Here is a 57671-nt window from a genome sequence, read left to right as displayed (position 1 = left end):
AATGCGATCGCATGCTGGCTGACCGCCTCAGTGCCATAACCCTGACAGTTGGTGACCGTTATCCCGCGCTCGCGGGCGGCATCGATATCGATGTTGTTCACACCGGTTGCCACGACGTTGATCAACGCCAGCTGTGGGCAGGCATCAAGGATTTTGGCTCCGATCACGCATTTATTGGTGATCACCACGTCCGAGTGACCGATCCGGTCAGCGAGCGACTCTGGGGGCGTCCGCCCGAAGCTGTGCCACCGTCCGCAGACCGTGGACAGCGCGTCCATATCGAGATCGCCCTGATCCAGTGTGTCACGGTCGAGAAACGTCGTTTGCATTATGTCTCGTCCTCGTTCGGTTGGGTTATGCACAGTTTCGGGGCAGCGTCATAGGGCCAATACCCGTCCAGCGGAACTCGGGGGTTTGCGCGAATGTGACGATAATAATTAACAGATAAACTGTTTAAGTAATTGTTTTTCATGGAAAGACTTATGATGGTGAATAATCGAACAATTTGTCCAGACACCGCATCAGATAAGGGGTTCACTCCACTTATCGAGAAACCATCCACAGTCTTATCCACAGCTTTTGTGGACAACCTTCAGCGCATCAACCGACGCTGTGGCTTGATCGGCAGACGCCCGCGCCAGTAGGTGATGATCAGAAAGCCGAAAGCCATTCCGCCGAGGTGGGCAAAGTGCGCAACACCCGACATCGATCCGGTGAACCCGGCATAGAGTTCGAATGCACCGTAGAAGATCACGAAGTACTTGGCCTTGATGGGGATCGGCGGGAATAACAGCATCAGGCGCTGATCGGGAAACATCATCGCGAACCCCAGCAGGATCCCGAACACAGCGCCGGACGCGCCGATCGTCGGATAGACGCTGCCACTATCCGCCGCCATGGTGGCCACGAACAGCTGGATCACCCCCGCTCCGACCAGACACACCAGATAGAACGTCAAAAATGGGCGGGACCCCCAGAAACGCTCCAGCGATGTCCCGAACATCCAGAGCGCGAACATGTTCACGAACAGATGCAGCATGCCGCCGTGCAGAAACCCATAGGTCAGTAGCTGCCAGACTGAAAAGCCCGGGATACCGCCGCCATACTGGGCGCTGAGCGCTGCCGTGCCGAGGGGCCAGAGCCCGAATCCTGCAATCATCGCCGGACCGATCAGCAGATAGGCGACGAACCCAAGCCCGTTGGCCACGAGCATCGTGAGCACAACCGGGTTATCATCTAAGTTTATTGGTCCCATGCGGCAAGGATACGTCGCGCGTCGGGGCCGACGCTACTTGCTTGCGAATCCGCTCGGCGCTAGCGTGCGCCCACCTGCGAAAAAGGCCGCCATCCCCATGGTCAGTAAAACCGGCATCACCACCCACACGCTCCGGGAAACACTGCTCAGGGAGGCGCATGCGCGCCCCTTTGAGAGCCTCTCGACACCGCTACGCGTCTCGCATCTGGTCATGCATACCGGCACCAGCGGGCGCAGCGCCGAGGTCGCGCACATGGCCTCGCTCTGTGAGCGCCTGCAGATTGACCCGCCTGACGCCGAGGCCGGTCACTTCACGCTCGAGGCACGGGGTTTCCGGCTACGCTGGGAGCGTCATACCGAATTCTCCACTTACACGGTTTTTGTTGATGGTGCTGAGCCGGCTCCGTTCGACGACCCGGCGATCAGCAGTCTGCCCAGCCAGTGGCTGCCCGGCCTGCCCGGCGAACTGCTCGCCGCCATGCATGTGACACTGGCGGACGCGGCGAGCGTTGATACCGATATCGACTCGCTCGGTCAGTACTTCCAGCCGGATAGCCTTGCCGGCAGTGACTGCAGTGGCGGTGCGGCCTCGGTATGGACCGACTTTATGGCCGACAGCGATGGATTCCTGCGTTTTCTGGTGGTCGATAAGAGCCTCAATGCCATGCAGGCCGGGCGACTGGTCCAGCGTCTGCTCGAGCTCGAGACCTACCGGTTCATGGCCCTGCTCGGATTCCCGCTGGCCCGCCAGCTCTCCAGTGATATCACCGAGATGGAAACGCAGCTCGGGACACTCATGGATGAGCTCTCAACCGTCTCGGATCTATCGGATGAGCGCGAGCTGCTGACTTCATTGTCGGATCTATCGGCCCGCGTCGAGCGACTGATGGCGCGCACCAATTTCCGTTTCAGTGCCACCGAGGCCTACGGAACACTGGTGAGGCGACGGCTACGTGTGCTCCGTGAGCAACGCATTGAGGGCGTCAGCACGCTTGATGAGTTCATGGAGCGGCGCCTGGCGCCGGCCCTCGATACCTGTGTCTACATCGGCGATCGACTGGAGCGCATCTCCAAGCGCGTCAGTCGCGGCGCGAACCTGCTGCGTACCCGGGTGGACGTGGCGCTGGAGGCACAGAATGGGGATCTCCTCGATTCCATGAACCGCCGCGCTCGGCTGCAGTTGCGACTGCAGGAGACGGTCGAGGGCCTCTCAGTGGTCATCCTGAGTTACTACACCGTCTCGCTGATCGCCTACGCCTTCGATGGTCTCGATCGCGGCGGGATCGTTCCCAACGGCGATATCGCCACCGCATTGAGTATCCCCGTGGTCATTGCCAGCGTTGCCATCGGCATCCGTCGGGTCCGAGGCCGCATCCTACGCGACGATGCCGACAGAGTCTGAGTGGCGGGCGGCGATCCGTCGGCGCTGGCCACTGCTCTGGCGGGCGCTGGTCGCGGTCACGCTCATTATCGGTATGGGCACGCTCTGGGAGCTCTATAACCTCAACGCCTATACCGAGCTTGACCGGCTGCTGGTCCTCGGCGCCCGTCTGCGTGCCGAACCCTGGGCGGTACCGGCCATCATCCTGCTCTATATCGGCGCGGGTATCGCGTTCGTTCCCCTCACCGTGATGGTGGTGGCGACCATACTCATCTATGGGCCGCTGGGCGGGTTCGGACTGGCCAGCGCCGGCACACTGGCCGCAGCCCTTTTCAGTTATCTACTCGGCCACCTGCTTGGCGCGGAGCCAATGCACCGTCTCGGCGGGCGGACACTCAAACGCCTGAATGCCCAGGCGGGTCGGCACGGCACCATGATCGTCATCGCCCTGCGGGTGCTGCCGGTTGCGCATTTCCACGCGGTGAGCCTGATCGCCGGCGCGTCTTCCATCGGCTTCTGGCCGTATGTGAACGGGACACTGATCGGCACCGTCCCGGGCATCGCGGCGATCGCCGCAGTCGGTAACCAGACCAAGCGCCTGCTGCTCGATCCCGACATCACTGGATTGATCGTGCTCGCGGGAATCGGCGCGTTTACACTGCTCATGTTCGCGATCATGCGTCGCTGGATGCGGCGTTATGCGAACATGGATAACGATCATGACCCCTTAAATAAATGACCAGCGAAGGAGGATTGAGACCATGGACCGAATCGGACAGATGCAACAGACCATTGAACGTCTGACCCGCCCCGGCCGCGGCATTCTTGCCGCCGATGAAAGCTATCCCACCATCACCAAGCGACTGTCCGACTTCGGCATCGAGTCCACCGAGGAGACCCGACGCTTCTATCGCGGTCTCCTGGCGACAACGCCGGGGATCGGCGAGTCCATCGGCGGTGTCATCTTCTTCGAAGAGACCCTCGGCCAGCGCACCGATGACGGGATGGCGATCCCGGCGGCCTGTGAGGCACAAGATATCGTGCCGGGTATCAAGGTCGACAAGGGCACCGTTGAGCTCGCCGGCAGCAGCGGTGAGAAGGTCACCCAGGGTCTCGACAACCTCGGCGACCGGCTCGATGGTTATCTCGAGCAGGGAGCGTTATTCACCAAGTGGCGTAACCTCTATGCCGTCACCGAAACGCTGCCAAGCCGCCAGGCCCTTGACGCCAATGCCGAGGTACTCGCGCGCTACGCCGCCATCGCCCAGTCGCGGGGCATGGTCCCCATCGTCGAACCTGAGGTACTGATGGACGGCGATCATGACCTCGAGCGCTGTGCAGCAGTGACCGAAGCCGCACAGGTCGCCCTTTTCGACGCCCTGCGCCGGCATAACGTAGCGCTCGAATACATCGTCCTCAAACCCAACATGGTGTTGCCCGGCAAGCGCCATGCCCGGCCCAGCGCAGCGGTCTGCGCGGAGGCGACACTGGGCGTTCTTCGCCGGACGGTGCCGGCAGCGGTGCCGAGCATCAATTTCCTCTCCGGTGGCCAGACCAGTGAGGAGGCGACCGCCAACCTCAATGCGATCAATCAGGCTGAGGGCGCCAAGCCATGGGTACTCAGTTTCTCATTCAGTCGGGCGCTGCAGAATCCGGTGCAGGCCGCCTGGTCCGGTGACAACGCGAACAAGCAGGCCGCGCAGCAGGCGTTCATACACCGGGCGAGGATGAACTCGCTGGCCCGGGCGGGTCGCTACGACCCGTCGATGGAAACGGCCTAGGATGGATCGCCCGACCGGCCAGTACCGGTCGGGCGATCCGCTCAGCGAACCAGCACAAAGAATGCGCCATTATCGCGACGGATGTTGAGCAGCAGCCGCTCGGTGTCTTCCGTGCGGGCACGGAAATCCTCCATCGACTCGACGGTCTGGCGGTTCACGGAAGTGATGACATCGCCCGACTGAAGATACTCAGCGGCCCGGCTGCCCTGTGACACATCAGTCACAAGCACGCCTTCGACTTTGCCAAAAAGCGGGGAGCGCTCATCAAGCTCGCTGAAAGTGGCGCCCGCGAGCGCCGGATGCAGCGCATCGGCATCCACCTGACCCACCGCTGGATCGGCAACCGTCGCCGTGGCGGTCTGCGACTCACCGTTGCGGACAAACGTGATATCCACCTCGTCACCGATCTTGAGCAGGCCGATGGCGTTGGCCATGGCACTGGCATCGGCAATAGCGGTGCCATTGACGGCAGTGACGATGTCGCCGGCCTCGAGTCCAGCCTCCGCCGCGGGCGAATTCGGTGTGACCTGCGCGATCAATGCGCCATCATTGCGCTCGATATCGAAGGCCTCGGCTATCTCTGCGGTCAGATCCTGCACGCGCACGCCCAGAACGCCCCGCTGCACCTCGCCATATTCGATGATCTGGTCCATGACCTGGCGGGCCATATTCATGGGCACCGCAAATCCGATCCCGATGTTGCCGCCACTGCGCGAGAGGATCGCGGTATTGATACCCACCAGTTCGCCATTGAGATTGACCAGGGCACCGCCGGAGTTACCCGGGTTGATTGAGGCATCGGTCTGGATAAAGCTCTGCAGGCGGGCGCCATTGTTACCCGGAAGTGTGCGGTCGAGGCCGCTGACAACGCCGGTGGTCACGGTATGATCGAGCCCGAAGGGATTACCGATCGCCATGGTGTAGTCACCGACGCGCAATTCGTCGGAGTCGGCCAGCGGCAGTGCCGTGAGCGTATCGGAATCGACCTGTAGCACCGCAATATCGGTCTCCGGGTCGGAGCCGACGATCTCAGCGGATATTTCACGACCGTCATTGAAGGCGACGGTGATCTCATCGGCCTGGGCAATGACATGATGGTTGGTCAGGACATAGCCCGCCTCGGCATCGACAACGACTCCGGAGCCCAGCGACTGCACCTCACGCTGGCGCGGCTCGTCGGGCACATCGAAAAAGCGCCGGAAAAACGGGTCGTTGAGCAATGGATTTGATTCCGTTTCGACGGTACCCGAGGTCGCGATGTTGACCACCGCCGGCGAGACACGCTGGACGAGTGGTGCGAGCGTCGGTACATCGCCGTTTTCATCAACGATCTGCGCGGGAGCGGCGAGCGGCAGCGCCAACAGGCAGAAAGCGAGTATCGATCGAATCATTCCAGGTCTCCAGTCTGCGAGTCGTAAGGCAGACATGGCGACGCGGCGGCCGCTTTTTCAAGGGCTTAGTGCTCACGGGTGGCACGGAACTCAATGTCCGGCCAGCGCTCCTCGGTGAGTTGCAGATTGACTCGCGACGGGGCGATATAGGCAAGCGCGCCGGAGACATCTTCGGCGAGGTGCTCTTGCTGACGCTCCTCAAAGCGGGCCAGCTGGCGCGGGTCGTCGCTGTATACCCATCGCGCCGTTGAGACGTTCACCGGTTCGAACTGGCAGTCGACGCCATACTCGGTACGCAATCGGTGGGCGACGACGTCGAACTGGAGCGCGCCGACCGCACCCACGATCAGGTCATTACTCACCCGCGGCCGGAACAACTGCGACGCGCCCTCCTCGCAGAGCTCAACCAGCCCTTTCTGCAGCGCTTTCATGCGCATCGGATCCTTGAGCACGGCGCGGCGGAAGAGCTCCGGGGCGAAATTGGGGATCCCCGCGAATTTAAGCGACTCGCCCTGACTGAAGGTATCGCCGATGCGGATCGTGCCGTGGTTATGCAGACCGATGATGTCACCGGGATACGCGGTTTCTACATGCTCCCGGTCGGAGGCGAGGAAGGTGATCGCATTGGCGATCTTCACATCCTTGCCAATCCGCGCGTGGTGGATTTTCATGCCGCGCTCGAAGGCCCCGGAGCAGACCCGCATAAAGGCGATCCGATCCCGGTGATTGGGATCCATGTTCGCCTGGATCTTGAACACGAACCCGGTCAGTGCTTTTTCCTGCGGGACGACCTCGCGACCCTCCGCCTCCCGTGGCTGCGGCGGCGGCGCATGCTCGACAAACCGGTTGAGAAGCTCCTCAAGCCCGAAGTTGTTCACCGCAGAGCCAAAGAAGACGGGCGTCAGCTCGCCGGCCAGATACGCCTGTTGATCGAATGTATTCCCCGCCTCGCGGACCAGCTCGACCTCGTCACGTAATTCCTGCGCCTGATCGCCCAGGACTTCATCGAGTCGCGGATTGTCGATCCCATCGATGGTTTCACCGGCCTGGATACGCCCCGCGTGGTGGGAGCCAAACAGATGCACCCGATCATCGAGCAGGTTGAACACGCCCTGGAAGCGCTTTCCCATACCGATTGGCCAGGTCACCGGCGCGCAGCGGATGTGCAGGATGCGCTCGACCTCGTCCATCAGATCCATCGGGTCACGACCCTCGCGATCGAGCTTGTTCATGAACGTCATGATCGGTGTGGTGCGAAGCCGACATACCTCCATGAGCTTGATCGTGCGATCCTCAACGCCCTTGGCCGCATCGATGACCATCAGCGCCGAGTCGACGGCGGTTAGCGTGCGGTAGGTGTCTTCGGAAAAGTCGGCGTGACCGGGCGTGTCGAGCAGATTGACCATACAGTCGTGATACTCGAACTGCATCACCGAGGAGGTCACGGAAATACCGCGCTCTTTTTCCATCTCCATCCAGTCGGAGGTGGCATGGCGATCGGACTTCCGCCCTTTCACCGTGCCCGCAAGCTGGATCGCACCGCCAAACAGGAGCAGTTTCTCTGTCACTGTTGTCTTGCCGGCGTCGGGATGGGAGATGATGGCGAATGTGCGGCGACGGGCCGCCTGGGTAGCGATAGTGTGGTCCGACATGCGATTACGACTGAAAGGCTGCAAAAGCGCTCGATTATACAGGATGTGAGTACGGTGAATGGGCGGTATGATAGGGATATGATGTTTGATGATCGTCCGTTTTGGCAGCGCAAGCGCCTCGCCGACCTCTCCTGGCCGGAGTGGGAAGCACTCTGCGACGGCTGCGGCCAGTGCTGCCGCCACAAACTTGAGGACGCCGACAGCGGCGAGGTTTTCCCGACCCGCATCGGCTGCCAGCTGCTGGATACCGAGTCCTGTCAGTGCAGCGATTACAACAATCGGCATGCGAGCGTCCCCGACTGCATCCAGCTGACGGTCGAGAAGGTCGCCCAGTACCACTGGCTTCCGCACAGCTGTGCGTATCGCCGCCTCTATGAGGGAACATCCCTCGAGTGGTGGCATCCGCTCGTCTCGGGAGATCCAGACACCGTCCATCAAGCGGGGATCTCGGTGCGGGGTCAGCTGGTCAACGAAAGGACACTCGGGCCCGATGAGGCGCTCGAGGATTACGTGGAGGAGACGTCATGGACATGAGTGCCTACCCGCTTCTGGAGGGCATCGACGAGCCGGCCCACCTGCGTGAGCTGCCGCAGAGTCAGCTGCCCCGACTGACCGAACAGCTCCGCGATTTTCTGCTCAACAGTGTGGCGCGCTCGGGCGGTCATCTGGCGGCGGGACTGGGCTCGGTGGAGCTCACCGTCGCGCTGCACTACGTGCTTGAAACGCCATTCGACCGGCTGGTCTGGGATGTCGGTCATCAGTGCTATCCGCACAAGATCCTCACCGGCCGGCGCCAGGAGATCAGCCGTGTCCGTAAGATCGACGGACCGGCAGGCTTTCCGGTCCGTGACGAAAGCCCCTACGACACGTTCGGTGTCGGCCACTCGAGCACCTCGATCAGTGCCGCCCTCGGGATGGCGCTCGCCAGCCGCAACCGCAACGAAGGCCGCAGGACCTGTGCGGTGATCGGCGATGGCGGATTAACGGCGGGCGAGGCGTTCGAGGCCCTCAATCACGCCGGTGATGTGCGCCCGGATCTACTGGTGGTGCTCAACGACAACGAGATGTCCATCTCGGAAAACGTCGGGGCGCTCAACAAGACGTTCGCCCGACTGCTCGCCGGTGGCGTCTACGGCAATGTCCGCGCCGAGGCCAAGCAGATGCTCGAATACATGCCCGGCCCCATGCGCGAGTTCGCCAAACTCGCCGAGGAGCACGTCAAGGGCATGCTCGTCCCGGGCACCTTCTTCGAAGAGCTGGGCTTTCAGTACTTTGGCCCCGTGGATGGCCACGATGTCGACGAGCTGGTCACTGTGCTCGAGCGCCTGCGTGAAATGGACGGGCCGCGCATCCTTCACTGCGTGACCCGTAAAGGAAAGGGTTATGCCAAGGCCGAAGCCAATCCAATCGCCTATCATGGCGTGAAGGCATTCGACCCGGCCGCGGGGATCAAGGCGGCCAGCGGCACGGCGCCACTCACCTACACCGATGTCTTCAGTCAGTGGCTCTGCGATATGGCCGAGCGCGAGCCCAGGCTCTGGGGGATCACGCCGGCCATGCGTGAGGGATCCGGGCTGGTGGCGTTCGCGGAACGCTTTCCGGATCGCTACCTCGACACCGCCATTGCCGAACAACATGCGGTGACCCTGGCCGGCGGACTCGCCTGCGAGGGCGAAAAGCCAGTCCTGGCGATTTACTCGACCTTCCTGCAGCGCGGCTACGATCAACTCATCCATGATATCGCCCTGCAGAACCTGCCTGTGGTGTTTGCCCTCGACCGCGCGGGTCTGGTGGGTGCCGATGGCGCGACACACCATGGCATGTTCGATTTCAGCTACATGCGCTGCCTGCCCAACCTGACCGTCATGGCGCCGGCAGACGAGCGCGAATGCCGGCAGATGCTGTCGACGGCGCTGGCGGTGGATGGACCGGCCTCGGTGCGATATCCGCGTGGCCGGGGTCCGGGTGTCGTGCCCGACACATCGCTCGAGACCCTGCCGGTCGGCCGGGCCGAGATCCGCCGCCGTGGCCAGGGTGTTGCCCTTCTCGCCTTCGGGACGATGCTGGCGGCGGCGGAGACGATCGGCGATGAGATTGACGCCACGGTAGTCAACATGCGCTTTGTCAAACCCATTGACGAGGATTGCATTTCTGAGATGGCACAGGCTCACGACACGATCATCACCCTCGAGGAGAATATGATCGCGGGCGGTGCCGGTTCCGCGGTTGTCGAGACACTAGCGGCGCAGCATCAACAGCCGGCGATCCTGCAGATTGGACTCGCCGATCGTTTTGTCGATCACGGTGAGCGTGACGAACAGCTCGAGCTGGTTGGGCTCGACACCGATGGTGTCCGTCGGCGGATCAATGAATGGCTGGGACGAACGGTTGCGAGTCCGGTCACCAGTGAGTAGTGTCGCTCGGTCGAACAAGCCCTTCCCTCAATGCCGCCGCGCTTCGACATGCCAGGGCCATGTCACCGAAGCGCTGGCCTGCGGATATTCATGAATCAGCAATCCAGTTACACCTATGACGAACTCATCGCCTGCGGCCATGGCGAGCTTTTCGGGCCGGGCAATCCCCAGTTGCCCGTGCCGAATATGCTCATGTTCGATGCGATCACCCATATCGACGATCACACCGGTGAGCATGAAAAGGGTCGCGTTGAGGCCGAACTCGCCGTTCAACCCGATCTATGGTTCTTTGGCTGCCATTTCCCCGGGGACCCGGTCATGCCTGGCTGCCTGGGACTGGATGCACTCTGGCAGCTGCTGGGTTTCTACCTGGGCTGGACCGGCGGCGAAGGAAAGGGACGCGCGCTGGGGTGCGGCGAGGTGAAATTCACCGGCCAGATCCTGCCGGATAATGCCCTCGTCCACTACCGGCTCGACGTCAAGCGCGTGATCCGTCGGCGGCTCAACATGGGGATCGCCGATGGGTTCGTCACCGTGGATGGCAACGAAATCTATCGGGCCATGGACCTGCGGGTCGGTCTGTTTCAGAATCCACAGAGCAATCTCTAAGGGAGTCGACACGTGCGGCGAGTGGTAGTCACTGGCATGGGCATCGTTTCCTGCCTCGGCAACGATACGGCCTCAGTCACCGACGCCCTGCGCAACGGGCGCTCGGGTATCCGCTTCAACGACGAGTATGCCGAGCGTGGCCTGCGCAGCCAGATCTCGGGTCGGCCGGACATCGATCTCGAGGCGGCGGTCCCCCGGCGCGCCCGTCGTTTCATGGGGGATGCCGCGGCCTATGCCTACGTAGCGATGCAACAGGCGATCGATCAGGCGGAACTGCCGCCGGCGGTGGTCTCCGATCCACGAACGGGCTTGATCGCAGGCTCTGGCGGCGCATCGACTGAAAACGTGGTGCGCTCCGCAGACATCCTGCGAGAGCGCGGCGTACGCAGGATCGGCGCCTTCGCGGTGCCGAAGGTCATGGGCAGCACGGTCTCGGCCTGCCTTGCCACCCCCTTCGCGATCAAGGGCATCAACTACAGCATCTCCTCAGCCTGCGCGACCAGTGCGCACTGCATTGGCGCCGCCATGGAGCAGATCCAGCTCGGTAAGCAGGATGTCATGTTCGCCGGTGGTGGCGAGGAAGAGCACTGGAGCCTGACCATGCTCTTTGATGCCATGGGGGCGCTTTCCACCGGCTATAACCAGACCCCGGAGCGGGCCTCGAGACCGTTCGACCAGGATCGTGACGGATTCATCATCGCCGGCGGTGGCGGCATGATGGTGCTTGAGTCACTCGAGCACGCCGAGGCTCGCGGCGCGACCATCCTCGCCGAACTCGTCGGTTATGCCGCCACTTCCGATGGCTATGACATGGTGGCGCCCTCCGGTGAGGGAGCGCAGCGTTGTCTTACACAGACGCTGGAGATGGCCGGCGTTGATGCCGACCATCCGGTGGACTACGTGAATGCCCACGGCACCAGCACCCCGGCCGGTGACATCACTGAGCTACGGGCGCTCGAGTCGGTCTTCGGTGAGGCCCGTCCCCCCGTGAGTTCCACCAAGTCCATGACCGGTCACTCCCTCGGAGCGGCTGGCGTGCAGGAGGCGATTTACTCACTGCTGATGATGCAGGAGAGATTCATCGCCGGCACGCTCAATGTCGATCACCTCGATCCGGCCGCCGGCGACTATCCGATCGTCACTGAGACACGGGCCGAGCCAGCGCTCGACCTGGTGGTCAGCAACAGCTTCGGATTCGGTGGCACCAACGCCACGCTCGCCTTCCGTCGTCACGACTCATGATCGCCGGGACAGCCGACGCGACAGCGTGCTTCGGCTGATCCCCAGCCGTCGGCTGGCGGCGGTCTGGTTGCCGCCGCACTGATCGAGCACCCGTCGGATACGGGCCATCTCGGCGGTCTGATCTGGTGGGTCGGTTGTATATGACGCCTGATCGGCCCCTTTCTCGAAAAGCTCCGGGACGAGTCGATGCAGGCGGTCGCCGTCCATCGCCCCCCGTTCGAACTCGCCGGCAAAGATCGCCAGCCGTTCAATGACATTCTCCAGCTCGCGGATGTTGCCGGGCCAGTGGTAGGCAAGAAAACCGGGCATGATCTGTTCACGGATCGCCCCGGCGCAGTGGCCTGCCCCCTGACGCTCGAGCGCCCTCGCCAGAACGGTGTCCGCGAGATCATGGATGTCCTCGATGCGGGCACGCAGCGGCGGCACCTCCAGGCGCAGAATATTGATCCGGTAGTAGAGATCCTGCCGGAATGTTCCATCACCAACGGCGGCGGCAAGATCGCGGTGCGTGGCGGCGATCACCCGCACGTCCACCGGCGTCGGCTGAGTCGCGCCCAGGCGGATCACCTCGTGCTCCTGGAGCACGCGCAGTAACCGGGTCTGCAGGGTCAGCGACATCTCTCCGATCTCGTCGAGGAAGATCGTGCCGGTATGCGCCGATTCGAAGAGCCCCGGTTTGCCGCCCCGGCGTGATCCCGTGAATGCGCCCTCCTCGAAGCCGAACAGCTCGCTCTCGAGCAGCGACTCGGGAAATGCCCCGCAGTTCAGCGCCACAAAGGCATGCCCGCGGCGGTTGCTGGCGTTATGGATGCCCTGCGCGAGCAGCTCCTTGCCGGTCCCGCTCTCGCCAAGGATCAGGACCGTGGTGTCCGTCGCCGCGTACTTCGCGGCAAGCGCGCGGGCATCACGGATGGGACGCGATCCGCCGATGATCTGATCGAGCTCATAGCGCGCGGCAAACTGACGGGGTTTGTTGGTCGAGCGCAGACTGCGATCCACGCGCTGGATAGTGGCCGAATCCTGCAGGGTCATGACCGCACCGGTCTGAACACCCTGCTCTCGGATCGGGATGCGATTGGTCACCAGCGTGCGGCTGCCAATCCGCTGCACACCGCCCAGCTCCGTGGCGCCACTGGCAAGCGTATCGCGCAGACCCAGCTGAGTGGCGATCTGACTCAGCCGCCGGCCCTCGACGCGGTCCGCAGCGATGCCGAGCAGGCGTTCCATGGCCGGATTGAACGACTGCACCCGCTCTTCCATATCCACCGCGACCACGCCTTCATCGAGTTGCTGGAGGATTGTATCGAGCCGCTCCCGCCGCGCCGCCTCGATACGACCGATCCGACTGATCTCGATCGCACTGTCGAGCGCCTGCTCGACGGAGCCGCGGGAGTAGAGGAATACTCCGGTCACTCCCGCCTGTTCCGCCAGATCGGTAACCAGCCCTGGACCGATGATCGCCCGGACGCCGCGGGCGGCGAGATCACTCACCCGGCGCTGCGCATCCGCCGCGCTCTCATAGGCGAAATGCTCCACTTCCAGACCAAAATGCTGCTGGAACTCAAGCAGCTCCGGATGCGTGGTGCCATGGGTAATGATCCCGATCCGCCGGGACTGCCGCCGAGCGGTCGCCAGCGCTTTCAAAACGTCGAAACCGGTCAGCGTCACAAGAATGACGGGAAGTGCGAGATGGCGTCGCAGGAACGCACCGTTGGAACCGGCAGCGACCACGGCATCCACGCCCTGCGCCCGTTCATAGTCGCGGATCGCGGCTAGCGCATCATCAAAGCCCCGATCGACGATGTGAACATCGGCATCAGCGGCATAGCTCGGGACAATGGCCCGGAAGACCTCTTTAAGCCGGCTGAAGCCAACCGCGAGGATAATCGGCCGCTGCTGACCTCTGCTTGACGGATCCGGCATCCCGCCTCCCTGAGCGTTGGCCCGACGTGTTTCAAGTAGTGTTTCAATGTAAGCCACACCAAACGTACATGAAACAGCCGGCGCTGATGCGAGTGTCGAGGAAAATCGAGCGCTCCGTTTCATATCAGCGCCTTACGCCCTTCATGCGATCATTTTCGGGCGACTGGCACGTCGCTTGCAGTCAACGGGGTAGACACCGTGGTTAACGAGGAGAGACGCCATGCACACCCCACCCGATTCCCCCGGGAAGCGATTCCGGGCGGCCATCGAGGCCGAACAACCCCTGCAGGTAATGGGCGCGATCAATGCCTATCATGCCGTGATGGCCACCGAGGTCGGCTATAACGCGCTCTATGTCTCCGGCGGAGGCGTCGCCGCCGGTTCAATGGGCCTGCCGGATCTGGGCATCACCACGCTTGATGACGTCGTGACCGACGTCAATCGGATCACCGATGCCGTCGATACACCGGTTCTGGTCGATGCTGATACCGGATTTGGTGGCGCCTTCAACATTGCCCGTACGGTGCGCTCACTGACCAAGGCCAGGGCCGCCGCCTGTCATATCGAGGATCAGGTCCAGACCAAGCGCTGCGGTCACCGACCGGGTAAGGCAATTGTCTCCAAACAGGAGATGGTTGACCGAATCAAGGCCGCTGTCGACGCACGGACCGATCCCGAGTTCGTGATCATGGCAAGAACCGATGCACTCGCGGTGGAGGGGCTGCAGGCCGCTGTCGATCGCGCTGGCGCTTACATCGAGGCCGGCGCCGATATGCTGTTCCCGGAAGCCATCACCGAGCTTGAGATGTATCGCGCTTTCACACAGGCGGTGGAGGTCCCCGTGCTCGCCAATATCACCGAGTTCGGCGCCACGCCCCTATTCGATCGCGAATCACTGGGCAGCGCCGGTGTTGGCATGGTGCTCTATCCGCTCTCGGCATTCCGGGCGATGAATGCCGCCGCCCTGAGCGTCTACCGAACCGTACGGGCCGAGGGCAGCCAGGCCAGCGTCGTCGATCAAATGCAGACGCGCGCCGAGCTCTATGATTTTCTCGACTATCACGCCTATGAAGACAAGCTCGATGAACTGTTCAGCACGGAGACCCCAAAATGAGTGAACAGACCCCAACACCCAGGCCCAAGAAGTCGGTCGCCCTGTCTGGCGTCACCGCTGGTAACACAGCACTGTGCACCGTTGGCCTCACCGGCAATGATCTGCACTACCGCGGCTATGACATTCTCGATCTGGCCGAGGGGTGCGATTTCGAGGAGACCGCACACCTGCTGGTCCACGGTCGGCTGCCGACTACCAATGAACTGCGCCGCTATAAGGCCGAACTCAAGCGCCTGCGTGGTCTGCCCGATCCCGTCAAAAAAGCACTCGAGCAGCTACCCGCGTCAGCCCATCCGATGGATGTCATGCGAACCGGCGTCTCACTGCTCGGCTGCACACTGCCCGAGAAAGATGACCACAACGAGGCCGGTGCCCGCGGCATCGCGGATCGACTGCTGGCCTCGCTCGGCTCGATGCTCCTGTACTGGTATCACTTCAGCCACAACGGCCGGCGGATCGAGGTCGAGACTGGGGATGAGTCCATTGGCGCGCACTTCCTGCATCTACTCCACGGAGAGGCGCCATCAAAAGACTGGGAACGCGCCATGCACACCGCGCTCACGCTCTATGCCGAGCATGAGTTCAACGCCTCTACCTTCAGCGCGCGGGTCATTGCCGGCACCGGATCGGACATGTACTCGGCAGTGACCGGGGCTATCGGTGCCCTGCGCGGCCCCAAGCACGGCGGCGCCAATGAAGCCGCCTTCGCGATCCAGCAGCGCTACGGTGGCGCCGATGAGGCGGAAACCGATATCCGCGAGCGGATCGGGAACAAAGAGGTCGTCATCGGCTTCGGTCATCCGGTCTATACCATCAGTGATCCGCGCAACGAGGTGATCAAGCGGGTCGCCCGTGAGCTCGCCGACAATAATGGCAATACCCGCATGTTCCAGATTGCCGAGCGGATCGAGTCGGTCATGTGGGATTCGAAGAAGATGTTCCCTAACCTCGACTGGTTCTCGGCCGTCGCATTCAACGCGATGGACATCCCAACCGCTCTTTTCACGCCCCTGTTCGTGATCTCGAGGACCTCCGGCTGGGCCGCGCATATCATCGAGCAGCGCCAGGACAACAAGATCATCCGCCCCAGCGCCAACTACATCGGCCCCGACAACCTGACATTCGTGCCGCTCCATGAGCGCGACTGATCAACGAGCAAGAGGAGCACCGCTCATGAGCAATACCGACCAGGTCCTGATCGACATCGTCGACTATGTCCGGGACTATCCCATTGATCGCGCCATTGCGCTCGAAACCGCCCGCAATTGCCTGATCGACACGCTGGGGTGTGGCCTTGAGGCACTGGAGTATCCGGCCTGCACGAAGCTGCTCGGTCCGGTGATCCAGGGCACGACCGTGCCCAACGGCACCAAGGTGCCGGGCACGCAGTTCCAGCTTGATCCGGTTCAGGGCGCCTTCAACATCGGCGCTATGATCCGTTGGCTCGATTTCAACGACACCTGGCTTGCCGCGGAATGGGGCCATCCCTCCGACAACCTCGGCGGCATCCTCGCCGCGGCAGACTGGCTGTCACGAACGGCCGTTGCCGAAGGCCGCTCGCCCCTGACCATGCGCGAGGTATTGATCGGCATGGTGAAGGCCCACGAGATTCAGGGTGTGATCGCATTGGATAACTCGTTCAATCGGGTCGGGCTGGATCATGTGGTGCTGGTGAAAGTCGCGACCACCGCAGTGGTTGCCGAGATGCTCGGTCTGTCCCGCGACGAGATCATCAATGCGGTATCGCTCGCCTGGGTGGATGGCCAGTCATTGCGCACCTACCGTCACTATCCCAATGCCGGCAGTCGTAAGTCCTGGGCGGCCGGCGACGCCACCGCCCGGGGTGTACGGCTGGCGCTGATGGCGAAGACCGGTGAGATGGGGTATCCAACCGTCCTGACCGCGCCAACCTGGGGCTTCTACGATGTGCTCTTCAATGGCGAGGCGTTCAGCTTCCAGCGGCCCTATGGCAGCTATGTGATGGAGAACGTCCTGTTCAAGATCAGCTACCCGGCGGAATTCCATTCCCAGACAGCGGTGGAAGCGGCGGTGACGCTGCACCGTCGGCTCGCCGAGGCCGGTCGGTCATCGGACGACATCAGGCACATCAACATCCGCACCCATGAGGCCTGCATCCGCATCATCGACAAACAGGGTCCGCTCAACAATCCCGCCGACCGGGATCACTGCGTACAGTATATGGTCGCCGTGCCGCTGATCTTCGGGCGTCTCACGGCGCGGGACTACGAAGACAGTGCCGCCGCCGATCCGCGCATCGATGCCCTGCGCGAGAAGATTGTCTGTGTCGAGGATCCGGCGTTCACCGCCGACTATCACGACCCGCAGAAACGCTCCATTCCCAACGCGCTGACCATCGAACTCAACGACGGCACGGTGCTCGACGAGGAAATCGTGGAGTACCCGATCGGCCACAAGCGCCGGCGCGAAGAAGGCATCCCGCTGTTGGAGGACAAATTCCGGACCAACCTCGCGCGTCGCTTCCCGCCACGGCAGCAGCGCGCCATCCTTGATGTCTCACTCGAGCAGGCGAGACTCGAGGCAATGCCGGTCAATGAGTACGTCGACCTCTATGTGATCTGATCGGAACAAAAAAATGCTGGAGGAGAGAACCCATGCACTATCAGGATATCTACGAGCGTTCCATCAGCGATCCAGAGGGGTTCTGGCGCCAGGAGGCCGCCAGGCTGGACTGGTTCAAGGCGCCCGAGACCATTCTCAGTCGCGATGATCAGGGCTTTGACCGGTGGTTCGCCGGCGGTCAGCTCAACATGGCCCACCTGGCCCTCGATCATCATATCGACCATGGCCGCGGCGAACAGACCGCGGTCATCCACGACTCGCCGGTCACCGGCCGGCAGCGCCATATCACTTACCGCGAACTCCGTGACGAGGTCGCGCGGTTCGCTGGCGGGCTGCGCGCGCTGGGCGTGGAATGCGGTGATCGCGTCGTGATCTACATGCCGATGGTCCCCGAGACATTGGTCGCCATGCTCGCCTGCGCACGCCTCGGGGCCATCCACTCGGTGGTCTTCGGTGGTTTCCAGCCCCATGAGCTCGCCGTGCGTATTGACGATGCCAGGCCCAGGGCGCTGATAACCGCGAGCTGCGGGATTGAGGTCTCGCGGATCCTGCCCTACAAACCGCTGGTCGATGAGGCACTGCAGGCCTGCGACTGTCCACCCGCCGCCACAGTGGTGCTACAGCGACCCGAGTGCGAGGCGGCGATGCAGGTGAATAACGCGACAACGCGTGATTTCGACTGGCATCGCGTGATGGCCGACGCCTCACCCGTCGATCCAGTCGCGGTGGACGCCACCCATCCGCTCTACATCCTCTACACATCGGGCACCACCGGAAAACCCAAGGGCGTTGTCCGCGATACCGGCGGTTATGCCGTCGCCCTCAACTTCAGCATGGATGCGGTGTACAACCTCGATCCCGGAGATGTTTTCTGGACGGCCTCCGATGTTGGCTGGGTAGTGGGCCACTCCTATATCGTCTACGCGCCGCTCATCCATGGCTGCACCACTGTGGTCTATGAGGGCAAACCCGTGCGCACGCCAGACGCCGGGGCTTTCTGGCGAGTGATCGCCGAGCATCGGGTAAAAACCTTCTTCACCGCTCCGACGGCTTTCCGGGCAGTCCGCAAGGAAGATCCCGATGCCGCCATGATGGCGGGTTACGACCTATCATGCCTGAAGGCCGTCTACCTGGCCGGTGAGCGGCTCGATCCGCCCACTTATGGATGGATCAAGGCGATTACCGGCCTGCCGGTCATCGATCATTGGTGGCAGACCGAAACGGGTTGGGCCATCGCCGCTAATCCCATGGGCATTGAACCGCATCGCGAGAAAAGCGGTTCCGCGGCGCTGCCTGTACCGGGCTACCAAATTGCGATCCTCGACAGCGATGGCTCCCCACAGCCTGCCGGTACCCAGGGCAACATCGCTTTGAGACTCCCCCTGCCTCCCGGCTGCCTGCCGACGCTCTGGGAGGACGATGATCGATTCCGGTACTCTTATCTCAACGCCTTCCCGGGCTATTACGACACATCAGATGGAGGCTATATCGACGAAGATGGCTACCTTTTCGTGATGGGCCGTATGGATGACGTCATCAACGTCGCTGGCCATCGCCTGTCCACCGGTGAAATGGAGGAGCTGATCGGCCATCATCCGGCGGTCGCAGAATGTGCCGTGATTGGCATTGCCGATGAACTCAAGGGCGAGGTGCCCATGGGGTTTGTCGTACTCAAGGAAGGGCAGACCATCGACCCGGCGGTGCTCGAGAACGCGGTCATGGACGTCATTCGAACGCAGATCGGGGCAATCGCCAACCTCCAGGCGGTCGCGGTGGTCGATAAACTTCCCAAGACCCGCTCCGGCAAGATCCTGCGCAAATCGATCCGTCAGCTCAGTCAGGAGCGTGATGTGGCTGTACCTGCCACGATCGAGGACCCGTCCAGCCTCGAGGAGATCCGAGAGGCGTTAGAGACGGTCAGGGTGAGTCGATACGCGCGGTAGATTGAAAGCACCGGAAACGGATGGTGCAGGGCCCATCGGGCCTCGCACCATTACAACTGGCGGATTTCCCGGCAGCCTAGTCCTCGTCAACAGAGAGTATCTCGATGGTGCCGGACGGCGCGGCATTAATACTCTCCACAGGACCAACGTTCCCGGAGACAACGGTCCCTTCGTTGCCGAACTGATCGACCACAATGGCGCGCGCACGGATCTGCCGGTCAACCAATCGGTTACCGAGTGTCAGCTGCCGGTCCGCGGATTCGGCTGCCCGACGCCAGGTGCGCCCGTCATTCGATGATTCCCAGATCACGGTGATCTTCGCGATCCCGTCACGATCGCTGATCGCATCGGTCTCCGCCTGCAGCGTCTGACCCACGAGGGTATCACCGCGTAATGTCAGATCGCCCCGGACTGGATCGTTCACGTTACGTATCGGGTCGGTCGCGGCACTCGTGACCTGTTCGTTGGCTCCGAATCCATCGTTATAACGAATGCCGGCGCGGATGTAGCGCCCCACCTCGTCCTGAGAAAGGACCACCGTATCGCCCCGCCATTCGTCTTCCCGATAGCGCTGCCAGGTTCGCCCGTCAGAAGAGATCTCCCAGTAATACCGAATGGTTCCGATGCCATCCTCGTCCCGGATCTCGCTGATATCTGCCTTGAGCGTTTCGTACTCGGCTTGCGTACCGATCAACTGAAGCTCGCCGATCGGCGCATCATTGACGTTGCGCACAGGCGGGGTCGGGACTGTGACAATCGATTCGAGATTCCCCCGACCGTCGATATACTCAATGCTGACGCGCAGCTGGTTACCGACATGGCGCTGCCTGGGGGTGAATCCCTGCGACGTGGCCCCGTCTATCTTCGTCCAACGCCCTCGACTGTCGTCAAATTCCTGCCACTGGATCGAGGGGTTGCCCAGCCCGTCGTCGTCACGCAGATCGGACAGATCAATGACCAGCGGCACATTCTGAAGCGGGCCATCAGCCTCGGAGTCGCTCACCTGCCCTGCTCCCGATTCAGCCGGCGCCGCCGATTCTGCAGGGATTGGTTCACTGCGTTCACGAAACCCGGCGTCGTTCTCGGGGGCCGATCCGGAGCCACCTGCCGTGGCCTCCGATGCCTGTTCTGAAGACCCTTGCGGATCAGCGATATCGTCCGGATTCCCACCGGCGAATGTCGCACATGCAGTCAAAAGCGGCGCAAGTGCGAGCACTCTCGCCGCTGTATTTAATGCCCTCATAAATCCCACCACGTCACCCATTGACAATGCCGGTTGGTCAACCTTCCTCGATGAGGATAATGGGATTAACGGTCAGAGGCTACCCCCACCCCGCGGGTGGCGGGGCCGTAAGCTGAGCTTTCCAACATTCGCGATTCCCTATAGCGATACGACATGGTACTTCGCATCGACGCGATCGATCGCTGCAACGTTTCCGGCTGACCGGCCCTGCGGATCGAAGCGGCAGGCCAGAAAGGCATCAACAATAGCCTTCGCGAGTTCTGTCCCAACCACCCGCGCACCCATTGTGATGACCTGTGCGTTATTGGATAGAGCAGCGCGCTCTGCGGAATAGGTATCGTGACATTGAGCGGCCCGAATACCCGGAACCTTGTTCGCCGACATGGCAACACCTATCCCCGTTCCGCACATTAGGATCGCCCGATCGTATGTACCATCGAGTAGCACCTTCGCGACACGATCAGCGAGCAAAGCGTAATAACGATCAGGCCCGTCGGGTGTATGTGATATATCAGCCACTTCATGGTGCTGCGAGAGATGCTCCGCCACAACAGCGGCGAGTCCTTCTCCTGCGCTGTCACCAGCTACTGCAATTTTCATTCTCTCCTCCTCGTCGATGCGCTATACACGATTGGCGGCCTCGGCACATAAGCCAAGGATTTCGAGATAACCCTCGACTGACCATGCTGACCGACCGATAAAAAGACCATCTATATGGGGTTTGTAGAGATAGTCGCGACAATTGGCCGAGTCGACCGATCCTCCGTACAGGCATGGCACAGAGCGGCCGAGAACTGAATTGGCAACGTCCGCTATATGCGCTTGCCGGTCCTCGGCATAGCCCGTTGTCGCGGGCACACCTTGCTCGCCAATTGACCATACAGGCTCGTAGGCCAAAAGCAGTGATGGGCTGCCGTCGCACTCGCCGATTCGGCTCAGCGCGGTGCGTACCTGAGTTTCGAGGTGCTCATCCGCCCGACCGGCAATCTTCTGTTCGTGACTCTCTCCGATGCAGACCAACGGAATGAGTCCATGACGGACAGCGGCTTCAACCTTAAGCCCCACTTGTTCATTGGTCTCGCCAAAGTGGATCCGACGCTCAGAGTGTCCGAGCTCAACAAGCATCGCGCCGACGTCTCGAACCATCAGGGGTGATATCTCTCCAGTCCAAGCACCTGCATCGGCCCAGTGCATGTTTTGCGCACCAACCATCACAGACGTATCGCGCAGCACTTCATGAACGGGCGCAATGCTGGTGTAAGGCGGAATCACGAATGGCTGCAGGCCTCCTGGAAGCCTCGCGGCGGCGAGTCGTCGCGCCCAGGCAACCGACTCCAAACGGCTTTTGTTCATCTTCCAGCTGGTACCGATCCAGAGCGTTTGATCACTCATCACAGATGTACTCATCGGCTTGTTATGGTGTTTATAACACGAATATACTATTTTATAACATATTTTGTTGTTAGATTATCGGCTCAACTGTGACATTTGGGGATTAGCCGCTATGGCCAGCGACCACGCAACCCTTGCCAACTGCATTCGTGCGCTGGCGGTAGACGCCGTAGAGGAGGCTCAGTCCGGTCATCCCGGGGCGCCGATGGGCATGGCTGACGCCATCACCGTTCTGGCGCGGCACCACCTACGATTTGATGCATCGACGCCCGACTGGCCGGATCGTGATCGGCTGGTCGTATCCAATGGCCATGCCTCGATGCTCCTCTATGCGCTGCTCCACCTGACGGGTATTGAAGACGTTTCGATGGCGTATCTACGCCAGTTCCGGCAAATCGGCTCCCCGACCGCGGGCCATCCTGAATACGGCCACCTACCCGGCATTGAAACGACCACGGGGCCGCTTGGTCAGGGCCTCGCGGCGGCCGTTGGAATGGCAATGGCTGAGCGAATGCTGCGCGGGGAGTTCAGCGCCAATGCGATGAACCATCACACTTATGTCCTGGCGGGCGATGGCTGCTTGCAGGAGGGCGTTGGCCAGGAGGCCATTTCACTGGCAGGACACCTTGGCCTTGGGCGACTCATCGTTCTCTATGACGATAACGGCATCACTATTGACGGCGACACCAGCATTTCATTCTCGGAGGATATCCCTGGGCGGTTCGCAGCCTGTCACTGGCACGTCCAGCGCTGCGACGGGCACGATGCAACAGCGCTCGACGCTGCCATCACCGCAGCACGAGAGGAGAGCGAAAAACCGTCATTGATCGCAATGAGAACAACCATTGGTTATGGGGCACCAACGAAGTCCGGAACCGCGGCATCACACGGCGCACCACTTGGCACAGTGGAGGCGGAGGCCGCTCGCGAAGCCCTCGGATGGACCGAGCCACCATTTGTGATTCCGCCCTCAGCCGCACAGGAATGGCATGAGATCGGTCGGCGCGGAGTGACTGCACGGAAAGACTGGGAGGCGAGAATTGACGCATTGCCGAGATCGCGTCGGGACGCGTTCATGCGGCGCATGCGTCGGCAGCTTCCGGAGGGGCTTAGCGAGGTCGTGGCAACAGCACGCTCAGCACTGTTTGCAGATCCGAAGAAGGTGGCGACCCGCAGGGCGAGCCAGATGGCTCTGGAAGTGATTGCTGACTGCGTGCCCGAGCTCGTGGGCGGATCGGCTGATCTGACCGGTTCCAACCTCACGCGAGTACCGGCTCTTGAGCCGCTTTTCTCACGCGCATCACCTGGTCGATACATCGGCTATGGTGTTCGTGAGTTCGCCATGGCGGCCGCAATGAATGGCATGAACAACCATGGCGGGATCATCCCCTTCGGGGGCACCTTTCTCGTTTTCTCGGATTATGCCCGCAATGCCATCCGACTCGCCGCGCTCATGCGAATTGGGACGATCTTCGTGATGACCCATGATTCGATTGGTCTCGGCGAGGACGGTCCCACTCATCAGCCGATCGAGCATCTGGCTGCATTGCGCGCGATACCCGGTCTGCATGTCTATCGCCCGGCCGACGCCATAGAGACGCTGGAGTGCTGGGAGCTCGCCCTACGCAGCCGTGACGCACCCTCACTACTCGCCCTCTCCAGACAGGGAACACCACAACTACGAGTAACCGATCGTGGAGAGAATATGACTGCGCGAGGAGCCTACGTCATTTTCAGGCTCGGCGATGTCGAAGCCCTGACACTGCTGGGCACAGGGACTGAAGTGGCGATTGCCGTTGAGGCCGCCAAGGTCCTGCACCGAGAGTACGGCATTAATGTGAATGTGGTCTCGATGCCCTGTTGGGAGCAGTTTGAAATACAACCGGCCGATTATCGCGCCAAGGTGCTGGGTGAAGCACCCCGCATTGCCATCGAAGCAGCTGGGAAGTTTGGCTGGACACGTTACGTCGACTCAGAAGCTGACGTGATTGGCATGGACGGTTTTGGCGCATCGGGTCCCGGCCCAGCTCTCTATGAGCACTTCGGCATTACGGCCAATGCCATCGTCAAGCGCGCCGAGCATCGACTTGACCTTCAATAACCCAAGGAGCACCGACCATGAAATTCTTTGTTGATACCGCAATCGCCGAGGATATTAGCGAGCTCAACGATTACGGACTACTCAATGGTGTGACGACCAATCCATCACTCATTGCCAAGTCAGGACGTGACTTCAAGGAAGTAGTCGCCGAAATCTGTGAAATCGTAAACGGCCCCGTGTCCGCGGAAGTAGCCGCTCTGGATTACGAAGGCATGATGAAAGAAGGACGGATCCTTGCTGATATCGCCGATAACGTTGTGGTGAAATTGCCACTCACGCTCAACGGACTCAAGGCCTGCCGACAGATGCGCTCCCGTGGCATCCAAACCAACGTCACCTTATGTTTTTCGGCGAATCAGGCCCTTCTGGCAGCAAAGGCGGGAGCCAGCTACATTTCACCTTTCCTGGGTCGGCTTGACGATATCAATCTCGACAGTATGGCGCTTATCCGCGATATCCGGGCGATCTATGATAATTATGGGTTTGATACAGAGATCCTCGCGGCATCGATCCGCAGCGGCAATCATGTGAAAGAGGCGGCCCTGGCCGGCGCCGATGTGGCGACAATCCCACCTGCGATCATTCGCGGGCTGGCGAGTCACGTCCTCACCAATAAGGGTATCGATCAGTTCGTCAGTGACTGGGAGGCAACAGGCCAGACGATAATTTGAATGATCCGGTTACCGGGCATCGCCACGTTGCAGGACCTCCCGCGCCGTGCTCTCGTCGATGATCAGCCCGGTGAGAGAACCGCTCTGGAGCACCGCAGCAATGCTCTCTGTCTTGTCGATGCCGCCCGCGATTGCCACAAGCTGGTCATCCCCGCATTCCGCCAGTGAAACGGCCAGCGTCCGACCATCAAGCGCGGTGGCAATCCGGCCACCGTGCACATCGAAAAAATGCCCAAGAAGCTCGCCAACGGCGCCGGCATCGATGATCTCGGCCAGGTCCGCGTCCTCAATCATCCCCGCACGGAGGAGCTGCGCGTCGTCATCGACCGTTCCAATGCCGACAAGCTTGATCGGTGCGGTTTGTGCCATTGCGAACACCTCACTCACTCCGTGCTGGGAAAGGAGCACCGACCGATCATCCGGACTGTTCGCGCAGAAAGGCACCGGCATGACGTGTGCGGGCGCATCTGTGCGCTGGGCGATCCGGTGCATGACATCATGGGGATTGGCCGCGTAATGACGGGTAAGGCCACCAAGCAGCGAGACGAAACGCACGTTAGAGGCGGTGCGTTGCGCCAACTCGTTAACGACTGCGGCCAATGTTCGCCCATGACCCAGACCGATCATGTGCCCCGCGGACCGGTCAATCAGACGGGCCAGATAACTGGCACCCGCAAGGCCGAGGGCGCGCAGTGGTAGCCCAGACTCGGCGAGGTCGGGTGTTACCTCACAAACGGACAATCCATAGCGCTTTGCGAGTGCGGCCTCCAGCTCCAGACACTCAACGATGTCGCCATCAATGCTGAACTTAACCGCTCCGTCAGCAACAGCCCGGGCAATCAGACGGTGTGTCTTGACGGAGGTGAGCTTTAGTTTGCGCGCGACAGCCGCCTGAGTGAGGCCGCCTACGTAGTGAAGCCACGCTGCTCGCAGCGCTAGGCTATGATCATCTGCTCCATATCCGTTGACGTTTCGCCTCAAACGTATCTCTCCCTTATCCGACGAGATCGTTAATCCCGGTCTCGATATGCGGGGCCCAAAAGGCGACGCTTTCCGCTATGTGTTCGATAACCCGCCGATCGTCCGGCTCACGTTCCTTGAACCCCAGCTCAAGACAGATCTCGTTGTCTTCGGCGCCGCCGCCAGCAAGTGCCGCCAGCAACGGCTCGGGTTGAATCCGTCCATACCGGTTATGCTCACTCGTAAAGGGTCGATGCCCGCCCTTATCCATGAGACTCTGCTTAATATGGATGATGGGAGAAACCGGCGGGAGCGCCCTCGCCCATGCATAGGGATCATAGTCATCGGGGTTATCGCTGGTGATGTCACCATGATCGATATCTCCCATCATCCACAGCGGCAGCGCGAGTGCTTCGCCGTCGATGCGTCGCTGCAACGCCATGGATCTTTCAATCGTTTCACCAAATTCCCGGCCGATGCTCATCGGCTCCCAGAATAGGAAATCGAGCCCGGCAGCGCGGGCATGCACAGCGACCTCCTCCCAACAGTCCAGAGCGATATTGATCAGTGCCTCGCGGCGATGCGGATCATCAAAGTCTCGATAAGTGAAAATCGCGAACTGCGTGCCCATCGACCGCCCGCCAAGTTCTGCGATGATGTCAGCAAAGCGCTTGAACCACCGCACATAATAGGCGCGAACATCCCGATCAGGATGACCGAAATGGTTGAGTCGACCATAAGGACCGGTCATTCCGGATGTCACTCGTACACCGGTTCGAGCAAGCGATCGTTGCATGGCTCGGGTCAGGCGTCGGATCGTTTCGTCTGGCCAGCAAGGGTTGATGAACTCGTGGGTAAGCTGAAGATCACGGATACGGATGTGGGATGCCACCGTGCTGATCAGATCATCCGGTTCGGCAAACCGATTCACAAGCGGGTTGGTGTTGAGTGATAGGGAAAGGGGCATATCAAGCAGCCTGGTAGTGGCCCTTTCGGAACCAGTCCGCGAATACATCCCGCTGTGCCTCGCTAAGATGAAGCCCATGCTTGGTACGCCGCCAAAGCACATCTTCCGGTGTTCGCGCCCACTCCTTATCAATCAAATAACGCGCCTCAGCTGCATATAACGTTCCACCAAAATGCTCCCCAAGCCCGTCAAGTGAGTGCGCATCGCGGATAATCGCAGCTGCTCGCGTGCCATAGAGACGTCCATAATGCTGACGCAACTCAACTGGCATCCACGGATAGTCGCTCTTCAGCGATTGCATAAAGGCTTCATAGTCGGCGTCGGGCAGATCCCCACCTGGCAGCGGCGCGCTGTCCGTCCATGCATCGCGCATGTTCGGGAAATAGTGGCGGATCTGTTTAAGACCTCGCTCGGCGAGCTCACGAAACGTGGTGATCTTGCCACCAAAAACATTCAATAACGGGGCGTCACCGGTTTCATCAAGATCGAAGACGTAGTCCCGGGTCACGGCTGAGGGATTACCCTGGCCATCATCAAACAGTGCGCGAACCCCTGAAAATGTCTCCAGGACATCACCACGCTGCAGCTGCTCTTTAAAGTAGCGGTTCACGGCTGCGATGAGGTACTCGATCTCCGCCTCCTCGGCCACTACGTCCTCTGCCCGACCCTCCCACGGGATATCGGTCGTCCCTATAAGCGCCTTATCCCCCTCGTAGGGATTGATGAAGATGACACGCTTGTCGTGATTCTGGACCAGGTAGGCATTGGCACCCTCCCAGAACTTCGGAACGATGATGTGGGACCCTTTGACAAGTCGGACGTTACGAGTAGATCGCGCATGGGCGACACGCGTAATAATGTCCGTCACCCAGGGACCGGCCGTATTAACCAGCATGCGGGCGCGGTATGCACTTTTCTCGCCAGTGAGTCGGTCGGTGGTCTCCACCCGCCAGTAATTGTCTTCACGCCAGGCGCCCGTGCAGGGGCTTCGAGTGAGCACTGTCGCGCCGTGCTCTGCCGCATCCAGGGCGTTCAACACGACCAATCTCGCATCGTCCACCCAGCAGTCCGAGTATTCAAAACCTCGTTTATATTGATCTTGAATTGCCGCTCCCTCAGGACTGCGACGCAGATCGAGCGTGCGGGTGCCCGGCAACCGCTTACGGCCGCCGAGATGGTCGTAGAGAAAAAGCCCAAGCCGTACCAACCAGGCTGGACGATCCTCAGGTGAGTGAGGCAGCACAAACCGCAGTGGCCAGATAATATGCGGGGCAGAATTCATGAGCACCTCTCGCTCAATGAGCGCCTCTCGCACCAGTCGGAATTCGTAATACTCGAGATAGCGCAATCCACCATGAACAAGTTTACCTGAGCGGGATGAGGTGCCCTCGGCGAGATCATCCTTCTCGCATAACACAACGCTCAGCCCCCGCCCTGCGGCATCACGCGCCATGCCGGCGCCATTGATGCCACCACCAATCACGAAGAGATCCACTGTCGGTAGATCAGTCACATTAAGCTCCTTTGTTATTGGCGAGCCGCGCCCAGACCGGAGGCATCGCTTCTCGCGCTTCCCGGTAGGCTGACAGTAATATTTGATAACGCTCCATGATCGACGAATCCGGCGGCTCCGCTTCGCCTAACAGCGGCACCACCCAATCAGCGACGCAGGCGTCCATATCGGGATAGGCACCGATGGAGACAGCGGCCATCATCGCGCAGCCCGCGGCGCCCGCCTCATCCCGGCTGCAAACCCGCACTGGCGCCCCAACCGCTGCAGCGAGCGAGGCCCGCAACATCGGGGAGCGCACCGCCCCACCGCTCAGACGCAGCTCTCTTGGCGTACCGCCCATGACCGCATAGCAATCCGCGGCGGCCAGCGCTATCCCGTCCACAACCCCACGGAGCATGTCTTTGAATCCGTGTCGCGCAGACAGACCAATAAAACCGGCGCGGGCTCGGGCGTTTAAAAATGGACCGCGCTCGCCCGCTTCAGAGATGTAGGGGTGGTAGAGGATTTCAGCGGGTGTCGTTTGCTGTAACCAGACATCAAGGTGAGTCATCAAGTCGCATCGCGTCGGCGACTGACCAAATTCCTCGAGCAACCCGGCCATTACGTCGAGCATCCAGTCGATGTTGAGCGTCGCCGCCATATTCGTCTGAACCTGGGCAACCTGTCCGGCGACAGGCAAACAGATCGAATACCCGGTACGTTCGCGATTCAGAACAACCTGATCGGTCGTGCGGCTTTGTAGATGTACGCCAGTGGACCCTATCGCGGAACAGGCGGTCCCAGCCTCACCTGTGTGAAGCCCCGCTCCTAGCGCGCTCATGACCATATCTACATAGCCAAGGCTGACTGGCGTTCCCGCGCGCATGCCTGTGGCATTAGCCGCTTCTCGGCTCAGTGGATGGCCAGCTGCTGTTCCTTCGAGTATTGGCGGTAGCAAAGAGCGGCGATGAGTCAGTCCCAAGGCGTTAATGACCGTACTGTCGTAGTCACGCGTACGAAAATTGCCGAAGGTAAAGCTCGCCTCAGATGGATCAGTGGCCAATACGCCGGTGAGCTGATAGTAGAGCCAATCCTTACAATGGAGCGCCGTGCGCGCGCGATCCAGTAACGCAGGGTCATGCTGATCCATGTAGGCCATCTGTGCGCCCTGTTGACACGTATTCAGCCCAGTGCCTGTCGCCGCGAATCGATCTGGGTCAGTCTCGGCATGAGACAGGCGCTCGGTCAGCAACGCAGCACGTGAGTCAAGCCATAGCCAGGCATTCCCGACTGGATCGCCTTGGCGGTCAACCAGCCAAGTCCCATCGCCTTGGCCGGTTACCCCAATCGCTGCGGTGCGAGATGCCAGTCCTTTCACGTTCTCTGCAAGCACTTGAAGTGCGCTCGCCGTGTCCGCCCAGGTCTGGGTCATCGACTGCTCAACGCGCCCGTCCTCACCAGTGACATATCGATTGGTTCGGGCCGCCGCGCCAATCTGATACCCACCGACCGTGAATGCTACTGCCTTAATGACTGATGTCCCGGCATCGATGCCAACGATCAGATCTTTGTTTGAATGTTCTTCCATTGCGTGTAATTTATTTCATCACGTGCTCGCCGTGTCAACTGGATGGAGCGTTGACCCTCGAGAGCGCACGGCCATCAACCGCTTGACATCTTGTGTGATAAATAACACGTTTAACCCACAAATATCGCATAGAGCCATTAAAGGCCGAGACGATGACAGGAGGAGAGGAGCATGGCGGCTACTACCGTCGACACACCTATAGTCCGGCGCAGGCCTTGGCGCTCACGACTCTATGCAGGCATCGGTGTCGCAATCCTGGGCGCCGCCATCGCGGTCGATACAACCGTTGTGCAGAGCGGTTCCGAGGCGGATCAACGCGAGATGGCCTTCAATCCAGCAGCGTACGGTGCCCGCGAATTTCCGCGGATCCGTGAATTTGTGATCGAAAACGCGGTTGAGGCAGCCACGCTGAGCGAAGCCATCCAAGCTGACCGCAGCGCGGCAAGCGACAAATACGGCGTCGATGCAGGCGTTGGGGCAATTATCCCAGTAAATTTCGTCGGGACAGTCGACGAGGGGAGATCCGGCGTCTTCACTGTTTCGATCACAAACTTGCAGGAAGATCGGACCGTCCGCGTGCAATTGGGTCCTGCCGTTAACGGTACAGATTTGCGGGACGCAACCGGTACTATCAGTTTCGGTGAGTTCACCAATCAAATCGAGTACCAGGATGCCGCCTCAGGCATTAACGATGCTATGAAAGCGGAGGTGCTCGATGGGCTGGCGCGTGACGCCCTCCCCGGTCAGCGAGTCGAGGTGACCGGTGTTTTCAAACTGATCAACCCCGATAACTGGTTTGTGACGCCGGTAGCGCTGGAGGTCCAGTGAACATGGCGGGAACCGAAACGGGTGACGTCATCCTCGCTGCCCGAAATATCGCCAAGTCTTTCGGCGGCGTTCACGCACTGAAAGGTGTCAACTTCGATGTACGCGCGGGACAGGTCACTACCCTGTTCGGCGAAAACGGAGCTGGCAAATCCACATTGATGAAGATCCTCTCGGGCGTTCTCCAGCCCAGTTCAGGCCAGATCCTGCTGGACGGTAATCCGGTGGAATTCAACTCGACGTCGGAAGCGGCGGCATATGGCGTCTCAATCATCCACCAAGAGCTCAGCCTCGCAACGAATCTGAACGTCCGCGATAACATTTTTCTCGGCCGGGAAATCCATAGTGCTAAAGGTGTGGACTATGCCGAAGAGACTCGGCAGACGCAGGCGATCATGGATGATCTTGAGGAGGCGATCGACCCACTGGTGCCGGTCGACTCACTGAGGCTCGGCCAACAGCAAATTGTCGAGATTGCGCGTGCCCTGTCCGTTAACTCCCGCATCTTGATAATGGACGAGCCAACATCGGCATTATCAGCCGCGGAAGTGACCGTGCTGTTCGGTGTTATCAACGAGCTCAAGACGCGCGGGGTTTCCATTGTCTACATCTCGCACCACCTCGAAGAGGCGCTCCAGGTCACTGATGAGGCGGTTGTCCTTCGTGACGGCAGCATGGTTGCAAGCGCCCCACGCGACGAGATCAATCTGGCATGGGTCGTACAGAAAATGGTGGGTCGTCATTTCGATCTCGGTACACCACCTGAGTTTGATCAAGATTGCGCGCCAGCGCTTGAGATCCGTGATCTGAGCATCCGCATGGTGGCGGCCGGCGGCAAAGCGGTGACTGATCTAAACCTGAGCGTACGCCCTGGCGAAATAACCTGTATTTATGGGCTGATGGGAGCCGGACGGACTGAGCTGCTTGAATGCCTCGCCGGCCGAATCCCGGCGGAAAGCGGGGAGATCCTCCTGCGTGGTCATGACATTAGCGATTTAGGCATCCCCGAACGGATTAGAAATGGTCTGGTATTGGTACCGGAAGATCGGCAACGGGATGGCTTGGTGCAAGCAATGAGTGTCGGCAGGAATCTATCGCTGGCCTCGATTCTCGACTTCTGTCGCGGACTTCTGGTCTCCGACCGACGGGAGCGTGAGATTGTCAACCGCGCTATCCGGGAGGTAACAGTCAAGACTGACGGGCCTGATGCGCCGGTTTCATCACTATCGGGTGGAAACCAGCAAAAAGTGGTTATCGGCAAGATGCTCGCTACCTCACCGTCGGTGATGGTACTGGACGAACCCAGTCGTGGCGTCGACGTTGGCGCGAAGGGTGAGGTGTTCCGGTTGCTCGCCGACCACGCAGAGAAAGGACTGGCAGTGATCTACTCCACCTCGGAAGTGGAGGAGTGTATCGCCATCGCACACCGCATCATTGTCATGCATCGCGGCCGTATCGTCGCCGAATTCAGCAACGACGCCACCAAGGAAGAGATCATGGCCGCCTCTGGCGAGGCGGTGATCGCGTGAACGCCATGGAGAAAGCATCCATCATGAGTCAAACCACTTTCCAGTCCCCAAACTGGCAGCGCTTCAACCCCGGAAGGATCCTTCTGGAGGGGCGAGCGTTTTTTGCGCTGATCGCCATTATCGCTGTGTTCTCGCTGCTCTCTCCTCACTACCTCACGATCAGCAACCTACTGACAATGTCTTCACATGTCGCGATTTTTGGGCTCCTTAGCATCGGCATGCTGATGGTCATCCTCACCGGTGGCATCGATCTATCGGTCGGTTCAGTGCTCGCGGTATCGGGCGTCTTCGCGGGCTTCCTGATGCAGGGCGTCGAAATCGAATCGGCGGGCGTTATTCTCTATCCCCCAGTCTGGGCGGTAGCCGTACTGACCGTAGGATTCGGTGCGTTCATCGGCGCGGTTAACGGGGTACTGGTCGCGGTGTTTAAAGTACCGGCTTTTGTTGCCACGCTCGGCATGCTGTACGTCGCGCGTGGGATCGCGCTGTTGATGACGAATGGCCTGACTTTCAACGATCTCAGCGGTAGTGCAGCGCTGGGAAACACTGGATTCGACTGGCTCGGCTTCAATCGCATTGCCGGTATGCCGGTTGGCGTCATTATCCTGATCCTGGTCAGCCTACTCGCCGCCACACTACTGTCGCGTACCGCTTTCGGCCGCTGGCTGTATGCAACGGGTGGTAATTACCGCGCTGCTGAGCTCTCGGGCGTGCCGACACGACGGGTAACCATCAGTGTCTACGTGTTTTCCGGCATGTGCGCAGCCATCGCCGGTATTGTCCTGAGCTCGCAGCTCACCTCAGCGGGGCCAACCGCCGGTTTCACCTATGAGTTGACGGCCATTGCCGGCGTCGTCATTGGCGGTGCAGCACTGGCGGGTGGACGCGGCACAGTTCGTGGCACCTTGCTCGGAGCTTTTGTCATTGGCTTTCTCGCCGATGGTCTAGTCATTATTGGCGTATCTGAGTATTGGCAACAGGTTTTTACCGGGGCCGTCATTGTCCTTGCCGTTCTGCTTAACTCACTTGAATACGGCGGAAGCAGGAAGACCTAGCGGACGCCCGACCAACTTCACCGCGAAAGAGAGGGGGTGACCCCGCAGCGGAGGAGAGCCGGCCGGATTAAACGGCCGGAAATTAGTATAAAAAGGAGACTCATCAAAATGTTCAATCCACTCAAGCATATCGGTCACGCCTTGCTGGCCGGCTCCATGCTCTTTGCGGGGACCGCATCCGCCGAAGGGCTGATTTCAATCATTGTTACCGATCCATCCAACCCTTACTGGTACACCGAAGGTGAAGTGGCTCGAGCCACGGCCGAAGAGCTTGGCTACGAGGCGAACGTAGCGGCACACAACGGCGACGCCAACGCGGAAAGTCGTCTCATCGATACAGCGATCACGAACGAGTCCGTTGCGATCATTCTGGATCCAGCCAATGCTGATGGCTCGGTCGGAGCTGTGCGCAAAGCGGTGGATGCGGACATACCCGTCTTTCTGGTCAACGCCGAGATCAATGAGTCAGGCCTGGCTATCGCTCAGCTGGTTTCCAACAATGCTCAAGGCGCCGCTGTTGGGGCCATGGAGTGGGTAGACCGACTGGGTGGCTCCGGGGACTACGTGGAGCTGTTCGGGAACCCGGCCGACAACAACGCCGCTACGCGCTCGAACGGGTATGAGACTGTGATCAGCCAATACCCGGAAATCGATCGTCTGGCAATGGAAGTGGCCAACTGGGACCGGACCGAGGGATACAACAAGATGGCGGCCATGTTGCAGTCGAACCCCGACATTGATGCGGTGATCTCGGGCAACGACGAAATGGCGCTCGGCGCTATTGCCGTACTCAAAGAGCGCGACATGCTCGATGAAGTCATGATTGGCGGCTTTGATGGTTCGCCAGACGCAGTCGAGGCCATCAAAGCGGGGGAGATGGCTTATACCGTCTTACAGCCTGTGGCGGTGTTCGCCGAAGAGGCTGTGCGCCAGGCGGATCACTACATCCGCACTGGCGAGCCCATGGTCGAGGATGAGAAGCAACTCTTTGACTGCATCCTGATCACTGCCGAGAACGTCGACCAGTACACGGCACCGTTCGTTCTCTCCAACTGATCGAAACCCCGGAGTATCGGTGCCTGATGACCGATGCTCCGCTCCCCTCCTTCGCCCCTCCTGACCCAAGGGAGCAACGAATGCCTTCTTTGCTGGGTATCGACAGCGGACTCACCGTCACCAAAGCCGTTATCTTCGATGAATGCGGCCGGTCACTGGCGGTAAGCCGTGAGCGCGTCCCCCAATCGCTTCCGCGCGCACATCATGTTGAGCGCGATATGGACGAACTCTGGCGCGCCACCGCTCGCGCGATCCGTGAAGCGATCAGGCAATCCGGTCGCGGCGCCGCGGATATTGCCGCCGTAGCCCCCACCGCCCACGGCGATGGGCTCTATTTGGTTGATCGCACCGCATCACCGCTCGGGCCAGGCATTCTGTCACTGGATAGCCGGGCGCGTCTGCTCCTGCGCGAGTGGCAAAACACTGGAGTAATGGAACCCGCGCTCAAAATCTCCGGGCAGCAACCACATGTCGCCGCTCCGTCCACCCTGCTTGCCTGGATTCGTGATCACCACCCAGAACGCTATACCCGCATCGGACACGTGCTCGGTTGCAAGGATTGGCTCAGACTGTGCCTGACTGGCGAGTTGGGTATGGATCGAACCGAGGCGAGCACAGCTTTCACCGATGTATCCACGCAGTCCTACAGCTCTGAGCTTCTGGAGCTATTTGGCCTGGGTGCGCTACAACGGGCATTGCCGCCGATGTATGAGCCCGTGGCAATCAGCGGTCAGGTGACCGCAGCCGCAGCGGCAGCAACCGGGCTTCTTGCGGGCACCCCCGTAGCGGCCGGACTCCATGATGTCACGGCGTCAGCGCTGGGCATTGGCGCTCATGCACCTGATATTCTCGGTATCGTCGCAGGGACGTACTCGATCAATGAAGTCGTTTCGAATACACCAGTGATTGACTCCCGCTGGTTTTGCCGCGGCGCGGTCCGTCCCGGACAGTGGAACAACATGGCAATCTCACCGGCATCGGCCACCAATTATGATTGGTTTATCGATACGCTCTGCGCGAGTGATCGCGATGCCGCGGCGGCCAGTGGTCTTTCCATACATGAGCAGCTCTCACCAGAGATTGCTGCTGGTCTGGCGAGGCCTGCATCGCCCTTTTACCACCCTTACCTCTATGGCTCGCCGGACGGTGCCATTGCCTCGGCGGGATTCCTCGGATTGCGGGGATGGCATCAACGCGGAGATATGCTGGCGGCTATCCTCGAGGGAATTGCTTTCAATCACCGCGTCCACGTTGATGCCCTGCGCGAGGCATTTCCCGCCACCGAGATTTATCTGACCGGTGGTATTTCCCGCAATCCGCTTATTGCGCAACTTTTCTCGGATGTCCTCGGATTGCCAGTCACGGTAACCGACACTGAAGAAGCAGCCGCCTGGGGAGCTGCACTCTGCGCGGGTGCGGCGGTCGGCCTCTTCAAGGACGTCGCGGCCGATCCTCGAGTAATGAGCGGCATGCGCACCAAGTTTTGGCCGGATCCGCAGGCGAGGGCCGTTCGTGACGAGCGCTACAAACTCCACCAACAGATTGCCCACCATCTCAGATCAGATTGGGAGGCCCTCTCCGCGCTCGAGCCATCGAAGCAGTTATGAACAGGAGCCAGTGCCCTATGCAGGACGAATATTTCGACGTGATCATCATTGGCGGAGGCATTAATGGAGCCGGCCTATTCCGCGATCTATGCGAGCAGGGCGTGCGCTGCCTCATTGTCGACAAGAGCGATTTCGGCGCCGGCACATCAGCCGCTCCCTCGCGCTTGATCCATGGTGGACTGAAATACCTTGAGACTGCGGAACTACGTCTCGTCGCTGAATCCACTCATGAACGTAATCGTTTGCTGCAGAATGCGCCGCACCTCGTCAAGCCACTGCCGTCGATGCTGCCGGCTTTCTCGTGGCTGCGAGGCAGTTGGGCCGCACTGCGCACGCTTTTCGGGTCAACCAGCGCACCACGCAGTCGAGGCGCACTACTGGTGAAAATCGGTTTAGCGCTTTATGACTTCTACGGTTCGCGCGATCGGATGATGCCGCGTCATAAGATGCTGCGTCATACAGCCGCACGGCAGATGGTTCCAGCGCTCACAGAGCGAATTACCGCCGCCGGGCTTTACTATGATGCAACCATCACTGCACCAGAGCGCCTGGTCCTGGAGCTGATCGAGGATGGGGTGGCCGCCAATCCTGATTCGATGGCTTGCAGCTGGACACCGTTACAGCCACGAGAGGGTAAGTATTTAACCTTCAAACGACCGGATGGAAGCACCCTCAATGCGACAACCCGCTATGTCGTCAATGCCGCTGGTCCGTGGATAGACACTGTGAACGGGCACCTCGGTGAAAAGACCACTTTCATCGGTGGCACCAAGGGCTCGCATATTCTTCTCGATCACGACGAACTCGTTCGCCAGCTTGATGGCAGAATGATCTATTTCGAGGCCGATGATGGCCGAATCTGTCTTGTATTCCCGTATGAAGGCCGCGTTCTAGTCGGCTCCTCAGACATTCCGGCCAATGACCCGGATAGTGTCAGCTGTGAGGCGGATGAGGTGGCATACTTTTTAGACAGTCTCTGACAGCTGCTCCCTGGCCTATCCTTCTCTCACGAGCAGATCATCTATCGATACAGCGGCATCAGACCGCTACCCAACAATCATTCGGAGATGCCCGGGCTGATTAGTCGTGATCACTCGACTCCAGTGCTGCCCGCAACGCAGGAACGTCCATTCCCGGTGCTCTCTCTCGTCGGGGGCAAATGGACGACATTCCGGGCCTTTGCAGCGGAGGTCAGTGATCAAATACTGATTGCCCTCGAACGACCTCGAGCGAATTCGACCGAAACCCTTCCCATAGGGGGCGGTAGAGGCTTCCCGGTCAGCCTCACGGCGCGTGAAAAGTGGGTCGATGACATTGAAAGCAGCAGCGGGCTTCAGCGTTCCCGTGTAGAGATGCTCCTGGGGCGATACGGCACACGAGCCGCGGACATCGCAGTCCACGAGGGCCAGCAGGATACCTCGGTCATCCACGGTGCCCCCGATTACACTGAGGCGGAGATCGAGTGGCTGGCGCAGAACGAGAGCGTGATACATCTCGAGGATCTGGTCCTTCGCCGCACACTGCTTGCAATTTCCGGGCGCCTGACACTGGAAGGCTTGAATCAAGTGGCTGAAACAACTGGAGCAGCGCTTGGTTGGGATGCGCAACGAAAGCACGCCGAGCGTGGGCAATTACTCCACCGACTCGCCGACAGTCATGGCGTGACGAGCCTACGCTGACCGTGCAACAGCCACCCGCACCGGCTATCCTGCCGAAAGGCAGACAGAGGGGACCCAACGCATGACCTTGGTCGGTTCGCAGTCCAATGATGCGCTCGATGCACTTTTAAGGGAAAAGACGCCGAGTGACAGTCGCCGCGCAAAGCAGCTCGAGCGTCGACAGGCAATAACCGAAGCGGTGATGACCGAGGGGTCGATACGCATTGAGGACATCACTGAACGGTTCGGCATCAGCCTGATGACCGCCCATCGTGATATCGATGAACTGGTCGCCCGTGATCTCTTACGCAAGTATCGAGGCGTGGTCTCGGCGGCACCGACTTCCCTGATAGAAGCGAGCGATGTCTACCGTGCCGGGCGCCAGAGAGATGAAAAACATGCGCTTGCCGAGCGCGCCATGGACTTCATCGAGTCCGGGCAGGCTCTCCTGATGGACGACAGCACTACCGTCCTACAGATGGCACCGATGCTCTGCGAAAGGACGCCGCTGACCGTTATCACTAATTCGCTCACCCTAATGAACACGCTGCACGAGGTTCGCGATCTCGAACTTATCGGCCTCGGTGGGCGTTTCCAGCATTGGTGTAATGCCTTCATCGGTCCGGTTACGCGAGATCAGATAGGAAAATTCATGGCCGATACCTATCTCTTATCCACCTCTGCCATCATCCGCGGGCATTTGTATCACCAATCGCCGGAGATGGTGGAGACCAAGCGGGCGATGTTTGAAGCCGCGCAACGGCGCATCCTGCTGGTAGACCACGCGAAGTTTGAGCAACGCGCCCTTTACCGTCTCGCAGATGTAACCGAATTCGACGTCATTATTGTCGATGATGGAGTGAGTGGTAGAGATTTGGCGACGTTACGCGACGCAGGCGTCGATCTTCACATCGCTCGAACCCATCCTTCGGAATAAACAACGTTAGCCGATAAGAATCAGGCGACACCAGCTATTCGGCAGAGAACGAAATCCTGCGCGGTAGGTGACGTGCAAGCGGGTAAGCTCTATCGGTGCCGGTACAACGCTTGAACGGCGTGGGTGTCTGTGTGTAGCTCGTACCCGGCCGACATAAAAGCAGCCTATACCAGCTTGTGTCGGGACAGCGGTACCTGGAAAAGCCGGCAGCGATGAATCAAATGAAATGGTACGGGAGGCGGGACTCGAACCCGCAAGCCATTCAATGGCGGTAGATTTTAAGTCTACTGCGTTTACCTTTTCGCCACTCCCGCTATGCAGTTTTCGCGACAGGCCATACCGCCTGCTGCAGTGATCGCCTCACTGCTTCACTCTAGCGTATCGACCTCCCAAGCGTCTCGTCATCCCAGCACAAGGTGCCGGATCAGACCAGATGCCGCCCGCCATCCAGTCCGATACTGCGGCCAGTGATATACGGGTTATCGAGCAGGAACTGCAGCGTCTCCACCGCAGCAACTTCGCCCGGTGCAATGCCCAGCAGGGATTTCTTCAGCGTTTTTTCCCGATATGCCTCGCTGTCACCCTCATTGAACATGATCAACGAGGGCGCGACACTATTCACCTTTACCCCGGGTGAGAGAAGCCGTGCGAAAGACCGCGTCAGGTTCTCCAGAGCGGCTTTACTGGCGGCGTAGGCGATGTGCTTCGCGCTGCCTTTCTCAACGACGTAGTCAGTCATGTGCACGATATCCGTCACGGCGTCGCTGTTTTCAAGTAAGTGCCTGCAGGCAAGGTTGATGCGATACGGCGTCGTGCTGTGAATCTGCATCATGGCCGCCATCACATCGGCGGGGTCTGTGTCTGGGCTTTCCGGCAGCCAGTCCGAGGCATTGTGGATAATGGCGCGCAGCGCAGAGGTCTCTTCCAGTAGCGCGTTGATGAACGAATCAATGCCCTGATTGGTGGCGAAGTCCGCGTGCAGGCATCGTGCGCCCGCCTGCTCGAGTGTATCCACCGCGGACCGATGGGTGCGGTAGGTCGCAATCACGGGTGTGCCCCGTTCCAGGCAGTGCATCGCGTAGGCAAGCCCGATACGCTGGCTGGCACCGGTAATCAGGATGGGTGCGGTCATTGAATGCTCCGATGAATGATCGTCTCGCGACACCTGGGATGCGCGAATCAACAGTCACTGACGGGTGTGGAAGGAAACAGGGACGTCGCGCGCCGGATAGGATTGGAGGCTAGGGCCGGAATCGAACCGGCGTTCACGGCTTTGCAGGCCGCTGCATCACCATTCTGCCACCTAGCCATAAAAAACCCCGACCGTCACCGGTCGGGGTCCCGTATCTGGAGCGGGAAACGAGATTCGAACTCGCGACCCCAACCTTGGCAAGGTTGTGCTCTACCGGCTGAGCTATTCCCGCGTTACAGAGCGACATTCTAATCCGAGCGCGTTTTGTGTCAACCCTGATCGACCTGATCCAGGGTTCGCATGGCCGCCGAAAGGTAGAGCACCATTGAGTATAGCGTCAGACCGGCGGCGGCGTAGAGCATTGCCAGTCCAACCGGCCAGGTCGGAATGCCGTAGAGCTCGTGACGGTAGAGTAGCAGCACGATAGCGATCATCTGTGCGGCGGTCTTGACCTTACCCGTGACACCGACCGCGACACTGGCCCGCTGACCCAGCTCCGCCATCCACTCGCGCAACGCCGACACCGCAATCTCGCGACCGATGATCACCGCCACCGGAATAGCCATCAGCGCCGTCGGAGATTCGACCAGCACGATGATCAGCGCGATCGCAACGATCAGCTTGTCGGCCACTGGATCGAGGAAAGCGCCGAACGGCGAGACCTGATTCCAGCGCCGGGCGAGGAATCCATCCAGCCAGTCGGTGATGCTCGCCAGCGCGAACACGATGGCCGCGGCCGCATTCGCCCACGGTGCCGGCAGCAGGAACAGCAGCCCCAGTACAGGGATCATCAGGATCCGCAGCCAGGTGAGGATGTTCGGAAGCGTCATTTCCATGTCTCAAACCCTACCATGCCGTTTCCTAGCCATTGAGATGCCCGTGGATCCGCTCAGCCAGCGCTGTGCTGATCCCCTGGACGCTCGAGAGATCCTCGACGCCCGCACGCTTGATGCCCTTGAGCCCACCAAACTGCTTCATCAGCGCTTGCCGACGCTTGGCGCCGAGCCCGGGGATCTCCTCAAGGCTGGACTGCTGGCGCGCCTTACCCCGGCGGTTGCGATGGCCGGTGATCGCGAACCGATGCGCCTCATCCCGTACCTGCTGAAGAAGATGCAGCCCCGGCGATTCCGGCGCAAGGCGAATCTCATCCGCTCGCCCCGAGACCAGCAGCACTTCCTCGCCGGGCTTGCGCCGTGGGCCCTTGGAGATACCGACCGGTAGGACCCCCTCAATCTGGAGATCCTCGAGAACCGTCTCGGCCTGCCGCAGCTGGCCCTGGCCACCATCAATGAGCAGCACATCCGGCGGCGTTCCCTCACCGTCGCTGAGCCGCTTGAAGCGCCGCTCCAGCGCCTGATGCATCGCCGCGTAGTCGTCTCCAGCGGTGACATCCTCAATGTTGAAGCGGCGATAGTCATCCTTGATCGGGCCCTCGCGCCCCATCACTACACAGGAGGCTACCGTCGCCTCGCCTCGAGTGTGACTGATATCGAAACACTCGATGCGCTCGGGGATTTCCTCGAGCGAGAGCGCCTGTTGGATATCCTCGAAGCGCCGCTCCATGAGTGCCTCACCGCTCATGCGTGCACTCAGGGCGTGATCGGCATTACGCTGCGCCATCTCCATCCAGCGCCGGCGTTCGCCGCGAAGCCGCGAGGCGATCCCCACCCGGTGACCGGCGTCCTTGCTCATCGCCTCCTCAAGCACCTCGCCATCGGTGAGCTCATGGCTGATCAGCAGCTCGCCCGGCGGGGACTCGCCCAGATAGTGACGGGCGATGAACGCATAGAGGACCTCCTCCGGCGTTGTCTCCGGCGGCGTACGCGGGAACCAGGTCTGATTGCCGAGATTCTGGCCATCCCGGATCACGAATACCTGCACACAGGCGATATTCTCGCGCAACCGACAGGCAATCACATCGACATCGCCCTTGGCACCGGAGACATACTGGCGCTCCTGTATGCGTCGCAGGCTGGTGATGCGATCCCGCAACCGGGCGGCAAGCTCGAAGTCCTGCGCCTCAGCGGCCGCCTCCATCCGGCGGACCAGCTCATCGACGACCTCACTGCTCTGACCGGAGAGGAACATCTCGACATGCCGGACGTCTTTGGCATATTCATTTTCGCTGATGTAACCGACGCAGGGCGCGGTGCAGCGGCCAATCTGATACTGCAGACAGGGCCGTGTGCGATGGCGGTAGAAGCTGTCGCGGCATTGCCGCACGGGGAAGACTTTCTGCAGGTGGTTGAGTGTCTCGCGGACCGCGCCAGAGGACGGGAAGGGGCCAAAATGCCGCCCTTCGCCCCGGCGCTGACCGCGGTGGAACCCCAGTCGCGGGAAGTCCTGCTGGGTTGAGAGATAGATGAATGGATAACTTTTATCGTCGCGCAGCAGGACGTTATAACGCGGCCGGTGCTCTTTGATGAGGTTATTCTCGAGGATCAGCGCCTCGGCCTCGGTGTGGGTCACGGTGACCTGGAGATCGGCGACCTGTCCCACCAGCGCCTGGGTCTTGGCGTTGTGGGCGCCCTTGCGGAAATAACTGCTGACGCGCCGCTTGAGATTGCGGGCCTTGCCGACATAGATCACGGTGCCATCGGCATCGAACATGCGATAGACGCCCGGCCCGGTGGGCAGGGTCTTGAGGACGGGATCGGGGTCGAAAACGTTGGTCTCGCTCATGCCCCCATTCTAGCGCGCCGAGCGCCATTGCCGTATGGTCCGGCGGCCATGAATGAAGGCATCATCTCCTGCTATCCCACCGCGGGTGCCGAACGCCCTCTGGCCGGTGTCTACCTCGATACCCCCCTGCCCGATCAGGGCCGCTGCGGGCCCTTTGTCTACGCCAACTACGTGACGAGTCTCGACGGCCGCATCAGCGTGCCGACCCCGGCGGGGGGTCAGACGGTGCCAGGCAATATCGCCAACCCACGCGACTGGCGCCTGCTCGAGGAGTTGGCCGGCCCTGCCGATCTATTGCTGAGCTCGGGACGCTATCTGCGCGAGCTCAACGCTGGGCAGACCAGCGACATACTGCCCGTCGGCACGGGCGAGGCGCTCAGTGATATCCGGGCATTCCGCGCCCGACGGGGTCTCGCGCCCCAGCCGGATGTGGCGGTACTCAGCGTGAGCCTCGACTTCGCCGTACCGGATCAGCTGCTCGAGCAGGGCCGGCGGGTGATCGTCATCACCGGATCCACCCCTGACGAACGACGCGTACAGGCCCTTGAGCGGACCGGCGTCAAGGTCATTGCCCTGCCCGGCACGCAACAGCCCGGTGGTGAGGCGCTGGCAGCGCTTCTGGGCAGGCTGGGGTACCGGCGTATCTATGCGATCACCGGCCCCTATGTCATGCATACGCTGATCACCGCCCGTGTTCTCGACACGCTCTACCTCACCACGGTTCATCGGATCATCGGCGGCAGCCCCTTCGCGAGCATCTGCGAAGGTGATCTGCTGAGCGGGACCGCTGACTTCAGCCTCGCGTCGCTCTACGTCGATGCCCACGGCCCGGACGGGTGCACACAGACCTTCGCCCGCTACGATCTGAAGTACTAATCCGCCCCGGGAATACCGCCCGCGGTGAGCGTCTTTGGATCCAGCAGCCGGGTGAGCTCATCGTCGGAGAGATCAGTCATCTCCCGGGCGAGCTCCATGAGCGGCCGGCCCTCGGCGTAGGCGCGCTTGGCGATCTTCGCCCCCAGCTCATAGCCAATCTCGGTATTAAGCGCGGTGACCAGGATCGGGTTCCGGCCAAGCGCCGCCTCAAGCCGATCGCGATTGACGCTGAACCCCGCCACCGCCCGATCGGCCAGCGCCTGTGCGCCGTTCGCCAGCAACGAGATACTCTGCAGAAGGTTATGCGCCACCACCGGTAGCATGACGTTGAGCTGGAAATTCCCGGACTGACCGGCGACGGTGATGGTGGTGTCATTGCCAATGACCTGCGCCGAAACCTGCGCCACCGCCTCGGGGATCACCGGATTGACCTTGCCGGGCATGATGCTGCTGCCGGGCTGCAGCGCCGGCAGAGCGATCTCTCCGAGCCCAGCGAGCGGGCCGGAATTCATCCAGCGCAGATCGTTGCTGATTTTCATCAGGCTGACCGCCACCGTTTTCAGCTGCCCGGAGAGCTCCACGGCGGCATCCTGACTGCTGAGGCTCTCGAAGCAGTTGCGGCTTTGCTCAAAGCGCACGCCGCTGCGTCGCGTCAGTGCGGCCGCCACCTCGCCGCCGAATGCCGGACGGGCGTTGATCCCGGTGCCCACTGCCGTGCCGCCCTGAGCCAGCGCCCGGATCCGCTCCATCGCCTCACGAACACGGACCTCGCCCTGGCGGACCTGGTAGGCCCAGCCGCCCACCTCCTGACCAAGCGTGACCGGCATCGCATCCATCAAATGCGTGCGGCCAGTCGTGGTGACATCGCTGAGTGCCTCGGCGCGCTCCTCGAGGGTCGCCGCGAGATGATTGAGCGCTGGCCGCAATTCCTCTGTACAGGCCACTGCGGCGGCAACGTGAATGGCCGTCGGAATGACGTCATTGCTGCTCTGGCTCATATTGACGTGGTCGTTGGGATGGACCGTCGCTCCCAGATCCTCGCTGGCGAGATGCGCGATCACCTCGTTGGCATTCATGTTGCTGCTGGTCCCCGAGCCGGTCTGGAACACATCCACCGGGAACTGCTCATCATGTGCGCCATCAGCGACCGACTCAGCCGCGCGGATGATCGCACCGGCGATGGTCGGGTCGAGATCACCCAGCGCCTGATTGGCCTCGGCGGTGGCCGCCTTGATCAGCCCCAGCGCCTGGATGAAGCGGCTTGGCATGGCGAGTCCGCTGATCGCGAAGTTCTCCACTGCCCGCTGGGTCTGGGCGCCATAGAGCGCATCCATTGCCACCTGCAGCTCGCCCATGCTGTCCGATTCGGTCCGGAATCCCTGTGCACTCATCATCGTCTCTCCGGTTCTTGTAAACTGGTGTTTTATTTTGCAGCGGGTTGGAGCCCATGGAACTCAGTCAGCTTACCGCCATTTCCCCCATCGACGGCCGCTACAGACGCAAGACCGAGGCCCTGCAGGGTCTTGTCAGCGAGTTCGGGCTGATCCGCCACCGCGTTCTCGTGGAGGTGGAATGGCTGAAGGCCCTCGCCGCCGAGGATGCCATTGTCGAGGTACCGCCACTGTCTGACAGCGCAGCCCGGGCTCTCACCACCATCGCCACCGGCTTTGATGAGGCCGATGCCGCGGAAATCAAGGCGATCGAGGCGACCACCAATCACGACGTCAAAGCCGTTGAGTATTTCATCAAAACGGCCATGGCTGATCACCCGGAGCTGGCGGCGATCACTGAATTCGTTCATTTCGCCTGCACCTCCGAGGACATCAACAATCTCGCTTACGCGTTGATGCTGCGTCGTGCCCGTAATGATGTATTGCTACCCAGTGCGGATCAAATCATCGAGCGACTCACCGCGCTTGCCCACGAGCATGCCGAGGTGGCGATGCTCGCCCGCACCCATGGCCAGCCCGCCTCCCCGACCACGCTGGGCAAGGAGTTCGCCAATGTTGCGGCACGGCTGCAACGCCAGCGCGACCAGCTCGCAGCGGTCCCGATTCTCGGTAAGATCAACGGCGCGGTGGGCAATTTCAATGCCCATCTGAGCGCCTACCCCTCGATCGACTGGCCTGCGTTTTCAAAGCGTTATGTAGAAAATCTCGGGCTGGACTACAATGCCTATACAACCCAGATCGAGCCCCATGACGGCATCGCCGAATTGTTCGATGCGATGGCGCGGTTCAACACCGTTGGTATCGACCTGGTGCGGGATCTGTGGGGTTATATCGCTTTCGGGTACTTCCGCCAGCGCACTGTTGAGGGCGAGGTCGGCTCATCGACCATGCCGCACAAGGTCAATCCCATCGATTTCGAGAACGCCGAAGGCAATTATGGCATCGCCAATGCCCTGCTCGAGCATCTCGCCCGCAAGCTGCCCGTTTCCCGCTGGCAGCGTGATCTGACCGATTCAACCGTCCTGCGCAATATTGGCGTCGGGCTGGCGCATACGGTGATCGGCCACGAGGCCATGATGCGGGGATTGGGCAAGATCGCGGTCAATCATGAACGCATCGCCGCCGATCTCAACGATAATTGGGAGGTGCTGGCAGAGGCTGTCCAGACCGTGATGCGCCGCTATGGCATCCCCGAGCCCTACGAAAAACTCAAGGCACTGACCCGCGGTAAACGAGTGGACACCGCCGCGCTGCAGGCCTTCGTCGACGATCTCGAGCTGCCGGAGGCCGTCCGCGAGGAATTGAAGGCGCTTACACCGGCCCGTTATACGGGGCTGGCGGCGCCGCTCGCCAGCGATCTCGGAGCATCCCGCGGTTGAGCGCAAGCCATTGCAGGGCGATGAATTGTCAATCGACCGCCCCCGGCAGCGACTCGAGTGGCAGATGACAGTGCACCACCCGACCCGGTGACGGTTCACGTGCCGGGGGCGGCGTTTCAGCGCAGTGCGGCATCACATAGGGACACCGGGCGGCAAACGGACAACCCGGCGGCCGCGCCTCCGCACCCGGATTCTCACGTCGCGGTTGGGCGACGGGTGGGCCATCACTCACCCCGGGGATCGCGGCCAGCAGCTGGTCGGTATAGGGATGACGCGGGCCCTGGAACACCCCTTCGACCGGTCCCGACTCCATGATGCGGCCGAGGTAGAGCACCGCAATGCGATCGGCGATATAGCGCACCACCGCCAGGTCATGGGAGATGAACAGATACGCCGTGCCACGGCGCTGCTGTAGGTCGATCAGCAGATCGAGGACTGCCGACTGCACCGAAACATCCAGCGCTGAAGTGGGCTCATCGAGGATGATCGCTCGCGGGTCACCGGCGAAGGCGCGGGCAATCGCGACCCGCTGGCGCTGCCCGCCCGACAACTGCCCGGGGCGGCGCTCGGCCGTATCGACCTCCAGCGCAACCTGACGCAGCCGGTCGGGCACCGCCGCCCGTGCCTCGACCCGACTCAGGCCACCCAGCCCCCGCATCGCCCGGGCAAGCGCCGGGCCAATGCGGTGACTCGCATTCAGGGTGTTCTCGGGTGACTGGAACACCATCTGCAGTGCGCGACGCGCATTCGGGTTGCGTTGGCGCTGCTGTCGCGAGAGCGGATCACCATCAAGCAGCGCTGTGCCATCCACCGGCGCGGTCAGTCCTGTCAGCCCCCTTGCCAGCGTGCTCTTGCCACTCCCTGATTCACCCACCAACGCCACCGTTTCCCCCTCGCGCACATCGAGGCTGACCCGATCGAGGATGCGAACGCCACCGTATTCCATCACCAGGTCTTCACACGCCAACACGGGCCCGCCGATGGATCGGGTAGTGACCTCCGCGGGCGGCCGGTTACCGCCCGGTGGCGCGGTTTCCTCCGGGAAAAGACAGCGGCTGCGATGCGTTTGATCAAGCATGCGCAGCGGAATGTCCTGACGCCGGCAGGCATCCCGGGCGATCGGGCAGCGGGGTGCAAAGGCACAACCCACGGGTCGATTCTCCAGGGCGGGCGGATTGCCCGGGATCCACGCCAACCGTCCGGCTTGCCAATGCGCCTCACCTGTCGGGATACAGTCCATCAGCGATGCCGTATACGGGTGTCGCGGTTGCTCAAACAACTGCCTGACCGGTGCCGACTCCACGATCTCACCGGCATACATCACCGCCACTCGATCACAGACCGAGCGGACAACGGCCAGATCATGACTGATCAGCAGCATGGCGAGCCCCAGTTCCGCACGCAGCGTCTCGAACAGCGCGAGAACCTCCGCCTGGATACTGGCATCAAGCGCCGTTGTCGGCTCATCGAGCACCAACAGGTCCGGCGAACCCGCCAGAGCCATCGCGATCACCACCCGCTGCTGCATGCCACCGGAGATCTGATAGGGGTAGGCATCGAGTAGCTGTGTCGGCTCGGCGATGCGCACCTGCTCGAGCAGGCGAACGCTGGCGCGCCGCGCCTCTTCCACGGATTGTCCTTGCTGGTATTCGAAAATCTCGGTCAGCTGGCGGCCAATCGTCAGTGCGGGGTTAAGCGCGGTTGCCGGGTTCTGATAGACCACTGCGATCCGGTTGCCGCGTCGATCCTGCAGCGCCGCCGGGGTCAGCTCGGCAAGATCCTCGCCCTCAAGGCAGACACGTCCTCTCGGTATCCGGGCATTTTCAGGCAGGTACCCCAGCGATGCCATGGCAAGAGTCGATTTACCGCACCCGGATTCGCCGACCAGGCCGACCGTCTCGCCGGCCCCGACGACCAGATCCACGCCGCTGACGGCCTCAAGCCACCGACCCTTGCGACGGAATGAGATACACAGGTCCTCAAAGGCCAGCAAGGGTGTGCTCATTGCGTTTCCATATCCCGCAGGCCGTCGGAAATCAGGGAAAACCCGATGACGACAAAGCCAATCGCCATCGCCGGCGCCAGCACCGCCCACGGTGCTGTCGTGAGCAGGGATCGACTACTCGCGACCATCAATCCCCAATCCGGCGCGGGCGGTTGGACACCCAGGCCCAGAAACCCGAGCGTCGCCGATGTAAATACCGCATAACCAAGACGAATGGTTCCCTCCACCATGAGCGGACCACGGATATTGGGCGCGATCTCGACCATGAGCACCCGAAAATAGCCCTCGCCCCGAAGCCTTGCCGCCTCGACATACTCCTTACGGACTTCAGTGAGTGCGGCGGCTCGGGCGGTCCGGGCGATCAGCGGTGCGAACACCAGTCCGATCACGAGGATGACGTTGAACGTCGAGCTACCCAGCGCTGTCAGCGCCAGCAACGCCAGCACCACGATCGGGAACGCCATGACCGCATCCAGAAGGCGCATGATGACCTCATCGAGCCAGCGGCCATTGTAGGCGGAGATCAGTCCCAACAGCGTCCCAATGGCAAGCCCGAGCAATGTTGATGCCGGTGCAATCGCAAGCACATAACGGCCGCCGTGAATGACGCGGCTGAGGATATCCCGTCCATACTCATCCGTGCCGAACCAGTGCGCGAGTGACGGTGCTGCGGTGGTTGGCCCGACGCCCATCGCGGTTGGCTCATGAGGGGCGACCCAGGGGGCCAGTGCCGCGGTCACGACCCAGACCCCCACCATGACGATCCCCACGGTGAGTCCTGGCGAGCGACGCCAGAGATTACTCAGCGACTGCATCGCGCACCCGCGGATTGAGCAGGCCATAGACCAGGTCGGCGGTCAGGTTGGCAAGCGAGAACACCAGTGTCACCAGCAGCGTGCAGCCTGCGAGCAACGGCACGTCCTTGTTGGAGGCCGCATTGTGGAGCAGGCTCCCGATGCCCGGGTAACGAAAGAGACTCTCGACAACAACCAGTCCACCCACCAGCCAGCCGAGCTGCGCGCCGATCACGGTCACCGTCGGCAGGAGCGCGTTCCGAAGGACATGACGTCGAAGCACGATCCGCTCGGGCAAACCCTTAAGCCGTGCCGTGCGAGTGTAATCCGCCTCGAGTGCGCCGATCATGCCGGCCCGGGTCATTCGAAAGAGATAGGCAAACAGCAGCAGCACCAGACACATCGCCGGTAGCACCAGGCCATGGAGGATCGCCCAGAACCCGGCACCGGAGCCTGTCACGGCCTGCACCGGGAACCACGGAAGAGCAATACCAAAGGCCACGATCAGCACAACGCCCGTGACGAACTCCGGCATGGCACCCAGCGCCAGACCCACGATGGAAGCCACCCGATCGAGCGCCCCACCGGGGCGGCGCCCGGCCGCAACCCCAACGCCAATGGCCAGCGGGATGAGAATGCCGATCGCCAGCGCGGCGAGCACCAACGAGCGTCCGAGCCGTTCCAATGCAAGCGGCAGCACCGGCGTATTCAACGACAGCGACCGACCCCAATCGCCCTGCAGCACGCCCCCTATCCACTGGAGATACCGCACGACGATGGGTTGATTCAGTCCCAACTCCTGATTCAACGCCTCAACGGCGCTGTCCTGGGCGAACGGACCCAGAATGATCCGACCGACGTCGCCCGGCAGCACCGTTGTCATCGTGAAGATGAGCACCGATGCAACCAGCAGCGTCAGGCCAAGCAGCATCAGCCGCCGGGCGGTATAGCGCACCATGGACGGGTTCAGGTCACCCAGGTGCGAGTCAGATCAAGGAAGTTCGACATATTACCGGGCAGATTCATCACCCGCTCATTGACCGGTCGGAAGCCGTCCTTGAAATAACCGATGACCGCCGGGACCTCTTCCTGCAGGATTGCAGCGAGTGAGTCGGCAATCTCGGCACGCGCCTCTGGATCCGGCTCGCGCTCGAAATCATCGAGCAGTGCGTCGAAACGCTCATTCGTCCACTTCGGTGCATTCCAATCAGCGCCGCCGCGGAATGCCGCATTGAGGATCTGCCCCGGCGTCGCCCGACTCGCCCAGTCAGTCACACCAAACGTCACCTCGGTCCAATGATCGTAATAGACGTTCAACGGCTCGATCTTCAGATCAACCTGAATACCGACCTGACTCAACATCTGCTGGAGCATCTCGGCGTACTGCGGGAGCTCGGCAAGACGACCGACATGGAGGTCGATCGGGAAGCCGTCGGGATAGCCCGCCTCGGCGAGTAGCGCCCTCGCCCGTTCAAGGTCTTGCTGGCGCTGATCCAGCTCCACACCGACTGGATAGATCGGCGCGAGCGGGTGGTCATTGCCGATCGCCGCATTGCCGCCCAGCAGGACCTCCATCGCCCTCGGTCGATCGACCGCCAGGGAGACGGCCTGCCGGACGCGCACGTCATCGAAGGGTTTCTGGTCCGTGCGCATGGTGACCTGCGCGTGCGTCGCGGTGGGCTGAGTCACCATGCGCACGTTGTCGGCCTCGAAAAGGGGCCGGATATCGATATAACCCGCCGAGAGCATGGCATCCGCCTCACCGCCCTGCATGGCCAGTACCTGCGGCTGTGAGCCGTCGTAGAAGTCCATCTCGACACTGTCAAGGTAGGGCAGCGGATCATTCCAGTAACGCGCATTACGCTCGAGACTGGCGCCTTCCTGTGGGCGATACTCGGTCAGCCGGAAAGGGCCGGTGCCAATCGGATTATTCGCGAAGTCACCATCGTAATCGGCCGGCAGGATCACTGCGTTGTAGACGTGTGTGTAGTACGGGAAAGCGCCCACTGGACGATCCAGCTCAAAGCGCACCCCATAGCGCCCATCCGCGGTGACATTTTCGGGCTTGAGGAAGTCGAGCTGTGCGGCACCGGATGAGCCACTATCAGGCTGGACCATGCGGCGGAAGCTGGCGACTACATCCGCGCTCGTCATCTCCTGGCCGTTGTGAAACTCAACGCCTTCCCGAAGCTTGAAGTGCCAGACTCGGGCGTTGTCTTCTGATGACCAGTCGGTCGCGAGCACCGGGCGCAGGCTGAGGTCATCCTCGGCCCAGACCAGATACTCCGCGACCTGCTGGACGATGGCGATGACACCGCCGCCACTCATGGTCACCGGCTCGAGATTCTCGGCGAGCGGCAGCGCCATGCGGAGTGTTCCGCCGCGACTCGGGTTCTGTGCATGACCGAGCATCGGCCAGGTCCCAGTCGCGGTCACCGCACCGGCAACCCCCAATCCCTGCATCAGTCGCCGACGGCGACGATCAATCAAATCCATAGCTCGACATTGCGGCCGGAACGGCGCCACTGTCGATCATGGCGATGGCCTGATCCGCTGGCACCACGTGCAGGCGGATATCCTCGCCCTCATCCGGGTGGCCATGGCCCTCGAGGCGCAGGTCGCGGCTGTCGACCTGGGCGCAGTAGAGCTTCGCCGTCTGTGAGCTGCCGCCGGGGCTGACCAGATAATGGGCCATCGGGACGAGTTCACCGAGCGCGCAGTCCGACTCCTCGCGGGTCTCGCGGTGGGCAACCGCCTCAGGCTGCTCGCCGGGCTCGATGATCCCGGCGACCGGCTCGAGCAGCCACGGTCCAAAACCACTATCGATCGCCCCCTGGCGAAACTGCTCCACCAGCACCACCCGATCGAGCCATGGGTCATAGGGCAGTACGGCCACCGCATTCCCGCGCTCAAGCCGCTCGCGCACCAGCGTCTCGCTCTGACCGCCGCCAAACAGCGCATGCCGAAGCGTCAGTCGACTGATTCTGAAGAAACCCTCATAGACGGTCTCGCGGCGAACGATCTCGTAGTCTCGGCTCATCGGTAGCACTCCATGGGGGGATCAGCGGCTGAACACCGCCATCGCCTCGGCGTGGCCGGTATGCGGAAACATATCCATCAACCCGGCCGCCTCCAGCCGGTAGCCATAGCGATGCACAAGCTCGCCGGCATCGCGGGCGAGGGTCGAGGGCCCGCAGGAGACATAGACGATGCGCGATGGCCCGAGGTCGGCAATGGCGGGCAGTACTTCCAGCGCGCCGGAGCGCGGCGGATCCAGCAGCACTCGATCGATCCCACCGCCCAGCCAGTCGGCATCGGGCCCCAGACGGGTGAGATCGGCCGCCTCGAAGCGGGCATTGTCGATGCCATTGAGCGCGGCGTTCTCGCGTCCCCGGCTCACCAGCGCCTCGGCTCCCTCGACACCGATCACCGACGCGGCATGCCGGGCGATGGGCAGCGTGAAATTCCCCAGCCCGCAGAACAGATCCAGCACCCGGCTTTCGGAATCGAGGGCAAGCTGTTCGATGGCCTGAGGGACCATCTGGCGATTGATCGCCGCATTGATCTGGGTGAAGTCAGTGGGCGCGAAGGCGAACGACAGACCGAAATCGTCCAATCGATAGTGGAGGCGCTCGGTACTGTGGCCAACCGGGGCGACCGTCGACTCATTGCCGGGCTGCTCGAAGATCAGCAGATCATGGGCATGACCGAAGGCGATCAGTGCCTCCCGGTCGACGGGGGCCAGCTCGCGAAGATTGCGGAACACGAGCCCCACGCTGTCATCGCCGGCCGCAACCTCGATCTGCGCGATTCGATCGGGAATGGTCAGCCCGCGCACCAGATCCGCCAGCGCGACGAGCAGATCCCCGACCCGCGCGTCGAGAACGTGGCAGGACTCGATATCGGCGACGAACGGACTGAAGCGCTCGCGAAAGCCGACCAGCACCCGGTCATCCTTGCGCGGGACGTACTTGACGCCAAGCCGGGCCCGCCGCCGGTACCCCGCGGGGGGGCCCGGTACCCGGCGGTGGGACCGGTCAGCGGTGCCAGCCAGCGATCCGGTACGACATCACCGCCATGGCGGAGCAGCTCCGCGAGCGTCGTTGCCTTGTGCCGGACCTGAGCCGCCGGATCCATGTGCTGGAGACTGCAGCCGCCGCAGACCCCGAAGAATTCGCAGGGCGGCGTGACCCGGTCGGCAGCAGGTTCCGCCACCACCGACAGCGCCTGACCTTCCTGCTGCCGGCGGCGCTGGCGGCGGATATCCACGCTGACACGCTCGCCCGGCAGCGCCCCCTGGACGAACACCGTCCGCCCGTCGTTATGACCGATCCCCCGGCCCTCGTGACTGATGCGATCGATATCCAGTTCGATCGGCGCCTGCGGCAATCGCCCGCTGCGTCGTCCACCCATGCGTATCAGCCCGTCCAGGCGTTGAGGAATTGATCGAGATGCGGCCTATCAGCCTCGGTCAGCGCGTCGCGGACCCGCTCACACTCGGTGGCATAACCACTGCCGTCGAGCTCACCGCGCAGAAGCCGAAAACGCAGCCAGAGCAGGTAGGTATTGAGCACATCGTGTTCGCAGTAGTCGCGCACGGCATCGAAGTGCCCGGCATCGATTTGATGGCGCACATCGGCCCCACTCATTCCCAGCTTGCCAGGCAGACCGCACAGCGTGGCAACCTGATCGAGCGGCGCCACAGCGCGCCCGGAGTAGCCCGCCAGCACATCCATCAGGTCGGTGTGACGGTCATGAAAGCGGTTCTGATAGTTATTGAACCGGAATGAGCGATCCTCATCCCCGGTCTCCCAGTAACGCGGCGCGCTGAGCCCATGGATCAGCCCGCGATAATGCAGTACCGGCAGATCAAAGCCACTGCCGTTCCAGCTGACGAGCCGCGGTACATAGCGCTCAATCCCATCGAAGAACCGGTCGATGAGGCGCGCCTCGTCATCACCGCCCTCGCCCAGCGAGAAAACCGTGAAGCGGTCCCCGATCAGCGCAGCGACCGAGATCACCACCACGCGATGAAGGGGTAGGCGCAGGAAATCCGAGCCGGTCTCCTCGCGCCGCATGGCGAGCATGGCCTCGGCGGCTTCGCCGTCCCCAAGCCCGTCGAGTCCATGCAGTCGTCGGCCACCGGCCACATCCGGCACGGTCTCGATATCGAACGCGAAGACGTTCATTGATCAGGAAACACGCCGCTCGAGAGATAACGGTCGCCGCGGTCGCAGACAATGCTGACGATGGTGGCGTTTTCCACCTCGCGGGCGATCTGTAGCGCGGCCCACAGTGTCCCGCCGCTGGAGATGCCCGCGAAGATCCCCTCCTCGGCCGCCAGCCGCCGGGTCATGTCCTCGGCCTCATCCTGGGCCACCTCGACCACCCGGTCGACCCGCTGCGCCTCGAAGATCGCCGGCAGGTAGGCTTCCGGCCATTTGCGGATGCCGGGGATGCTCGCCCCCTCGCGGGGCTGGGCACCGACAATCTGGACATCCGGATTCTGCGCTTTCAGATAGCGTGACACGCCCATCGTCGTGCCAGTCGTCCCCATCGAGGCGACGAAGTGTGTGACCGCACCATCGGTATCGCGCCAGACCTCAGGGCCCGTGCCCAGGTAGTGCGCCCCCCAATTGTCGGGATTGGCGAACTGATCGAGCACCCGACCCTTGCCCTCAGCCTGCATGCGCTGGGCGAGATCACGTGCGCCTTCCATGCCCTCTTCCTGGGTGACGAGCACCAGTTCGGCGCCATAGGCACGCATCGACGAGCGACGCTCCATGGTCATGTTCGCCGGCATGATCAGGATCATCCGATAGCCCTTCACCGCCGCCGCCATCGCCAGCGCGATGCCGGTGTTACCGCTGGTCGCCTCGATCAGCGTATCGCCGGGCTTGATCTCGCCACGATTCTCGGCCTGGACGATCATATTGAGCGCCGGACGGTCTTTCACCGACCCGGCCGGGTTATTGCCCTCGAGCTTGAGCACAACAGTGTTGGATCCGGTATCCGCCAGCCGCTGGAGTCGCACCAGCGGGGTGTTACCGACGCATTGATCGACGCTTGGATATGCCATATGGAAATTGTAACGCAGTATCATCCCCACATGGATATCCAACCGATTGCCACCGTTCGCAGTGACTTCGAGGGCCGCTTCGGCACCCCACGGCAACCGGGACTGGTGCCCGACGCTCGCGCCGAGGTTTTGCTCCACCCGCCATTCAACGACCCGGACGCGCTGCGCGGCCTCGCAGACAGCAGCCACTGCTGGCTGATATTCGGCTTTCATGCCAACGCCGACCACAGCTGGCGCCCAACGGTCCGGCCGCCACGGCTTGGCGGCAACCGGCGGCTGGGGGTGTTCGCGACCCGCTCGCCATTCCGCCCCAACGGCCTTGGACTCTCGCTGGTCCGACTCGCCGGCGTGCTGGATCCACCCGGTCGGGGGCTGGCCATCCGCGGAGCCGATGTAATGGACGGGACACCGGTGTTTGATATCAAGCCCTATCTACCCGCCATTGAGGCACCGGCGGATGGCCGCGCGCCGGAGGGGCTCGGCACCGCGTCACCGCAGCTCGGCGTTCGCTGGAGTGATGCGGCGCAGGCGGCGCTTACGGCCGCCCCGGCCCATCTCGGCCCACTGATCGAGCAGACCCTCGCCGCCGACCCACGCCCCGCCTATCACCACCGCGGCGGGCGGGAGTACGGCATGCGCCTGCTCGGCCACGAGGTGCACTGGGTGGCCAGAACCACCGAGGCGCGGGTCATCCGCATTACCCCGGTGGACGCCGCGCCAAGGCCTGGGTGCTAGATCCGGGAGCGCGGGATCCGACGAATCCAGTTGCGGGAGAACACCCGCTGATCGCCCTCCCAGGCATCGAGCTCCGCGGTGACATAGAAACCCGTTTCATCGGCCTCGAGTCGGGTTCGGGTGCGGGTTTCGACACGCCAGTCACCGCGGCGCAGGCCATAGCTCGATACCACCTCACCGGTCGCGCTCTGCGGATCACCATCGCTCAACCAGTAGCGCTCACAGGTGTGATCACTGAGGGTAAGATCGACCTCCTCCAGTGTCCGGGTGCCGTTATCCATGATCACCTCGAGCTCAGAGGTGGCATGCTCGAGATCGCGCTGTACCCGCCATCGATGATCGGCTGCACGCTGCTCGGTGACTGGCGCCAGCTGCAGATCATCCGGCGCGGCGAACACCGGCGCTGACTCCTCAGAGGGCTCGACGCGGCGCACCGGCAGATCCAGTGCGGTGGCCTCAGGGCTCACCGTCAGAGTCACTGGCTGCGGCGCCGGCCAGATCAGCGGCCAGTAAGAGCTCGACAGCGACAGCCGCAGGCGGTGACCGGTCGCAAAGCGATGACCCAGTTCATTGAGACGGATGGTGACATCGACATCGCTGCCCGGTTGTAGATCCTGCGGCTGCGCGTGCCCGTCGCGGTGGCAGAGATTGAGCACGCCATAGCTCACCCGCGTCGCCGCGCCGTCCGGGGCAATATCCGAAAGGCGTACCGCGACCTGGGCACTGGGCTGATCGGCACGGACCCGCAAGCGCAGCACCGGCGCGCCCAGCAGCTCGAGCGACTCAGCAAGCGCCGCGGTCTCGAAATTGAGTGCACCGCCGTCTTCCTCACGCTGGTCATAGGGCAGATCCGGCCCATCGGCATAACTGCACCACTTACCGGCGAAAAGCCCCAGGCTGAGTGGCGAGTGCAGGGGGACCGGCGCAGCGCCCGATGGCGCGGGTGTTGAATCCAGTTGCCCGGTCTCGCTGGGATAGAGCGTCTGGGTGTGGATGCGGGGAACCGGCCAGGTCGCCTCACTCACCCAGCGCCCGGGGCGCGCCCGGTAGCGGGTCGCCGGTGCGGCTGCATCCTGAATCCAGGCCCTGAGCATGGGCGCATGATCGACACCATTGTCCACTCCCTTGAGCCACCGGTCCCACCAGCCTTTAACGGTCTGCTGGAAGGCAATCGCCGGCCCCGGCACGCCCTGGTGGGGATAACGGTGGCTCCAGGGCCCGACGATGGCCTGCCGCGGCACGGTCAGCTTGTCCATGAGCCGGAATACCGCATTGGTATACCCATCCGCCCAGCCACTCACCGCCATGACCGGGCAGCGGATGGCCGTGTAGTCCTCACACACCGAGCCATGACGCCAGTAATCATCGCGACTGGGATGCTCGAGCCACTCCATCAGCCAAGGCTTGTCGGCCTCGAGGCGCTGATGCCATAGCGACCGCCAGTCCTCACCCCGCAGCGCGGGATCCGGTGGCAGACTGTTGAATGCAAACATCACCGACGACCATGACAGGTTGTCACCGAGCAGGCAGCCGCCCATGGTGTGGATGTCATCAGCGTAGCGGTCATCGGTCGAGCAGACCGTCACAACCGCCTTTAACGACGGCGGTTGCATCGCCGCGAGCTGCAGGCCGCTGAACCCGCCCCACGAGATCCCGATCATGCCCACACCCCCATCACACCAGGGCTGACGGGCGAGCCACTCGATCACCGTATAGCCGTCATCGAGTTCGCGCTGCAGGTACTCGTTCTCAAGCACCCCACCGGACTCGCCGCTGCCGCGGATATCCACGCGCACACTGGCGTAGCCGCGTTCAGCGAGCCAGCGATGCAGGGTCTCATCACGGCTGCGGGTGTGATCGCGTTTACGGTAGGGAATGTATTCGAGTATCGCCGGCAGTGGTGACGACTCGGCATCCGCCGGTCGCCAGATCCGCGCGGAGAGTGTCACACCATCCGACATGGGGATGCGCACATCCTCTTCGATCCGGATCGCCGTCATACGCCAGCCTCCGAACCACTCCGATCGGTCAGCGCCACCTGGGCCGGCGGCGCTCCGCCCTGCTTGTCCGCACCGAAATAAACGGTCATGT

50 protein-coding genes, 3 tRNA genes and 1 pseudogene (2 of these 54 cut by a window edge) are annotated in these 57671 nt (G+C 61.6%); 24 read left to right on the top strand and 30 right to left on the bottom strand.

What is annotated here, in order from left to right; genetic code table 11:
• Together SPICUR_RS04475 and SPICUR_RS04470 are read right to left on the bottom strand one after the other, a co-directional pair.
• Window positions 1–329 carry the beginning of a D-2-hydroxyacid dehydrogenase gene (locus SPICUR_RS04475; RefSeq protein ID WP_023366490.1) on the bottom strand. 628 nt of this gene lie to the left of the window's left edge, so 329 of the gene's 957 nt are visible here — the first part of the coding sequence; the start codon lies at window positions 327–329; its stop codon lies off the left edge, out of view.
• 263 nt (window positions 330–592) lie between these two features.
• A complete protein-coding gene (locus tag SPICUR_RS04470; RefSeq protein WP_041381676.1) occupies window positions 593–1255 on the bottom strand; it encodes a rhomboid family intramembrane serine protease in 663 nt (220 codons plus the stop codon).
• A 97-nt stretch (window positions 1256–1352) separates the two neighbouring features.
• Here SPICUR_RS04470 and SPICUR_RS04465 point away from each other — a divergent pair, with 97 nt between their 5' ends.
• From SPICUR_RS04465 to SPICUR_RS04455, 3 genes are read left to right on the top strand one after another with little or no spacing between them, the layout of a single operon-like run.
• Window positions 1353–2657 (top strand): DUF3422 family protein, encoded by a 1305-nt coding sequence (locus SPICUR_RS04465; RefSeq protein ID WP_023366486.1) that lies wholly within the window; start codon window positions 1353–1355, stop codon window positions 2655–2657.
• Window positions 2641–3375: a TVP38/TMEM64 family protein gene (locus tag SPICUR_RS04460; RefSeq protein ID WP_023366484.1), complete on the top strand. Its 735-nt coding sequence runs from the start codon at window positions 2641–2643 to the stop codon at window positions 3373–3375. Before SPICUR_RS04465 ends, SPICUR_RS04460 begins: the two co-directional genes overlap by 17 nt.
• Before the next feature lie 22 nt (window positions 3376–3397).
• Window positions 3398–4417 (top strand): class I fructose-bisphosphate aldolase, encoded by a 1020-nt coding sequence (locus SPICUR_RS04455; protein ID WP_023366482.1) that lies wholly within the window; start codon window positions 3398–3400, stop codon window positions 4415–4417.
• Window positions 4418–4458: 41 nt separating this feature from the next.
• Here the strand turns inward: SPICUR_RS04455 and SPICUR_RS04450 are convergent, their stop codons facing one another.
• Together SPICUR_RS04450 and SPICUR_RS04445 are read right to left on the bottom strand one after the other, a co-directional pair.
• The gene (locus tag SPICUR_RS04450; RefSeq protein WP_418064543.1) at window positions 4459–5805 is read right to left on the bottom strand and encodes a DegQ family serine endoprotease; all 1347 of its coding nucleotides are present in this window, start codon (window positions 5803–5805) and stop codon (window positions 4459–4461) included.
• A 68-nt stretch (window positions 5806–5873) separates the two neighbouring features.
• On the bottom strand, window positions 5874–7460 hold the full coding sequence (locus SPICUR_RS04445) for a peptide chain release factor 3 (RefSeq protein WP_023366478.1): 1587 nt from the start codon (window positions 7458–7460) through the stop codon (window positions 5874–5876).
• Between the two features lie 78 nt (window positions 7461–7538).
• Between SPICUR_RS04445 and SPICUR_RS04440 the strand changes: the two genes are divergently transcribed.
• The 4 genes from SPICUR_RS04440 (at window position 7539) to fabB (ending at window position 11725) form a co-directional block, all read left to right on the top strand.
• Window positions 7539–7994, top strand: a complete 456-nt coding sequence (locus tag SPICUR_RS04440; RefSeq protein WP_023366476.1) for a YcgN family cysteine cluster protein — start codon at window positions 7539–7541, stop codon at window positions 7992–7994.
• Window positions 7985–9874, top strand: coding sequence for a 1-deoxy-D-xylulose-5-phosphate synthase (gene dxs, locus SPICUR_RS04435; protein ID WP_023366474.1), 1890 nt, complete (start codon window positions 7985–7987; stop codon window positions 9872–9874). Before SPICUR_RS04440 ends, dxs begins: the two co-directional genes overlap by 10 nt.
• Window positions 9875–9964: 90 nt before the next feature.
• On the top strand, window positions 9965–10483 hold the full coding sequence (gene fabA, locus SPICUR_RS04430; RefSeq protein ID WP_023366472.1) for a bifunctional 3-hydroxydecanoyl-ACP dehydratase/trans-2-decenoyl-ACP isomerase: 519 nt from the start codon (window positions 9965–9967) through the stop codon (window positions 10481–10483).
• Between the two features lie 12 nt (window positions 10484–10495).
• Window positions 10496–11725 carry a beta-ketoacyl-ACP synthase I gene (fabB, locus tag SPICUR_RS04425; RefSeq protein ID WP_041381672.1) on the top strand — a complete coding sequence of 410 codons (1230 nt, stop codon included), beginning with the start codon at window positions 10496–10498 and terminating at the stop codon, window positions 11723–11725.
• Here the strand turns inward: fabB and prpR are convergent.
• Window positions 11720–13648 (bottom strand): propionate catabolism operon regulatory protein PrpR, encoded by a 1929-nt coding sequence (gene prpR, locus SPICUR_RS04420; RefSeq protein WP_023366468.1) that lies wholly within the window; start codon window positions 13646–13648, stop codon window positions 11720–11722. The two genes, fabB and prpR, sit on opposite strands and share 6 nt — an antisense overlap.
• Before the next feature lie 220 nt (window positions 13649–13868).
• On the opposite strand from prpR, the gene prpB reads away from it, so the two are divergent.
• Genes prpB through SPICUR_RS04400 form a run of 4 tightly spaced genes read left to right on the top strand, consistent with a single transcriptional unit; the run spans window position 13869 to window position 19306 of the window.
• Window positions 13869–14762, top strand: a complete 894-nt coding sequence (gene prpB, locus SPICUR_RS04415; protein WP_041381669.1) for a methylisocitrate lyase — start codon at window positions 13869–13871, stop codon at window positions 14760–14762.
• A complete protein-coding gene (gene prpC / locus SPICUR_RS04410) occupies window positions 14759–15910 on the top strand; it encodes a bifunctional 2-methylcitrate synthase/citrate synthase (RefSeq protein ID WP_023366464.1) in 1152 nt (383 codons plus the stop codon). Before prpB ends, prpC begins: the two co-directional genes overlap by 4 nt.
• Window positions 15911–15935: 25 nt before the next feature.
• Window positions 15936–17363, top strand: coding sequence for a bifunctional 2-methylcitrate dehydratase/aconitate hydratase (locus tag SPICUR_RS04405; RefSeq protein WP_023366462.1), 1428 nt, complete (start codon window positions 15936–15938; stop codon window positions 17361–17363).
• Window positions 17364–17395: 32 nt separating this feature from the next.
• The gene (locus SPICUR_RS04400; protein ID WP_023366460.1) at window positions 17396–19306 is read left to right on the top strand and encodes a propionyl-CoA synthetase; all 1911 of its coding nucleotides are present in this window, start codon (window positions 17396–17398) and stop codon (window positions 19304–19306) included.
• Between the two features lie 76 nt (window positions 19307–19382).
• On the opposite strand, the gene SPICUR_RS04395 is transcribed toward SPICUR_RS04400, so the two are convergent.
• From SPICUR_RS04395 to SPICUR_RS04385, 3 genes are all read right to left on the bottom strand, one after another.
• Window positions 19383–20309 carry a hypothetical protein gene (locus SPICUR_RS04395; protein ID WP_023366458.1) on the bottom strand — a complete coding sequence of 309 codons (927 nt, stop codon included), beginning with the start codon at window positions 20307–20309 and terminating at the stop codon, window positions 19383–19385.
• A gap of 378 nt (window positions 20310–20687) precedes the next feature.
• Window positions 20688–21149 carry a D-erythrulose-4-phosphate isomerase gene (derI, locus tag SPICUR_RS04390; protein WP_041381668.1) on the bottom strand — a complete coding sequence of 154 codons (462 nt, stop codon included), beginning with the start codon at window positions 21147–21149 and terminating at the stop codon, window positions 20688–20690.
• A 21-nt stretch (window positions 21150–21170) separates the two neighbouring features.
• Complete coding sequence (locus SPICUR_RS04385; RefSeq protein ID WP_023366452.1) at window positions 21171–21941, bottom strand: triose-phosphate isomerase; 771 nt, start codon at window positions 21939–21941, stop codon at window positions 21171–21173.
• Between the two features lie 112 nt (window positions 21942–22053).
• On the opposite strand from SPICUR_RS04385, the gene tkt reads away from it, so the two are divergent.
• Both tkt and fsa read left to right on the top strand, forming a co-directional pair.
• Window positions 22054–24042 carry a transketolase gene (gene tkt, locus SPICUR_RS04380; protein WP_023366449.1) on the top strand — a complete coding sequence of 663 codons (1989 nt, stop codon included), beginning with the start codon at window positions 22054–22056 and terminating at the stop codon, window positions 24040–24042.
• Window positions 24043–24059: 17 nt separating this feature from the next.
• Window positions 24060–24713 (top strand): fructose-6-phosphate aldolase, encoded by a 654-nt coding sequence (fsa, locus tag SPICUR_RS04375; RefSeq protein WP_023366447.1) that lies wholly within the window; start codon window positions 24060–24062, stop codon window positions 24711–24713.
• 9 nt (window positions 24714–24722) lie between these two features.
• On the opposite strand, the gene SPICUR_RS04370 is transcribed toward fsa, so the two are convergent.
• Genes SPICUR_RS04370 through SPICUR_RS04355 form a run of 4 tightly spaced genes read right to left on the bottom strand, consistent with a single transcriptional unit; the run spans window position 24723 to window position 29720 of the window.
• Window positions 24723–25694, bottom strand: coding sequence for a sugar-binding transcriptional regulator (locus SPICUR_RS04370; RefSeq protein ID WP_041381666.1), 972 nt, complete (start codon window positions 25692–25694; stop codon window positions 24723–24725).
• Window positions 25695–25707: 13 nt separating this feature from the next.
• Window positions 25708–26742, bottom strand: coding sequence for a sugar phosphate isomerase/epimerase family protein (locus SPICUR_RS04365; RefSeq protein WP_202951833.1), 1035 nt, complete (start codon window positions 26740–26742; stop codon window positions 25708–25710).
• A complete protein-coding gene (locus tag SPICUR_RS04360; RefSeq protein WP_041381663.1) occupies window positions 26642–28153 on the bottom strand; it encodes a glycerol-3-phosphate dehydrogenase in 1512 nt (503 codons plus the stop codon). Before SPICUR_RS04360 ends, SPICUR_RS04365 begins: the two co-directional genes overlap by 101 nt.
• Window position 28154: 1 nt before the next feature.
• A complete protein-coding gene (locus SPICUR_RS04355) occupies window positions 28155–29720 on the bottom strand; it encodes an FGGY-family carbohydrate kinase (protein ID WP_023366437.1) in 1566 nt (521 codons plus the stop codon).
• A 171-nt stretch (window positions 29721–29891) separates the two neighbouring features.
• Between SPICUR_RS04355 and SPICUR_RS04350 the strand changes: the two genes are divergently transcribed.
• The 8 genes from SPICUR_RS04350 to SPICUR_RS04320 all read left to right on the top strand — a co-directional run bounded on the left by SPICUR_RS04350 (window position 29892) and on the right by SPICUR_RS04320 (window position 38387).
• Entirely contained in the window at window positions 29892–30548 is a 657-nt protein-coding gene (locus SPICUR_RS04350; RefSeq protein WP_023366435.1) for a DUF2291 family protein, read from the top strand.
• Between the two features lie 2 nt (window positions 30549–30550).
• Window positions 30551–32074 carry a sugar ABC transporter ATP-binding protein gene (locus SPICUR_RS04345; protein ID WP_148291317.1) on the top strand — a complete coding sequence of 508 codons (1524 nt, stop codon included), beginning with the start codon at window positions 30551–30553 and terminating at the stop codon, window positions 32072–32074.
• A gap of 5 nt (window positions 32075–32079) precedes the next feature.
• Window positions 32080–33129 carry an ABC transporter permease gene (locus SPICUR_RS04340; RefSeq protein WP_023366431.1) on the top strand — a complete coding sequence of 350 codons (1050 nt, stop codon included), beginning with the start codon at window positions 32080–32082 and terminating at the stop codon, window positions 33127–33129.
• Window positions 33130–33237: 108 nt separating this feature from the next.
• Entirely contained in the window at window positions 33238–34185 is a 948-nt protein-coding gene (locus tag SPICUR_RS04335) for a D-ribose ABC transporter substrate-binding protein (RefSeq protein WP_023366429.1), read from the top strand.
• Between the two features lie 26 nt (window positions 34186–34211).
• Complete coding sequence (locus SPICUR_RS04330) at window positions 34212–35792, top strand: FGGY-family carbohydrate kinase (RefSeq protein WP_202951831.1); 1581 nt, start codon at window positions 34212–34214, stop codon at window positions 35790–35792.
• Between the two features lie 17 nt (window positions 35793–35809).
• The gene (locus tag SPICUR_RS10070; RefSeq protein ID WP_023366425.1) at window positions 35810–36772 is read left to right on the top strand and encodes an FAD-dependent oxidoreductase; all 963 of its coding nucleotides are present in this window, start codon (window positions 35810–35812) and stop codon (window positions 36770–36772) included.
• A gap of 87 nt (window positions 36773–36859) precedes the next feature.
• Window positions 36860–37471, top strand: a complete 612-nt coding sequence (locus SPICUR_RS10065; RefSeq protein WP_023366423.1) for a glycerol-3-phosphate dehydrogenase C-terminal domain-containing protein — start codon at window positions 36860–36862, stop codon at window positions 37469–37471.
• Between the two features lie 61 nt (window positions 37472–37532).
• On the top strand, window positions 37533–38387 hold the full coding sequence (locus SPICUR_RS04320; RefSeq protein ID WP_023366421.1) for a DeoR/GlpR family DNA-binding transcription regulator: 855 nt from the start codon (window positions 37533–37535) through the stop codon (window positions 38385–38387).
• Window positions 38388–38614: 227 nt separating this feature from the next.
• On the opposite strand, the gene SPICUR_RS04315 is transcribed toward SPICUR_RS04320, so the two are convergent.
• The 6 genes from SPICUR_RS04315 to uvrC form a co-directional block, all read right to left on the bottom strand.
• Window positions 38615–38701 (bottom strand) — tRNA-Leu (locus tag SPICUR_RS04315).
• Window positions 38702–38811: 110 nt separating this feature from the next.
• Window positions 38812–39519 (bottom strand): dihydromonapterin reductase, encoded by a 708-nt coding sequence (folM, locus tag SPICUR_RS04310; protein ID WP_023366419.1) that lies wholly within the window; start codon window positions 39517–39519, stop codon window positions 38812–38814.
• Between the two features lie 103 nt (window positions 39520–39622).
• Window positions 39623–39696: transfer RNA gene (locus SPICUR_RS04305), tRNA-Cys, on the bottom strand.
• Window positions 39697–39735: 39 nt separating this feature from the next.
• Window positions 39736–39811, bottom strand: a tRNA-Gly gene (locus tag SPICUR_RS04300).
• A gap of 37 nt (window positions 39812–39848) precedes the next feature.
• The gene (gene pgsA / locus SPICUR_RS04295; protein WP_023366417.1) at window positions 39849–40415 is read right to left on the bottom strand and encodes a CDP-diacylglycerol--glycerol-3-phosphate 3-phosphatidyltransferase; all 567 of its coding nucleotides are present in this window, start codon (window positions 40413–40415) and stop codon (window positions 39849–39851) included.
• A gap of 25 nt (window positions 40416–40440) precedes the next feature.
• Window positions 40441–42261 (bottom strand): excinuclease ABC subunit UvrC, encoded by a 1821-nt coding sequence (gene uvrC, locus SPICUR_RS04290; protein WP_023366415.1) that lies wholly within the window; start codon window positions 42259–42261, stop codon window positions 40441–40443.
• Window positions 42262–42309: 48 nt separating this feature from the next.
• Between uvrC and SPICUR_RS04285 the strand changes: the two genes are divergently transcribed.
• Window positions 42310–43137: a RibD family protein gene (locus SPICUR_RS04285; RefSeq protein WP_023366413.1), complete on the top strand. Its 828-nt coding sequence runs from the start codon at window positions 42310–42312 to the stop codon at window positions 43135–43137.
• Here the strand turns inward: SPICUR_RS04285 and SPICUR_RS04280 are convergent.
• Window positions 43134–44528 carry a class II fumarate hydratase gene (locus SPICUR_RS04280; protein WP_041382201.1) on the bottom strand — a complete coding sequence of 465 codons (1395 nt, stop codon included), beginning with the start codon at window positions 44526–44528 and terminating at the stop codon, window positions 43134–43136. The two genes, SPICUR_RS04285 and SPICUR_RS04280, sit on opposite strands and share 4 nt — an antisense overlap.
• Window positions 44529–44584: 56 nt before the next feature.
• Between SPICUR_RS04280 and purB the strand changes: the two genes are divergently transcribed.
• The gene (gene purB / locus SPICUR_RS04275) at window positions 44585–45967 is read left to right on the top strand and encodes an adenylosuccinate lyase (RefSeq protein ID WP_023366409.1); all 1383 of its coding nucleotides are present in this window, start codon (window positions 44585–44587) and stop codon (window positions 45965–45967) included.
• 28 nt (window positions 45968–45995) lie between these two features.
• On the opposite strand, the gene SPICUR_RS04270 is transcribed toward purB, so the two are convergent.
• The 9 genes and pseudogenes from SPICUR_RS04270 to cysM form a co-directional block, all read right to left on the bottom strand.
• The gene (locus SPICUR_RS04270) at window positions 45996–47972 is read right to left on the bottom strand and encodes a dipeptide ABC transporter ATP-binding protein (RefSeq protein WP_041381660.1); all 1977 of its coding nucleotides are present in this window, start codon (window positions 47970–47972) and stop codon (window positions 45996–45998) included.
• Complete coding sequence (locus SPICUR_RS04265) at window positions 47969–48787, bottom strand: ABC transporter permease (protein ID WP_023366405.1); 819 nt, start codon at window positions 48785–48787, stop codon at window positions 47969–47971. Before SPICUR_RS04265 ends, SPICUR_RS04270 begins: the two co-directional genes overlap by 4 nt.
• A complete protein-coding gene (locus tag SPICUR_RS04260; protein ID WP_023366403.1) occupies window positions 48771–49724 on the bottom strand; it encodes an ABC transporter permease in 954 nt (317 codons plus the stop codon). The genes SPICUR_RS04265 and SPICUR_RS04260 overlap by 17 nt, the downstream gene beginning before the upstream one ends.
• Window positions 49725–49732: 8 nt before the next feature.
• Window positions 49733–51262 (bottom strand): ABC transporter substrate-binding protein, encoded by a 1530-nt coding sequence (locus tag SPICUR_RS04255; RefSeq protein ID WP_023366401.1) that lies wholly within the window; start codon window positions 51260–51262, stop codon window positions 49733–49735.
• Window positions 51249–51806 carry an NUDIX domain-containing protein gene (locus SPICUR_RS04250; RefSeq protein WP_023366399.1) on the bottom strand — a complete coding sequence of 186 codons (558 nt, stop codon included), beginning with the start codon at window positions 51804–51806 and terminating at the stop codon, window positions 51249–51251. Before SPICUR_RS04250 ends, SPICUR_RS04255 begins: the two co-directional genes overlap by 14 nt.
• 21 nt (window positions 51807–51827) lie before the next feature.
• Complete coding sequence (gene rlmD, locus SPICUR_RS04245; RefSeq protein WP_335324157.1) at window positions 51828–52820, bottom strand: 23S rRNA (uracil(1939)-C(5))-methyltransferase RlmD; 993 nt, start codon at window positions 52818–52820, stop codon at window positions 51828–51830.
• Window positions 52821–53050: 230 nt separating this feature from the next.
• Window positions 53051–53179: pseudogene (locus tag SPICUR_RS10200) on the bottom strand (TRAM domain-containing protein); the annotation flags it as partial.
• Between the two features lie 5 nt (window positions 53180–53184).
• A complete protein-coding gene (locus SPICUR_RS04240; RefSeq protein ID WP_023366394.1) occupies window positions 53185–53955 on the bottom strand; it encodes a 3'-5' exonuclease in 771 nt (256 codons plus the stop codon).
• Window positions 53952–54845 carry a cysteine synthase CysM gene (cysM, locus tag SPICUR_RS04235; protein ID WP_041382196.1) on the bottom strand — a complete coding sequence of 298 codons (894 nt, stop codon included), beginning with the start codon at window positions 54843–54845 and terminating at the stop codon, window positions 53952–53954. The genes SPICUR_RS04240 and cysM overlap by 4 nt, the downstream gene beginning before the upstream one ends.
• Here cysM and tsaA point away from each other — a divergent pair, their 5' ends adjacent.
• On the top strand, window positions 54846–55580 hold the full coding sequence (gene tsaA / locus SPICUR_RS04230) for a tRNA (N6-threonylcarbamoyladenosine(37)-N6)-methyltransferase TrmO (protein ID WP_173391215.1): 735 nt from the start codon (window positions 54846–54848) through the stop codon (window positions 55578–55580). It begins immediately after the preceding gene.
• Here tsaA and SPICUR_RS04225 read toward each other — a convergent pair.
• Both SPICUR_RS04225 and SPICUR_RS04220 read right to left on the bottom strand, forming a co-directional pair.
• Window positions 55577–57580, bottom strand: coding sequence for a CocE/NonD family hydrolase (locus SPICUR_RS04225; RefSeq protein ID WP_023366388.1), 2004 nt, complete (start codon window positions 57578–57580; stop codon window positions 55577–55579). The genes tsaA and SPICUR_RS04225 overlap by 4 nt on opposite strands.
• A protein-coding gene (locus tag SPICUR_RS04220; RefSeq protein WP_023366386.1) for a mechanosensitive ion channel domain-containing protein crosses the window boundary here: on the bottom strand, window positions 57577–57671 show its 3' portion. 1885 nt of this gene lie beyond the right edge of the window; 95 of the gene's 1980 nt are visible here — the last part of the coding sequence; the start codon falls outside the window, past its right edge — the gene reads right to left on this strand; its stop codon occupies window positions 57577–57579. The genes SPICUR_RS04225 and SPICUR_RS04220 overlap by 4 nt, the downstream gene beginning before the upstream one ends.

Origin of the sequence: Spiribacter curvatus, assembly GCF_000485905.1 — a bacterium.
GTDB classification, from domain to species: domain Bacteria; phylum Pseudomonadota; class Gammaproteobacteria; order Nitrococcales; family Nitrococcaceae; genus Spiribacter; species Spiribacter curvatus.
This window is presented reverse-complemented; position numbering and strand designations above follow the sequence as displayed.

What these genes read in the sequence shown, in the direction of transcription:
- SPICUR_RS04385 (WP_023366452.1), bottom strand. Translation starts at nt 21,941, where the DNA reads ATGAGTGATCAAACGCTCTGGATCGGTACCAGCTGGAAGATGAACAAA.
- prpB (WP_041381669.1), top strand. Translation starts at nt 13,869, where the DNA reads ATGCACACCCCACCCGATTCCCCCGGGAAGCGATTCCGGGCGGCCATC.
- SPICUR_RS10065 (WP_023366423.1), top strand. Translation starts at nt 36,860, where the DNA reads ATGCCCGGGCTGATTAGTCGTGATCACTCGACTCCAGTGCTGCCCGCA.
- fsa (WP_023366447.1), top strand. Translation starts at nt 24,060, where the DNA reads ATGAAATTCTTTGTTGATACCGCAATCGCCGAGGATATTAGCGAGCTC.
- derI (WP_041381668.1), bottom strand. Translation starts at nt 21,149, where the DNA reads ATGAAAATTGCAGTAGCTGGTGACAGCGCAGGAGAAGGACTCGCCGCT.
- SPICUR_RS04365 (WP_202951833.1), bottom strand. Translation starts at nt 26,742, where the DNA reads ATGTGCTTTGGCGGCGTACCAAGCATGGGCTTCATCTTAGCGAGGCAC.
- SPICUR_RS04335 (WP_023366429.1), top strand. Translation starts at nt 33,238, where the DNA reads ATGTTCAATCCACTCAAGCATATCGGTCACGCCTTGCTGGCCGGCTCC.
- SPICUR_RS04350 (WP_023366435.1), top strand. Translation starts at nt 29,892, where the DNA reads ATGGCGGCTACTACCGTCGACACACCTATAGTCCGGCGCAGGCCTTGG.
- SPICUR_RS04455 (WP_023366482.1), top strand. Translation starts at nt 3,398, where the DNA reads ATGGACCGAATCGGACAGATGCAACAGACCATTGAACGTCTGACCCGC.
- uvrC (WP_023366415.1), bottom strand. Translation starts at nt 42,261, where the DNA reads ATGAGCGAGACCAACGTTTTCGACCCCGATCCCGTCCTCAAGACCCTG.
- prpR (WP_023366468.1), bottom strand. Translation starts at nt 13,648, where the DNA reads ATGCCGGATCCGTCAAGCAGAGGTCAGCAGCGGCCGATTATCCTCGCG.
- SPICUR_RS04400 (WP_023366460.1), top strand. Translation starts at nt 17,396, where the DNA reads ATGCACTATCAGGATATCTACGAGCGTTCCATCAGCGATCCAGAGGGG.
- SPICUR_RS04330 (WP_202951831.1), top strand. Translation starts at nt 34,212, where the DNA reads ATGACCGATGCTCCGCTCCCCTCCTTCGCCCCTCCTGACCCAAGGGAG.
- purB (WP_023366409.1), top strand. Translation starts at nt 44,585, where the DNA reads ATGGAACTCAGTCAGCTTACCGCCATTTCCCCCATCGACGGCCGCTAC.
- prpC (WP_023366464.1), top strand. Translation starts at nt 14,759, where the DNA reads ATGAGTGAACAGACCCCAACACCCAGGCCCAAGAAGTCGGTCGCCCTG.
- cysM (WP_041382196.1), bottom strand. Translation starts at nt 54,845, where the DNA reads ATGGCATATCCAAGCGTCGATCAATGCGTCGGTAACACCCCGCTGGTG.
- SPICUR_RS04355 (WP_023366437.1), bottom strand. Translation starts at nt 29,720, where the DNA reads ATGGAAGAACATTCAAACAAAGATCTGATCGTTGGCATCGATGCCGGG.
- SPICUR_RS04340 (WP_023366431.1), top strand. Translation starts at nt 32,080, where the DNA reads ATGGAGAAAGCATCCATCATGAGTCAAACCACTTTCCAGTCCCCAAAC.
- SPICUR_RS04465 (WP_023366486.1), top strand. Translation starts at nt 1,353, where the DNA reads ATGGTCAGTAAAACCGGCATCACCACCCACACGCTCCGGGAAACACTG.
- SPICUR_RS04250 (WP_023366399.1), bottom strand. Translation starts at nt 51,806, where the DNA reads ATGAGCCGAGACTACGAGATCGTTCGCCGCGAGACCGTCTATGAGGGT.
- SPICUR_RS04405 (WP_023366462.1), top strand. Translation starts at nt 15,936, where the DNA reads ATGAGCAATACCGACCAGGTCCTGATCGACATCGTCGACTATGTCCGG.
- tsaA (WP_173391215.1), top strand. Translation starts at nt 54,846, where the DNA reads ATGGAAATTGTAACGCAGTATCATCCCCACATGGATATCCAACCGATT.
- dxs (WP_023366474.1), top strand. Translation starts at nt 7,985, where the DNA reads ATGGACATGAGTGCCTACCCGCTTCTGGAGGGCATCGACGAGCCGGCC.
- SPICUR_RS04255 (WP_023366401.1), bottom strand. Translation starts at nt 51,262, where the DNA reads ATGGATTTGATTGATCGTCGCCGTCGGCGACTGATGCAGGGATTGGGG.
- SPICUR_RS04320 (WP_023366421.1), top strand. Translation starts at nt 37,533, where the DNA reads ATGACCTTGGTCGGTTCGCAGTCCAATGATGCGCTCGATGCACTTTTA.
- SPICUR_RS04270 (WP_041381660.1), bottom strand. Translation starts at nt 47,972, where the DNA reads ATGAGCACACCCTTGCTGGCCTTTGAGGACCTGTGTATCTCATTCCGT.
- tkt (WP_023366449.1), top strand. Translation starts at nt 22,054, where the DNA reads ATGGCCAGCGACCACGCAACCCTTGCCAACTGCATTCGTGCGCTGGCG.
- SPICUR_RS04280 (WP_041382201.1), bottom strand. Translation starts at nt 44,528, where the DNA reads ATGAGTGCACAGGGATTCCGGACCGAATCGGACAGCATGGGCGAGCTG.
- pgsA (WP_023366417.1), bottom strand. Translation starts at nt 40,415, where the DNA reads ATGGAAATGACGCTTCCGAACATCCTCACCTGGCTGCGGATCCTGATG.
- fabA (WP_023366472.1), top strand. Translation starts at nt 9,965, where the DNA reads ATGAATCAGCAATCCAGTTACACCTATGACGAACTCATCGCCTGCGGC.
- SPICUR_RS04470 (WP_041381676.1), bottom strand. Translation starts at nt 1,255, where the DNA reads ATGGGACCAATAAACTTAGATGATAACCCGGTTGTGCTCACGATGCTC.
- SPICUR_RS04345 (WP_148291317.1), top strand. Translation starts at nt 30,551, where the DNA reads ATGGCGGGAACCGAAACGGGTGACGTCATCCTCGCTGCCCGAAATATC.
- SPICUR_RS04260 (WP_023366403.1), bottom strand. Translation starts at nt 49,724, where the DNA reads ATGGTGCGCTATACCGCCCGGCGGCTGATGCTGCTTGGCCTGACGCTG.
- SPICUR_RS10070 (WP_023366425.1), top strand. Translation starts at nt 35,810, where the DNA reads ATGCAGGACGAATATTTCGACGTGATCATCATTGGCGGAGGCATTAAT.
- SPICUR_RS04225 (WP_023366388.1), bottom strand. Translation starts at nt 57,580, where the DNA reads ATGACGGCGATCCGGATCGAAGAGGATGTGCGCATCCCCATGTCGGAT.
- SPICUR_RS04460 (WP_023366484.1), top strand. Translation starts at nt 2,641, where the DNA reads ATGCCGACAGAGTCTGAGTGGCGGGCGGCGATCCGTCGGCGCTGGCCA.
- SPICUR_RS04240 (WP_023366394.1), bottom strand. Translation starts at nt 53,955, where the DNA reads ATGAACGTCTTCGCGTTCGATATCGAGACCGTGCCGGATGTGGCCGGT.
- SPICUR_RS04445 (WP_023366478.1), bottom strand. Translation starts at nt 7,460, where the DNA reads ATGTCGGACCACACTATCGCTACCCAGGCGGCCCGTCGCCGCACATTC.
- SPICUR_RS04285 (WP_023366413.1), top strand. Translation starts at nt 42,310, where the DNA reads ATGAATGAAGGCATCATCTCCTGCTATCCCACCGCGGGTGCCGAACGC.
- SPICUR_RS04440 (WP_023366476.1), top strand. Translation starts at nt 7,539, where the DNA reads ATGATGTTTGATGATCGTCCGTTTTGGCAGCGCAAGCGCCTCGCCGAC.
- SPICUR_RS04265 (WP_023366405.1), bottom strand. Translation starts at nt 48,787, where the DNA reads ATGCAGTCGCTGAGTAATCTCTGGCGTCGCTCGCCAGGACTCACCGTG.
- folM (WP_023366419.1), bottom strand. Translation starts at nt 39,519, where the DNA reads ATGACCGCACCCATCCTGATTACCGGTGCCAGCCAGCGTATCGGGCTT.